Below are 54568 nucleotides of genomic sequence, written 5' to 3'. Positions count from 1 at the left end.
ATCGGCAGCTTTGTGCCGGCGGCGCGCGCGCGCATTGGCAAGATCGACCGCATCTTCACCCGCATCGGTGCGGCCGACGATCTGGCCGGCGGGCGCTCGACCTTCATGATGGAAATGACGGAAGCCGCCGCCATCCTGTCGGCCAGCACGCCCAACAGCCTGGTGCTGATGGACGAAATCGGCCGCGGCACGTCCACCTACGACGGCCTGGCGCTGGCCTGGGCCATTGCCTGCCGCCTGCTGGCGCACAACCGCGCGCTGACGCTGTTCGCCACCCACTATTTCGAACTGACCCGCCTGCCGGCCGAACAACCGGCATCCGCCAACGTGCATCTGGCCGCGGCGGAATCCGCCAGCGGCATCGTGTTCCTGCACGAAGTGCGCGAAGGCCCCGCCAGCCGCAGCTACGGGATTCAGGTGGCGCAACGCGCGGGCGTGCCTGCCGCCGTCATCCGCCAGGCCACGCGTGAACTCGAACGGCTGGAAGCGCAGGGTGCGCCCACGCCGCAGCTGGGCCTGTTCTCTGCTGCGGCCGATGCCGATGCGCAAGCCTACGCCGAGGCCGAACGTTCCGACGCCATCGACGCGCTGGACGCCTTGCGCGAAGCACTCGCCACCATCGACCCCGACAGCCTCACCCCGCGCGAAGCGCTGGATGCCCTTTACCGTTTGAAGAAACACGTTCAATGAACCTCGATCACGCGTTGCCGCTCTTGGGCAATCAAAGCCCCAACGACTTCATGCGCCGCTATTGGCAGCGCAAGCCGCTGTTGATCCGCCAGGCCATCCCTGACTTCAAGCCGCCGCTTACCATCGCCGCCATCAAGAAGCTGGCGCGCCGCGACGACGTGGAGTCGCGCCTGATCTGGCGCGAGAACGGCGAATGGCAAATGGAGAACGGCCCGTTCGCGCGTCTGCCCAAAGACAACGAAGGCGACTGGACGCTGCTGGTGCAAAGCGTGGACCTGCTCAGCGACGCCGCGTCCGAACTCATGGGGATGTTCCGATTCATTCCCGACGCGCGCCTGGACGACGTGATGATCAGCATCGCCAGCCACGGCGGCGGCGTGGGCCCCCACTTCGACAGCTATGACGTGTTCTTGCTGCAAGCCGCAGGGGAACGCGAATGGCGTTACGGCCGTCAGAAAGATCTGTCGCTTGCGCCCGACCTGCCACTGAAGATCCTCAGCAACTTTCAGCCGGAAGAAAAAGCCGTGCTGGCCCCGGGCGACATGCTGTACCTGCCGCCGCAGGCCGCGCATGACGGCATTGCGGTCGGCGACGGCTGCATGACGATTTCGATAGGTTTCCGCGCCCCCACGCAAGCCACGCTGGCGCGCGGCCTGCTTGAGGCAGCGGCTGACCAGGTGATGGCCCGCGTGGGTTTGCTGGGCGGCCCTTACGGCGAACCCGCGCTGCCCGGCCCGAAGTTGTCTGCGGTGTACCGTGACCCCGGCCAGCCAGCGGTGGACACGCCTGCGGCCCTGCCCGATGCGCTGGTCGCCGCCACGCTGGAAACGGTCGAAAAGATGCGCTTTGATGATGCGCTGGCCTCGCGTTTCCTGGGCTGCTGGCTGACCGAACCGCACAACCAGAGCGTGTTCGACGCGCCCGAAGACATGGACGTGGATCTCGAAGAAGACTGGCCTGCCGCCGGCCGGCTGGTGCTGGATCGCCGCAGCCGCATGCTGTATCGCGGCAAGCAGCTCTTCATCAACGGCGAAACCGCCATGACGCCCGCGGATGCCGCCTTGCGCCAGCTTGCGGATGCTCGCAGCCTGGATTGCGCGAACCCGGCCTGCGCGAAGCTGTCGCCAGAGGCGCGTTCATGCCTGGCGGATTGGCTGGATTCGGGGTGGATTCACTACGTGGCATCGTAGTATCCAGACACGTGCGCGTATCTGTCTCGAACAGAACGCAATCAGGTCTGATCGCAGGGACACATAAAGAAAGAGATAACACGAAGCTGAAAGGTTTGTTGCCGTTGGGATGCCACCTTTTTAACTTTCACACGCGATCGGACCGTGGGTTCCTGTAGCCTGGATTCTGGTTTCCCCTAAGGGGGTTTCAAGAGTCGTCATCTACAGGAGTCCAAAAATGATGAGCAAAACCTTGATTATTGCTTCGGTGCTGGCCGTCGCGCTCAGCGCTTGCAACAAGAAGGAAGATGCCCCGGCGCCCGCGACCAACCCCACTCCGGGTGCAAGCACGCCCGCACCCACCACCACGCCGCCGGCCACCTCGCCGGCTCCGGCCCCCACTCCTAACACCACGCCGGGTGGCGGTTCGACCACGCCGGGCGGCTCGACCACGCCCGCGTCTTAATAAAAACAGAGACGAACCCCCGCTCTGAAGACGTAAAAAAGCCCCGGCAATTCAATTGCCGGGGCTTTTTTGCGTCCTTTGAAAGCGGACAGGCCGGCATTTTAATGCCGGCCGTTTTCAGCTTTACATCTTGTCCTTCAGCACGCTCAGCAGACGCTGGGCGGTAGCGCTGCTGTCGCGCGCGCCGTTGGCGTCCAGCACCGTCACCGTGGTCTGGTCGCCCGTGGCGGCCAGGTGGATGCGGTACTGCGGCGCTTGAGCCGCCTTGTCGCCCGAGAACATGCGGCTGAAGAAGCCCGGTTGCTCGTTCTTTTCGCCGGTGTCGGTATCCACGTAGCGAACAAAGTAGTCGCCAGCGGAACGGTCGCGGTCTTCAACGGCGAAACCACCGCCGTCCAGCGCCACGCCGACGCGGCGCCATGCGCGGTCGAACGATTCGGCCACCAGCAGCGTTGCGCCTTGTGCACGGACATCTTCCTGCACGGCAGGCTTCTGCGGCGCGGCTTCCGCCTGCTGCACCAGCTTGCGGGCGTTGTCGACGTCGGAACCCAGGTAGACCATCATGCGGGCGAGCATGGCGGCGTTCAGGCCCGGATCTTCCTTGCCGTTTTGCCACTGCACTTGGCCGCCGTCGCTGCCGACGCGCTTTTCAAGCATCTGGCGATGGCTGACGAACACTTCGGTGTGACCGTTGACGCGCTCGACGCGGGTGCGGAATTTCTCGCGCTCGCCGCTATCCCAGGCCGATTCCAGCACGGCGCCCAAGGCCTGGCGCAACCAGCTTTCCGGAATTTTGGCGCGGTTTTCCGCCCAGTCGGTTTCGATCAAACCCGCACCGGGGTTGTTGCTGGCCACCGTGAAGCCGCTCTCGGTCCAGAAGTCGACCAGACGCGGGAACACGTCTTCCGGGGCACGATCAATGACGAGCCAGCGCAGGTCGCCATCACGCTCGACGCGCATGTCTTGGCGGCCGGGAAGCACATTGCTGGTCTTCGGGGCGGTGGCTTGCGCCTGGCCCTGCTGTTGGAACTGCGAATACGTCGTCGAGCCCGAGGCCGGCGCGCGGTAACGCGGATCACTGTTTGCCTGAGTCAGATCCGGCGGGATGCTCAGAGGCTCTCCACGCTGGGTGACGGCGCTCTTGTAGTTGACGGATTCTTCATTGCCCAGGAATTGATTGACCTCGCTGCAGCCGGCCAATAACACCAGAGACATCAATGCCGACAAACCGGCATGACGCTTGTTCATACGTATCCTCACGATATTTAGAGCAGACCCGTTTCCTGGAGCGCACGACGCACGATTTCGTGGTTCTGCGTTCCCAGTTCAACCAGCGGGAGCCGGTAGCCCAGTGCGCTGCGGCCCATTTCGGCCAACGCCCACTTGACGGGGATGGGATTGGCTTCAACAAACAAAGCCTTGTTCAGACGCGCCAGGTACGCATTAAGTTCACGCACCTTCGGCACATTGCCGGCCAGCGCCGCGGCGCACAGCTCATGCATGAGCTTGGGCGCCACGTTGGCGGTAACCGAGATGTTGCCACGCGCGCCCAACAGGATCAGGGCGGCGGCGGTGGGGTCATCACCGCTGAAAACCTGGAAGCTGGCAGGCGCTTCGCGCAGCAGCAAGCCACCGCGGGCGATGTCGCCGGTGGCATCCTTGATGCCGATGATGCCCGGCACCTGCGCCAGGCGCAGAACCGTTTCGTTGCTCATATCGGCAACGGTGCGGCCCGGCACGTTGTACAGGATGGTGGGCAGATCGACGGCTTCCGCGATGGTGCGGAAGTGACGGTACAAGCCTTCTTGCGACGGCTTGTTGTAATAGGGAACGACCGACAGGCCGGCCTGCGCGCCCACTGCCTTGGCGTGACGCGTCAGGTGGATGGCTTCGTCGGTGGAGTTGGCGCCCACGCCAGCGATGACCGGGATACGGCCAGCGGCATGTTCGACCGCAACACGGATCAGTTCCGCGTGCTCTTCCATGGAGACCGTGGGAGATTCCCCAGTGGTGCCCACCACCACCAGCGCATCGGTTCCTTCCTGAACGTGCCAGTCGATCAATGACCGGTAGGCAGCGTAGTCCAAGGTGCCATCGGGCTGCATGGGGGTGACCAGGGCCACCAAGCTGCCCTGGAAATTAACGCCTGCGGCGGTTGCAGGGGATGCCATAAATGTAGGGCTCCAACGCCCCACGGCAGGATGCCCCAGGGCCAGAATCAATGAAACCGCTGAGTTTAACGGATATTGGCCGAAATCCTACAGAAACCACTGGACGATAGTCGTTCCAAATTCGTACACCGGGCGCATCAAAAGCCAGAGCACATCGGTAACCAGCAGGACGATGACAATCACCAGACCGTAGGGCTCAATCTTCGAGTACTGCCAGGCCAGGCGGTTGGGCAGCAGGCTGAACAGGATGCGTCCCCCATCCAGCGGCAGGATCGGCAGCAGATTCAGCGCCATCAGCACCAGATTGATATTCACGCCCGCCACGCCCATCTGGAACCAGAACGATTCCTGCATGCCGGATTCCAGCATCAGACGCAGCGAAAAGGCCCACAGAATTGCCATGAACAGGTTCGCCGCCGGCCCCGCCAGCGCCACCCAGAGCATGTCGCGCTTGGGGCGGCGCAGACGGCCGAAGTCCACCGGCACCGGTTTGGCCCAGCCGAACAGCATGCCCGGGCTGCCCAGCAGCTTGGACGCAAGCAGGATGGCGACTGGCACCAGCAGCGTGCCAATCGGGTCGATATGGCGCGCCGGATTCAGGCTGATGCGGCCAGCCTCATACGCGGTGGGGTCGCCGAACATGCGCGCAACGTAGCCGTGCGCGGCTTCGTGCAGGGTGATGGCGAAAATTACCGGTATCGCGTAAACCGCAATGGTTTGGATGATGTCATTCATGGCGAACCGGATTGTAGATGAGCCGCGTGCCGGCGGGAGCCGGCACGCAAGGTAAAACGCAAGAGGGAAAAATCAGACAAGGCCAAGCGTGGCGGGATCGCCCCGGCCTACGCGAACCACGACGGGATCATCGCTGGTGAGGTCGATGACGGTGGTGGGCGATTGCGGGCAGGCGCCCGCGTCGATGATGGCCGCCAAGTCGTGGTCGTAGCGATCGCGGATGGCTTCAGCGTCGTTCAACGCTTCCGTTTCGTCTTTGGGAATCAGGGTCGTGGACAGCAACGGCGCCCCCACTTGTTCCAGCAATCCCAGCATGACGACGTTGTCCGGCACGCGAATGCCGATGGTCTTGCGCGACGGGTGGGACACACGCCGCGGCACTTCCTTGGTGGCTTCAAGAATGAAGGTCCACGGACCCGGCGTTGCGGCTTTCAACAAGCGGTATTGCTTGTTGTCGACGCGCGCGAAATGGCCAATTTCAGCCAGATCGCGGCACAGCAAAGTGAGGTGATGTCTTTCGTCCAGGCCGCGTAGCCGGCGCAAGCCGTCCGCAGCGTCCTTATCGTCCAGCCGCGCGACTACGGCATAGCTGGAATCGGTGGGTACGGCCACAAGGCCCCCATCGTTCAGCCATTGGGCTGCCTGCTTCAGCAGGCGAGGTTGAGGATTCGCAGGATGAATAGATAAATGCAGAGCCATGGGTTTATCCTAACACTCTTGAATGCCGCCCAGCATGGCGCGGCGATGCAAAATGGCGGGAACGCCGACCCGCCCGGAGAAACAGTATGCGCCTCGATGACTCGCGCGAAAGCGACAATGTGGAAGACCGACGTGCCAGCGGTCCCCGAATCGGCGGCCGGGGAACCATCGGCATCGGTACGATAGTACTTGCCTTGGTGGCCATGTACTTTGGCGTGGACCCCAACGTGGTCTTGCAGATGGCCGAAGGCCCGCCTGAAACGCAGCAGCAAGCGCCCGCCACGCGCCCGCCCGTGAACGATCCGCAAGCGCGCTTCGTGGCCAAAGTGCTGGGCGAAACCGAAGACACCTGGAGCGCCATTTTTCAGAAAGATCTGAACCGGCAATACGTCGCGCCCAAGCTCGTGCTGTTTCGCGGCGCGACGCCCACGGCCTGCGGCACCGGCCAGACGGCGATGGGCCCCTTCTACTGCCCCGGCGACAGCAAGGTGTATATCGACCTGGCGTTCTTTGATGAATTGCAGAACCGCTTCAAGGCGCCGGGCGACTTCGCTCAGGCCTACGTGATTGCGCATGAAGTCGGCCACCACGTGCAGCACTTGCTGGGCATCTCGGACCAGGTCGACCAATTGCGCCGCCGCAATCCGGCTCAAGCCAACGCGTTGTCGGTGCGGATCGAATTGCAGGCTGATTGTTTTGCCGGCCTGTGGGCGCAGCGCGCGAATGCGGCGCGCAACATCCTGGAAGGCGGTGACGTGGAAGAAGCGTTGGCGGCAGCCACCGCCATTGGCGACGACCGTCTGCAAAAGCAGACGCAAGGCTATGCCGTGCCGGACTCGTTCACCCATGGCTCGTCGGCTCAGCGCGTGCGCTGGTTCAAGCGCGGCCTGGACAGCGGCAACATCAAGCAATGCGATACGTTCTCAGCCAGCACGTTGTAGCCGCGGGATGAAGGCGCGTTGTCCGGCTATCTTTGGGCTGTATATCCATCCAGTCAAAAGATCGACATCGTCTTCATCTTGTAAGATTACGCCCCCTCGCACTGTTTCCGCGCATGAGTCCCCTGCGCCGACGCGAGCGGCGCCGCGCACCTGAAGCGCAATTCCAAGACCCTACCTCTGTTTTATGGCCAACAAGTTCGAACCGCTAATCACCGTTGATGAGGTGCAAGAGATCCTTGCCGAACCCAAGGAAACCGTAAAGCCGATCGCCTGGGTGCCCAAGCCCGCCGCCAACAACATCCAGTGGATGGAGTTCGCCAGCGTCTGCAAGGTCAAGGGTGAAGTGCGCGACGACGTGATCTTTCGCGTGACCTACCGCGGCGCGCGCACCGTGGTGCACGGCCAGGCCACGATCTTCCTGACGGAAGCGTTCTGTGTGAGCCTTTTCGTCGGTCCGCACCGCGTGTTCGGCGTGGACACGGACGACTCCTTCCACACCAGCCTGGTGGGTGAAGGACGGCCGCAATACCGCAAGCCGCTGGCCGACCGCAGCCATGAACATATCTGGGTGGACGAAGGCGAAGGCTATGCCGAGCCCATCGTGCCCGCCCTGCACACTATCGGCGCGCTGATGCAGTACTTCCTGCCGCGAGCGAACCTGACGCTTGCCGGCGGATTTGCGCATCCCCTCAAAGGCCGCCAAATCGAATTGATCCTATGAGCACTTTTCTGGAAGCCTCCGGCTGGACTGTCCTGCCGGCCGGTGAACACGCCATTCGCGCCGTCGCCCCCATGACGTTGGGGCTGGACGGCCAGCACGCGGCCTTCTTCATCGCGCACCCGGACGACGCCACGTTCTATCTGACCGACGCCTGTGAGACCACGATGCACGCGTCCAGCTACGGCATCGACGTGGGCGCCAAGCGCATTGACATGCTGAACGAAACGCCCGGCGTCAGCCTGGCGCACTTCGACCGCGACGGCGCCATCGTTGCCTCGGGCCCCAACGAGCAGCTGCAAGAAGCGCTGTGGGACGCCGTGAAGCTGGCGATGGCCTTGTCGTTCCAATGCGCCAAGTGGATGCCGCGCTTCAGCCAGTTGCGCTTTCGCGCGCAGGTGGGACGCGCGCTTGCCGAAGGCGTGGGCGTGAACCGCATGGTCAAGGGCGCACGCGCCAAGGCCAGCAGCGGCCACACGGCCGACTTCGCGTTCGCCGTTCGTGCGGCGGGCAGCACGGCGCTGACCTACATTGAGCCGATTGCGCTGAAGGCCGGCAAGAAGATGGATTGGACGCAGGTCTACCAAACCCACGGCAAGATGTCGGACGTGAAGATGGCGAATGCGCGCCACTCACGCATGGTCATCCTGGAAGACGGCGCAACGGCTGAAGAATTCAAGAAGGCCGTGACCATTCTTGAGCAGTCCGCCACGGTGCAGACGCTGGCCAAGACGCGCGATTGGCGGGAAGTGTTTTCCGGCTAGGAAGACATCCAGGAAGGGATCACTAGGATGGGATCACTAAGACCGGATCACTAGAACGGGATCACTGAGACCGGATCACTGAGACCGGATCACTAAGACCACATCGCTAAGACGGCATGTTCGTCAGGCCGTCGACGATCTCGCGGCCATGCGATATGGCCGCGTGCACGGCCTCTCGCGGACTGTAGACGAAACCGCCTTCGGCAAAACGGGGAACCGGGTATTCGTCGCCGCCTTCCAGCACGGCGCCTGCCTGAACCACCATTATCGAGGCGATGAATACGGGGCCGCTGGGCAACGCTTGAACCTCTGCGTCCGCGCCCCGGGACACCTTGGCCGTCAGCCGGTATCCCTTGTAGATCAAGTTGTTTGGATGCACTTCGAATGCCCTCTTTCTGCGGTCGAGCATACTCCGGGCTTTCATGACAGTTCAGATATGTTTTGTAACCTGGGCAGAAAATAGAAACATTGTTGCACCGCAAGAATTACGTCCCCATTTCTCAAATCCTGAGATGCTGAAACGCGTATTTGGCGGATAGGCAAGCCTGACGCGGGCTGCGGCGCAACGCCAGGTTCGCCGCACCCGCATCGCCGCCCGGTCTTACGGGGATTTCCCTAAGTCCTGTTGCGAAATCGCATCTTCCACCGGAAGCATGGCCGTCGCCCGCATGTAGTCATCCAGCGCCCAGCCCCGCCCCAACAGGATCATTCGCGTGTGCAGATCCTCCTGAACACGGGGCGCCACCTCGCGCCCCAGATAGCGCAACTGCTTACGGCGCAGGTCCACGTAGCCCAGCTCGTAATGCCGCGCCAGCCCCATCCACAAACGATGCGCGCCGGTGGACTGGCGCGCGCCGCTGATGATGCACAGGCCCGCGTCCAGCCCCCACCGGTACACCGCCGTCGCCAGCCCCATGCCTTGATACGGCGCGGCGTACTTCGAATGCGGCGCACGCACGTAGGGGTCGGCGCGCTTGCCCACTTCGATCAGCCGGTTGAACACGGTGTAGCCCGCCACCCGGTCGCGCTGCACATCCACCACATACACGTAGTACTCGCCGTCCGCCTCGCGATAGCGAAGCACGATGCCAGGGATGTCGGTCTTGACCTCCGGCAGGGCGTGCAAGCGATCCAAAGGGCGGTTCATCCGCGCGTGTATGGCATCGAGTTCGTTCTCCACTTCTTGGGGAGCATGATTGACGTCGATGCGTAGTTCCATCACTCCGCTCATGAAACGCGAGAGCGAATGCAATGCGTGCAGTGCCAACGTAGGCAAGGCCACCTCCTGTACAGCGTTGATAAAAAAATAGCCGCATTCGCGGCTGGGAATGGATGGGTTATGGGTGTGGGCTAGGCCGCGGCATGCGTGTCTGCCGGCGTCCAGCCGTTGGCATGTTGGGCCAGGGATTGCCCATCGGGTTGGCCGAAGAACGCCGGAAACTGCCGCGCCCCCTTGCGGGTGACCGACAGCGCGCGCGAATCCAGATCCTTGGTGATCCAGCCGCGCTGCACCACCGCGTCAAGCAAGGCCGCGCCCAGCGCGCCGCCCAGGTGCGAACGGCGCTCGCTCCAGTCCAGGCACGCGCAAGCAAAGCGCCGGCGGCGTTGCCGGGCCTGCGCCACGTCCACGCCTACCTGCGCAAGCGACGCTTCGCCCAACGGCGTCAGCACGTAATCGCGGCCATCAGGCGTGAGCCATTGACGCGCGATCATGGCGTCGTGGATGCGCACGGCCAACGTGCCGGCCATGTGGTCGTAGCAGGTGCGGGCTTCGCGCAATGCAGAGGGCGTATTGGGTTTGAACGGCACGCGCTCGGCGCCGGCCACGACAAGCAACGCTTCCAGCGCGTGCGCCACTTCACCATTGGCCAGGCGGAAGTAGCGATGCTTGCCTTGCACCGCCATATCGACCAAGCCTTGCTCGCGCAAGCGCTGGAAATGGCTGCTGGCTGTGGATGCGCCAATGTCCGCCGCCGACGCCAATTCCGTCGCGGTGCGCGCGCGGCCGTCCAGCAGCAGGCATAGCATGCGCGCGCGGGCCGGGTCAGCAATGGCGCCTGCCACGGCCGAGAGATTGACGTCAGCGAACTCGGATTCCATGATTCGCTACAGACCAAAGTGTTGTGTGCAAGGCATAAGCATACTGCGACTCATCTCAAGAAAACATCCGACGCGTCTGAAAACTCATGCCTACTGCTCAACCCTTCTTCGGCTGGAAAGTCCTGGCCGCCACATTCGTCCTGGCCATCTTCGGTTGGGGAGTCGGCTTCTACGGCCCGCCGGTCTTCCTGCACGCGGTGGTGCAGCGCACCGGCTGGAGCGTGGCGCTGGTGTCCGGCGCCGTCACCCTGCATTTTCTAAGCGGCACAATCGTCGTCGCCAACCTGCCGCGCCTGTATCGCCGCGTGGGCGTGCCGCAAGCCACGTTGGGCGGCGCGGTACTGCTGGCGCTGGGTGTGGCCGGCTGGTCGCAAGCCCAGGCCCCGTGGCAACTGTATGCGGCGTCGGTGCTCAGCGGCATGGGGTGGGTGGCGCTGGGCGCCGCCGCCGTGAACGCGCTGATTGCGCCGTGGTTCGTGCGTCGCCGGCCTGCCGCGCTGGGCATGGCCTATAACGGCGCCAGCGTCGGCGGCATCGTGTTTTCACCGTTGTGGGTGTTCCTGATTGCCCAAGCCGGCTTTGCGCAGGCCGCCTTGTGGGTAGGCGTTGCGATGGTGCTCGTGATTGCGTTGCTGGCGCGTAAAGTGTTCGCCGTCACGCCGCAGCAGCTTGGCCAATTGCCCGACGGCGACACCGCCGCCACGCCCGCCGCGTCATCCGCCTCCCCCCTTCCCCGCGTCAGCAACCTGTGGCGCGACCGCGCTTTCCTGACGTTGGCGGGCGGCATGGCGCTGGGGTTGTTCGCCCAGATCGGGCTGATCGCGCATTTGCTGTCGCTGCTTGCGCCCTTGCTGGGTGCGCAGACGGCGGGCGTGGCGATGGGGCTGGCGACGGCGGCCGCCATTGCGGGCCGCACGCTAGTCGGCGCGTTGATGCCTGCGGGCGCGGATCGGCGCAAGGTGGCCTGCGTGGCCTATGCCATCCAGATCTGCGGATCGCTCACGTTGATGCTGGCCGCCGACCATGCCTGGGCGGTGTGGGTGGGCGTCGTGCTGTTTGGCTCGGGCATCGGCAATGCCACCTCGTTGCCGCCGCTGATCGCGCAAACCGAATTCGCCCGCGAAGACACCGGGCGCGTGGTGCCGCTGATTGTGGCGCTATCGCAAGGCGCCTACGCCTTCGCACCCGCCCTGTTCGGCCTGCTGCGCGCCGTGCTCGACACGACGGGGCAATCGATGATCGGCTTCCTGGCGGTAGCGGCGCTGGTGCAGGCCGCGGCCATTGTCTGCTTCATGGCCGGGCGCGGTGCGGCGGCAGCACGCGGCAACGTGCCTGATGACGCCGCGCACGCCCTCAGTCCAGCCCGCCCCGGCGCGCAACAAGACCGGCCATGACCGCGTTGCCCCCTTCGCTGGCCAGCCCTTGCGCCACGCCCTGGCGGTCGGCCAGCGTGCGGTTCTGGCTGACTTTCCACTTGCCTTCGATACGCGAAATCGGAATCTCGACGCCCACAATCGCCCGCATCTGCGCCGCAATGAAATCCGCCGGCGCCTGATCCACGCTCCACGGTTGCGTGCGCGCCTTTTCCTGGCTGTTGGTCAGCGCCTCCAACTGCGCGCGCAGCCAGGCGGGATCATCCTGAATGACAGGCGTGCCCCACACATGCACGGCCACAAAATTCCACGTAGGCACGACCTTGTGCGTCTCGGCCTTGGTGGCATACCACGACGGCGTAATGTAGGCCTGCGCGCCATGAAAAACGATCAGGCATTCCTGCCCCGCCGCCAGATGCGCCAGCTGCGGATTCGCGCGCGCCACATGCAGCCGCAGCACGCCGTGCGGGCCTTCGGGATAGAGCAGACAGGGAATATGGTTGGCCATCAGCCCGGCGTCCCCGCTGGTCATGATGACGCCCAGCGGATGGGCGCGGATGAAGTCATGCTGGACGGCAAGGTCGTCTTCACGGAAAGCGGACGGCAGATACATGGCGGGGCTGAAGTGGTCTGGAAAAATCCCAACATAACGCCTTCGTGGCCCCATGCACAGGGCCATCGAACTGCTGTTTCATGGAGCCAGCCAGTCAAGCTGCCAAGGCGGCTATCGTCGGACGCGCTCGTACGCCTGGTTCATGCGATCTCTCGCCTCGGTTTCCAGCGCATACGCGCGGTCGTAGCTTTCCAGGCACCCCGGCGTGGGGCTGGGCCACTTGATTGCGGCGATGGCTGCAGTGAGCTCGTCGCGGGCGCGCTGCCATTCCTTCACAGCGGCATACCATTCCTTGGCGGTGTCCATAGTTTCCTCCCTATGTGCACCCGTCCATCGTAGCGCCGGCATGCATGCCGCAACCGCGCGGCGCCGCAGTAATAAAGGATGATCTCCATTTCCTGACAGGGTTTACCCCGCCCGTGTGGCCGCGGAAATGTCTGCGCCGACACGCATTGCGCGGCACATAATTAGCACTGCGCTGGCGCGGACGCCGCCCCTGTCTGGAAAGGAAAAATCATGAACTTTCGATTGACCCTGGCCGCCTGTTGCATTGCCGCCGCCGCGCTGGCCGGCTGCACCAACCTGCCCCGCGCAGAAAACTATTCCACGGAACTCGGAGAATCACAGGCGCAGCTGCAACCGGACCCCGTCTGGAGCGGCGGCCGCATCTGGGTGCGCCCCACCCCGCCGATCAGCAGCCAGTACGACAAGAAGATCTTGCTGGAACCGATCACGTACATTCCCGGCGACCGGCCCGACCAGTTGGACATGAAGAACAACTCCGTCCTGCGCGAGCGCGTCCTGGCGTACATGAATGAAGCGGTGCGGCGCGAACTTTCGAAAGCAGGCTATCAATTGGTGGCGGCGCCCGCGCCACGCACAATGCGCGTGCGGGCCGCCATCACCGCCACCTTCAAGAACGACCGCGATCCGCGGGCGATGGAGTACATCCCGATTGGCTTTGTGCTCGGCCAGGGCGCCAAGGCTGCCGGCATGCGCGACGACTCCGCGCGGCTGCTGATTGAGGCGTCCGTACGCGACGCCAACACCAACGAACTGCTGGTCGCTTCGCTAGGCGCCGTCACCGGCGGCAATCTGCCCCCGGACAAAACACCCACGCCGGACGACGTGCGCGCCGCCCTTGACGATTGGGCGCATCAGGTCACCGAGCAATTCAACCGCATCTGGCTGAACGCGGGACCTTGACGGCGGCGCCCGGCGAACTTTCCGAATCTGCGTAAAATCGCGCAGCCCCAATGGCGTGCGCGGCGGACATTTGCCGTCACGCGCAGCGCGAATTTCGCGGTCAAGAAGTGGCGGCGTGCCACAAGCGGGGAACATAGTCGCCACCGCTGAGGTCAAAACGCCCAAGTTTTTTCTTAAAAATCACGATGTGATGAATATTGACGTCAACCCTCACTTACTCACAGCCACGGCTAATGCTACTGTTCCGCCTGTGCAAGGAGTACATGCAATGGATCAGAAAACGAAGCCCTGGGCCTTTCCCAAGCCTCATCCGGAAAACACCCCACGTGGTGAGCGCAATAAACAGGAGTTTGACGCTCCGCCCGAAGTCAAAAAAGCCGCGCCCAAACCGCGCGCCAAGAAAGAGCCTCCGGCCGCCAGCCGCGTGCGCTCATGAACTTGCCAGCCAGGACACGCGCCGCCATGACGGCGGCGCCGTCCTTTCAGCGCTGGCTGCTTTCCCCCTTTCCCTTCCCGCGGGACTTGCGCTGACACGCCCACGGCGTGATTGACGGTTCAAATCAGGCCCGGCCATACTCTGGCGGCCTGGACCGATCAACACCACCATGACCGCTTCCATCCTGCTTGGCATCACCATCGTGCTCGCCGCCGGTTGGGGCGCGCTGGCGCTATGGATACGCGCCCCCTTACCCGCAAGCCTGCGCACCGCGCTCGCAATCGCGTGGACAGCACTGGCGCTTGCCGCCATCGCCGCACTGATCTGGCCCGCATGGCGGCCTGCGGGCATCGGTTTTTCCGTGGCGCTGCTGGTGATGCTGATTTGGTGGCGCTGCATTCGCCCGTCAAACCACCGCGATTGGATTCCGGAAGTGGCGCAGCAAACCTACGGCGACATCGACGGCGATCACGTCACCCTGCACAACGTGCGCAACTTCACCTGGCGCACGCGCACCGACTTCACCCCGCATTGGGAAACACGCCACTACGCGCTGCACGAACTCGAATCCGTGGACGTGGCGCTGTCGTATTGGGGCCGCCCCGCCATCGCCCATGCGCTCGTCTCGTTTGGCTTTGGCCACGAACGCTATGTCGTGTTTTCAGTGGAGATCCGGCGTAAGCAAGGCGACAGCTTTTCCGAGATCGGCGGCTTCTTCAAGCAGTACGAACTAAGCGTCATCGCATCCAGCGAAGAAGACAGCCTGCGCGTGCGCACGAACGTGCGCGGTGAAGACGGCTATCTGTACCGCATCCACATGCCGCCAGACAACGCGCGCTCGCTATTTCTGGCCTACGTGAACACGGCCAACCAGTTGCGCGACACGCCGCGCTTCTATCACACGCTGACCGCCAATTGCACCACCATCGTGTTCCAGATGGCGCGCCGTATCGTGCCAGGCCTGCCGCTGGATTACCGGCAGCTGGTCTCTGGCTATCTGCCTGAATATCTTTATGAATTACAGGTGCTGCAAGGCGCGGACAACGCCGCGCAGTACCGGCGGCTGGGCCGATACACGGACCGAGCTCGCGCCACGCAAACGCAGACGGAAGTGCCCGCCCAGCCGGCCGCTTTATCGTCCACCGAATCGCCCACTGAATCGACCACTGAATCGACCACAACCTTCTCGCAAGCCATCCGGGAAGGCGTGCCGGGGATTGAACGCGCTGCAACGGCACACACCGCTGCGCGTGTCACCAGCAACGCTACGCGTTAGCCACCCACGTCACCACTTGATTGCGGCCCGTTGTCTTGGCCTGATACAGCGCCTGATCCGCGCACTTCAGCACGGCGCCGGCATCCGCGTCATCGTCGGGCCAGCGGGCCGCGCCAATCGAGACGGTGACATGGCCGACGCCGGCCGGCATCAGGTGACCTTCGGTGGCGTGACGAATGCGCTCGGCGATGGCGCGGGCCGCGTCCGGGGACGCCCCCGGCATCAGCACCAGAAACTCTTCGCCGCCCACCCGGCAGCACGCGTCGTCGGCGCGCACGCAAGAGCGCATGATGTCCGCCAGCGCCGTCAGCACGACGTCGCCGGCCGCATGCCCAAAGGTGTCGTTGACGCGTTTGAAGTGATCCAGATCCAACGCCAGCACCGCAAACGGCAACCGTGCGGAGGTCAGCCTTGATAACTCGTTGGCCATGCCCCGGCGATTCAACAGGCCGGTCATCGGGTCCGTCATCGTCTCGGCGTTCAACTTGCCAATCTGGCTTTCGTGCTGCGCCATGGTGAAGCCGACGGCGTCGCGCAGTTGTTCGGCTTCGAAGTAATTGGCCTGCACCGATTGAATCAACGGCGCGGCCTGTTTGGCATCACCCGACTTCATTGCGCGCGCCAGCGTTGCCAGCGGCCTGGCGATCCAGAAGCCCATCGCCGACACCATCAACAGCATGACGAGCGCGGCGGGAATGGAGTATTCAAAGATCCGCCACATCAGCCCATGCAAAGGCGCAAGCGTCTCGGCCACCGGCCGTTGCACCACCACGCCCCAGCCGCCCAGGCTCATATGCGCATAGCCGGCCAGCATGGGAACGCCCTGGCTATTGGTGACCGCCATGGAGCCGGACTCCCGGCGCAACAGGGCCTGGATGACGCGATTGGAGTCGCCCCCCGTTCCAATCCGGCGATGGTCGCGGTGGTACAGGATATTGCCGTCGGCCCCGACCACATAAACGTAGGAACCATCACGGTAGAAATGCTCTTGCAGCAGGCGGTCCAGTTCGGTGTTGTGCTGAAGGTAAAGCGCCGCCCCCACAAAGCCCAGGTACTTGCCCTGCGCATCCCGCACGGGTTCGGTCAGGGCCACCGTCCATAACCCTTGCGACGACAGATACGGCGGCGTCACATTGCCTGATTGCGCCGCGCCGCGCAGATCGACACCCGAGGTCGTTCTACCCTGCGTTTCCGCACCGGGCAGCAACGACGCAAAGGCCACCATCGCCCCCTTGGCATCCACCACCGCCGCAGCAATCACACCGTCCGATTGCTCGGCCACGCGTAACACCTCTTCGTCCATCTCTGCCGGCACATCCATCATCTTCGCCACACGGCGCGCGCTGGACTTCAACTGCTGCTGAATGGCGCCGACGTAGATATCCACCACTTCAGCCAGCTTCACCGCATAGGCGCGGTTGCCCTCGAGCGTCGTGGCGACAAGTTGTTCTTTCTGCACCGTGTACGCCGCGAACAGCGCATTGGCAAACGCCACGGCCGCGCTGAACACGGACAAGCCGACAACGAGATACAGCAATGTGATCCTGGGTTTACGCAAGCGGCCTCCGATTTTTTTGTCAGATACGTTCTAGCATCTGCTCGTCGGATGAACCATTGTTGCGCGCATCAAGAATCAAAAAAACAACAGCTAAGCCGGGGAAATGGACCCCGCAATTCTTGCGGGATGGCGCCTTCCGCGGCGGGGTCTGCCGCCGAACTATTCCTGCGGCTCGGCACTATCCGCCGCCAGTTCCGCCGCCGTGGCCGCCGCCGGCGTTGCCCTGAACGACACGCCCAGCCGGTTGAACGCGTTCATCAGCCCAATCGCATACGTCAGATCCGCCAGCTCCTTGTCGGTGAACTCGGCGGCGGCGGCCGCGTAGTCCTCGTCCGGCACGCCGGTCTCGGACACGCGGGTCACGCTTTCAGCCCAGGCCAGCGCCGTGCGTTCGCGGCGGCTGAACACGGCGCCGGCCTCATGCCATACGGGCACCAGCACCAGCTTGTCGATGGCGACGCCCTGCTTGACCAGGTCGCGCGAGTGCATGTCGATGCAATAGGCGCAGCCGTTGATCTGCGACACCCGAAGAAAGACAAGATCAATCAGCGTCTTGGGCAAGCCGCAGCGCTGAAGGTAAACGTATACCCCGCCAAAGGCCTTGTAACCGTCGGGCGAAGCGTGGGCGTAATCGAGGCGGGGAGCGCTCATGATGGGTCCTGGATAGAGAAGATCAGAACCGCTATCGTGCGCCTTCTTGGCCTAGCGCGATAGAGCCATAAACCACCATATCGACTAGGTCATGACGACGCGCCACACAGCCTGCGCCAGACGGCGTTGCCTTCACGAATCTGCCGGCGCACCGGGGCCGGCGTATCGTCAACCTGACGTGCATCATCGAAATAAATCGGGCGCGCATGCTCGCAGTATTCAACGCCCACCCGGGCCGGCGCCACGCACCCAGTCGCGCTTAAGCTCAGCAGCAATGGCAGCGTCATCCATGCGAGCCGTTTGATCTTGCACATCTCGTGCCTCCTGCCGGGCGTGATCCGCCTGCTGGTTGATGCGCGCCGCGTGCTGATCACGTTCGTCCTTGCGGCCAGCGCCACGTCCGCGCAAGTAAGCCAGTATCAAGAGCGCGATGGCCCCGAATGCGGCCAACGCCATCTTGTTGAATCGCTCAAGCCATGTGCGCATGAAGGCTTTCCTCTGCCAGGCGGGCTTGGGCATACAGCGCCGCCCACGTGTGCGGATGCGGCTTGCCCGGGCGCCAGGTACGCAAGTACAGCGCCCACGCGCCGTCGGCATCACCGGGCGCCGGCAAGCGCCAAGGGTCCGTCCATAGCAACAGACGCGCGAAACCTGCGGCCAGCACATCGTCCGTTTCCAGCGCGGAGTAGACGGCTGCGGATAGCGGAGGCACGTTGCGGGCGGCGCACAGGTTGTGCGCGGCGTCGCGGCTGGACGGGTGCGTCAGCACGCCAAGTACCCCACCGTTTTTTTCGAACTGCCAGAACCCGCGTGCGGGGCCGTTGATTTGGCGGCGGTGCAGGAAACGGCTTTCTTGAAGGCCGATGGCAAGCAAGAGGATACGGGCCGCGGGGGAGGTCATGGCGGGCGGCAGCAAAGCGAGCGCCGGGGAGATGGCGGTGCGGATTAGGGTGTCAAGGTTCATGGTTGTTTTTTCGATTGCGAGGCACGCCCAACACCTTGGCGCGCGCCTCCGCCAGCCACTCCAACACACCCTTTTTTCGCATGCTGGCCATCCAACGCATGTACGCGCCCAACACCCACCACGCTGGCAAACCAGCCAGCAGCATGCTGGGTCCCAGCACGTAGAACTTGGCAAGCAACGCATCGTCCGTGCCCGCGCCGTGATGGGCCAGCCAGGTCATGGCCTCCATCAAGGCAGGCTTCCAGGCGATGACGGACGCGGCCAGCGCGGGACCGAAGAGAAAGGAACAGGTTACGGTGGACACCGTGCGGACCGTAAATTCTCTAATCGTCCGGGGCGGCATGATCAATAAGCCAAGCATGGCCGCGATGGCGGCGGGAACGCCATACGCCATCGCGACCTTTAAGGCGGCAAGACCGCCTAGGCTGGTAGAGCCGGGTTCCATAGAAGGGGTGCTCCTGAGTAGGGTGTGCAGGATGGCCTCCTGTGGGGGTGAAAAAAAATGCCCGCGGGGGGCGGGCTTGATAAGACACGGAACAATGCCTGCGACAACGCCTTCAGCCAGGGGTAACAGGCCAGCCGGCCTCATGATCTGCCGGATCGACGCGCGACAGTTCGACGCGATATTGCTTCCACACGTCTAGCAGAATCAACTCTTCCTGCGTGGCTATTCCCAAGCTGAAAGCGTCCAGCAACGGAGCAATCATCAGTCCGGCTGACAGCAGTTTTTCTCGCTTTTCCTCCGAACGGCGCCGGGTGATTTCGAGGGAAAATAGCGCGTCATCGAGGGTCCAAGCCAAACCGTTCCACACGCTCCAGGCATTGGGACGGGACTCAAACGTCAACCAATTTGGGAGCGGGCCTATGCCGTCATACCGCTGGCCTTTTGACTCTTCGCCCAGCCCATAGGCCTCTCCGTCACGAGTCAAGTAAAACGTGCGCTGGCGAAAGTCTTCGACGCTCATCCAACCCGCGTCACCCGCAGGTCGATAAAGGCGTTCTGGCTCAACGGGGTTCGGCGGCTCACGATCAATGGCACCGCCGGGAATCAAAAAGTAGCCGGGTTCATCCAGAGGCGAGGCGTCAGCCCAAACCGGCCCAACGAAATAACCCCGCGCATCCAATTGCGACATCAGTTTGCGTGACTGAGTGTTTTCCATGCTCGACTCCTCATTCGATTTTTCTTCCTGCATATAGCCTCCGTTCAATACTTGATGCATGCCAAAAGGGCGAGATTTCGCGGCCGCGACTCATTTCCACCGTCATGCTGGATGGATATACCGGTCCAGCTCGTGGCCGTGTGGGGGATGATCGGATCGTCAATCGAAAATTGGCTCGAACCGCTGGTTCCCCTATCTGTATCGACCATGTTCGTGGGCACCTGATAGTTCAGTTGGTGCACGTGGCCGGGATCGTTGACGCCATGGGCATGGATCAGGTTTTGACTGCCTTGAGGCGTACCTAGCAGACGCCCGGGATCCCCGCCGCGCCCGTCATCCAGGCCACGAATAAACTCGGCTCGCAAATCTGGCAGGACAAACGTGGTTCCGTTTCCCCCTCCCCAATTCGCTCCGATGGCGGCAAACAGATCGGGATAAGTTGCGCGGGAAATAGTTGCGCCATTGGCGCGCAACCAGCCCGTCGGCGGGGTCGAACGGGCGAAGAAGGCGATCATGCCTGCCCATGCATTGGCAGGATTGCTATCGACCGTCACGACTTCCTTCCACGCATACCAAACGCCGTTGTAGCAGGCGCGGCTGTATATCGTTCCCGTGTTGTAGATCGTGTATTTCTGCGTCGTGATCTGGCTCCCACCCGATTCAACCAAGAGCGCGCCAGCCATAGCAAGGGGGTAATTGCGCGCCGATGTGGCATTGGCGCTCGCAGACTGCCCGTAAAAGCCGGGGATCTTCACCGTGTTCAGATCCAGGGTTCCCAACGGGTTATCCGACCCCAAGCCGAAGGCGTTGCCCACCGTCAGAATTCGGCCCACGGTCGCATCGTTCGGCGCCGTCTGCGTGTCCAGCTCATGCGTATGGCTCGTGGCAGTCACCGCATTTGTGGTGGCGGCCGACAGTTTGGACGGCGTGCCCAACGTGAACGTACGATTTGCGCCCAGCGTGCCCCCGCCGCTCAATCCATTACCCGCGACCAACGACACGGCAGCATAGGCCTTCAAATCCAGCGCGTCCTGCAAACCGATGACCCGTGCGATATCCGCGCGGCCAAACGCCAGGTTGCTACCCGACAACGTCTGCACCACCGTCTCGAATGCCGTGACCGGTTCCACCTTCCACCCCGCCCCCCACGCGGCAACGGTTGCGCCCGACGCGTTGTACTTGGCCGAGACTTCCGCCACCGTCACAGTCGGATATGACCAGGACTTGCTCGTGTCACCGATCCAGATGCACGGAACCCCAGCCGCGTCCGACCCGAAGCGAACGGGAACATCTGACGCGGCGCCACCCGCCAGCACCGTCGCCCCACAACGCCCCCACGCCTTCGTGGTCTGAACATAACCATGGATCAACAGCGACACCGGCGGCACGCCGTCCAGGTACTCGAACAGGTCCACGCGCAAGCGCAGCATCGTGTTCACCCCGACAGCCGCAGCGGGCAGCGTGATCTTCATCGCGCCCGCGACGGTGGCGGTGTGGGTCGAATAGGCGCCGCCATCCGGCAACAGCACGTGCGCAGTGCGTCCCGACGACGTGTTCACGCCATACTGCGAGCCGATCGCCGCGCCCGTGCCCAACACCACCGGACCCGTAACCTCGCCGCCCGCCTTCGGCAGTGCCTGGATATCCTCCAGCACCTGCGCCGGCGTGCGCGATACCAGCGCGCCCGTGCCCGCCCCGGTCAAGTACGAGCCGGCGGCAAGCGTCGCCACGCCCGTGCCACCGCGCGCCACCGGCAAGGTGCCGGCGGTGGCTTTCGACACGTCCAACGCGGTCACGTTAAGCGCGACGTTGCCGGTTCCGTCAAAGCTCACGCCGCCAGCCGTCGCGCCGCCCGTGACAGAGAACAAACGCGTCGTCGCCAGCTTGGTTGCGGTGGCGGCATTACCGACTGCGACCTCGCCGGCTGCCGACACGCGGCCCTTGGCGTCTACGGTGAACGTCGGCACCGCGTTGGCATTGCCGTAGCTGCCCGCAGTCACGCCGGTGCTGCTGAGCGTCAGGCCCACCGACAAGTTCGCGGAACCGTCGAATGTTCCCGAACCCGTTGCGTCGCCGGTCGCTGCAATGGTGCGCGCCGTGGCCAGCTTCTGCGCGGCGCCTGCGGTCAGCGCGGTGGCCGTGCCCGACAAGCGCGCAACAGGCACCGTGCCGGTCTTCAGGTTGGTGGCGTTCAGGTTCTGCTGCGCGTAGCTCAGTGCGTCGAAACCCGTGGCCGCTAGCGGACGGCCCGTGACTGCCGCCAGGCCGTCCAGCTGCTTGTACAGCCAGGCCAGGCGTTCGTCGGTGGTCTGCTGGACCTTGTTGAATTGTTCGACAGAGGGCGGCACGGAACCGATGTACGACCAACCCGTCTTGTATTGCAGGTCGGTGATGCCCTCGGTCAGGCCGTTTTGCGCCCAGGTCGAGTTGAAAAGGTCGAAAAAAGTAGGGTCTGCCATCAGTAGATTCCTCGCGCCAGCACGCCGACGCCAAAGCCAAAGAAACCTTGCTCGCGAAAGCCGAAAGGCTTGTCGGTCGAGCCGGTAATGAGTTGCACGCCGACACCGGCGGCTTGGGGTACCCACTTATAGGGGTTGGCCATAAGCGGGTCATTGGGACCGGGAATCCGGCTGACCCAGATGCGGATCTTTGCGTTGCCCGCGTTCTGCACCACGACGCGGCTCACGTCGAAGATCGGTTTGAGCGACGAGGCGATCTCTGGCGTGGTGCCGTGCCCGTTGTTCAGCGCGATCTTCCAGTACAGAAGCTTGCGGTACTCGGCGTCCAGCAAGGACGTCGACCCGGCTACCGTTCGTTCGTTGGCGCGGCGAAAACGGGCGTCGGAGAAGCCTCCGACGTTCGGCTGCCCTTCGAAGCCGAAGAAGCGGATGTAGATCGCTTCATCAATGACGCGGGGCAAGCCCACGATCTCGCCGATGCCATCGAGCTGCTTGCCCACCGCGGTCTCTAGCCACCGGTCCTCGTACAGGGAGCGCAGCGCGCCTTGCAGGCCATCGGCGGGTTTGAGCAGCGCCCGGACCAGCGCCTCCAGCCGCCGCTTGGTCTGGAACTGGCCCAGCCAGTGGCCCCACGCAACTTGCCCATGGTCTTGGTTCAAGTCCATCAGGTCACCTCGATGCGTGACAAGTCGAACGCGGCCACCTGGAAGTCCTGGATCGTCACGTTGGCGGCGCGGTAGTCGGCCGGCGTGGGCGTGAACGCGGGGTTGGTGGAGAACGCCAGCTTCAGATCCACCGACGCCAGGCCAGGCGTGCGATAGATCGCGCCGTAGAGCCGTTGCAGGATGACGTCTTCGCCAATGCTCGACGCGTCGCCCACGGCTGCCAGGTTTTCGGCAATGCGCTGAAAGCCGTCTGGCGGAAATGCCTGCTCAGCCGGCGACAGCAGCGTGGTGGCGCAGCGCACCCACAGGTAGACACGTTCGGGCCGGTCGAAGCGGATCAGGTGGTCCGCGCCGTCCTCATCCTTGACCACCACCTGCTGCTTGCCATGGGTGTCGATGCCGGCGGCCACCACGCGAAAGATTGCGTCGGCCACTTCGTCGTCCAGGCCGCCGTCCGCCACCACATGCACGCTGTGCGGCGGACGGCCCAGCGCATCCGGCGTGTCGGTGCTGTTCATGAACACCTTCACGGTGCGCACGCCAGCCACGCGGTCGCGCACATTAGGTGCGATGCTGGGCAGCGTCGCCGCGCCCAACCGGAACAGGCCGGTGGGATATCGCGCACGCAGCTCCGCCGCGTTCTCCGCCAGGCGCCCCGCCACACCCGCTTGCAGGTTGCCCACGGCTTCCCAGCCATCGACCTGCGTGATGATGCCGTTCAAGTCACCCACCGCCGCGCCTTCCGTCGATGCGCCCAGCGTCACGGCAAGGCCCGGCGAGCCTAAACGGATCAGAGACAAGTTGCCGGACCACGTGAACGCCGCCGCGCTGCGTCCATCCGTATGGATGCGTACCGAGGCGCCGTCGCTGGATACGGCCAGGCCGCTAGGCGTCAACGCCGTGACCAGCCCCGCCAGAATCTGAGGCAGGTTCGTCGTCGTGCCCGACGTGTAAGAATATGCCGCACCGTCGATTGACACGATGTAGGCGCTGGATGGCGTAACCGCCGGTTGAAGGATCACGTCCGCCGCGGCGCCGGCCAGGATCTGCGTGGCGCTCTCCAGCGCCCACAGGTTCTGGCTGACGCGATGCCGTACTTGCGCGCCCGCCGGCACCGTCGTGCCCGCCGCGCCATACAGCACCACATAGGCGCGCGAGGGCTCGTCGCGATACCGCGACACGCCAGTAAACGACACCGCGCGATCCAGCGACACCCCCGTCGCCGAACCGGGGTACATCGCGTAATACACGCCTTCCGCTTGCTCCCACAACGTGGCTTCGCGCTCGGCGAACGTATCGATCAACAGACCGGTAATGCTGTCGGGGCGGGTTTCCACCGCGCCGTTGAAGCCGGCGGACTGCATGCGGGCGCGCAGGTCCGCCACGATCTCCTGGCGGATTTCCGGCAGGCGCGGGCGTACGAACCCGTCCGGTGTGACACCGTAGGCCATAGGTACCTCGAAAAAAGATTGGGGTTAAGACGTGCGCAACTCAACGACTCGTTCGAGCCGTCCTGCTGCCGTGTCCACGTCATAGGTGACACGCAGCACGCGCAATTGGCGTTCAATTTGCAGCTCAAGGCCGCGCACGCGGGCCACATCCGGCACGGCGCGAATGCGCGCGCGGAAGATGGCTTCGATGCTGGCCCGGTTCGGCGACTTCACCAGCACGTCATCGAAATACGGCACGCCAAACGTCGTGTCCAGGAACCACTCGCCCAGAAAAGTCAGCAAGGTGGTTTTGATTTGCTGGGCGATGCGTTCGGCGCCGTCCACAAATGAAGTGCGGCCGAGCAGATCCAGGTCCAGATCGTGGTCGGCGGATAGCGCAAGGTCGAGTGCCATCAGACAGGGTTCTCCGTGATGCCGCCCGCATAGGCGTGGCGATGGGTGTCGCCGATGTTCTTGCCGTTGTGCGTGATGGCGCCGCCCTCGTACGCCACGCCGCCCCGGATACGCATGGATGCGCCGCCTTCGCCGCCCTCGCCCGCCATGCCTTGCGTGTAGGTCAAGGGGCCGTTCACCGTCACCGGTGTATTGAACGTTGTCTGTTCGGCCTGAACCGTCCAGGTCTTGACCTGAAACGTCAGGTCGCCGGCGGGCGACAGTTTCAACATGCCGGGACCGTACTGGATGCAGACGTTCTGCGTGTCGGCCGCCATCGTGCCGGGCCGCAGCAGCGGCGAGGCGAAGGCGTCCGACAAATCAAATTGGCGCGGGTCGTCGGGCGGGCCGTTATCGCCCGCCAGCCAGTTCTCAAGCGCCCGCGCGGAGAACGACAGCTTGATCGCATCGCCCGCCTTCAGCGGCACCGAGATCAACGCACGCGCGCCATTCACATCGCCTACCGGCCAGCACACCGGCACACGCACGATCTGCGGCGGCGGCAAGGTTTCGCCGTTGGCGAGCCGCTTGGCCAACGTCGGCCTGGCCGTCACGAAAACGCCGTCGTAGGCCACCACTTCACCGGGTAGCGTCGTATAGACGTCCGCCAGCTCCGTCGCGATCAAGCGGCGCACCAGGGTCACTGCTTGGCTCATGTCTTTTCCTTTTTCTTCGGTGGCGCATAGCGGTCGACCAGCCCCAATTCGGTCTGCCAATCGCCACCCTCGCTGTCGCCGGTGTGGTGCACGGTTTCGACGCGTTGCCACGCACCAACCGTGCGGCTCTCGACCTTGACCAGGTCGCCGGGGCTGATGGTCGGCAGCAATAGCGACTTCACCTTCCAACCGTCGCGCTGTTGCTGGCCGCTTGCCGGCTTGGCGCTGGCGGCCGTTGCCGGTTCAGCGGCCTTCGCTGGCCCTTTCGCTGGCCCTTTCGATGCCGCCTTCTCGGTGGCCGCCTCACGCGTGCGCTCGGGCTGGCCCAGCAGCCCCGTGTCCACTGCCAGCACGACGGCCTGACGCCGCGTGGTGCCCAGCCGTTGCACCACCTGTAGCTGCTGATTCTGAATCGACCACTCCAGCCCGGTGCCCTGCGTCACCTTGTGCAACGCCGTGCGAGCGGCGCCGTAGAAAGAAAACCCTTGCTCCCAGCGGCGGTCAGGCACGTCGTCCGCCATGACGAGCGGCAAGCCCATTTGGCGGGCAATGTCACGGATGATGGCGCTGGCCTGCGCGCCCGGCCCCAGGCCGATCGACACCGCCGTGTCGCGCACTTCGATATAGCCGTCCTTGACCGTCAGCTCCGTAATCACATCCGGCTGTTCGAATCGGGTGTAGGCGTACACCACGCTGCCCGAGGCCATCAACAGCGGGCCGCCTTCTTCGGCGTAACCCGCGTACAGCACGCAGCGCAGGTTCGGTTCTTCCAGCGCGCCACGCGTACCCGCCGCCAGGTTGTAGAGCGTGATCTTGGCGTCGTTGGGGGATTCCCCTGCGGTCTTGGCGATGTCGAACGTCAGCCGAATGGGCGGCACGATCTCTAGCGCCTTCTGACCGCTCTTGCCCACGAGCAAGCGGTAAACCCGATCAAATCTGGCCATCCGCCATCTCCTGCGCATCCACGTAGATCAACGCGACTTCACCTGAGGCCAGCGCCGCTCGGCTGATGGTGTCGCGACGGTCGGGCGCCAGCGCCACCAGTTCGCCAGCCGGCACCGTCAAGTGCCGGTAGCCCGACAGCAACGGCGTACCCGGCAGCACGGCGATGCCCGCCACGACGAGCTCGTTGTAGGCGTTCTCGATGGACAGCGTCCACAGTTCCGCCTCGCTGTTCCAGGACAGCCGCAAGAAGTAGGTCAGGCCGTCCAGATCGACTTCGGTAAGACTGTCGTTCACGTCCGGAATCGGAATTTGGATCATGTCGGGATTTGCCTTGTCGTAAAGATGCCGCCCTGCTGCTTCGGGGTGGCCGGCACGCCGCTGGTCTTGCCGGCGTTCTGTTTTGTCGTGCCAGCCTTGCCCGTGGCGCTGCCCGAGGTTTTCTCGGGGGGAATGTCCGCCTGGCGCAAGGTCACTTTGCGGATGCGCCTGAACGTGGCGGATAGCTCGAAGCGGTCACCGCCGCCATTGCTGCGCCCAATGGAGCAGCTTTCCATCACGAAGTTCTCATAGACATCGAGTCCGGTCGTGATGGTGATGGGCAGGCGGTCTGCGTGGATCTTGCGCAAGGCGTCCTTGGCGCCGATGAGTTTTGACCGGCCCACGTCCGTTGACGCCCCGCCAGAGCCCCCCATGCCACCCAACGCGCCCCGCGCATTCAAGCCGCCCAGCAAGGTGATGTCGGCGGCGGTGACCCATCCGTCGAGCGTCAGCAGTTCCGATTCCTGGACCACGTGGTCCGAAACCGACGGCCCGTCTTCCACCGCATACGAGGTGGCGCGGCTGTTGAGTGCCGTCTTCTCGCCCACCAACGCATCCAGTGGCAACGCGCCAATGCTGCTGCCGCCATTCCATCCAAAGATCATGGAAACAAAGTTCATTGCTGCTCCTAGGCGACCATCTCGACGGGGGCCGGCAGGTCGAAGGTTCTGCCCACGTCGGAAAGGTTGCGTTGCAAGCCCAAGCCGACGCCCCGCTCAACAGCGCTCCTGACGGCTTGAGGTTCCCCCCCCGTCACGTTGACGACGATGTCGTTGTGGCTCTGGTACGAGAACGGCGCGCGGCCGAGGTTCGACGCGGGGCCGACCACAACCGCAGGCGGCACGACCGGAACGACAGCGCCACTGGCCACGGCCATCCATTCCGGCGCAAGGTCTGGCTTGGCGCCTGCCGCATCCGTCGCGGAGGCTTGCTTGTCAGATTTCGACCCGCCCGGCACCAGGCTCTTAAACCACTCCTTCGCCTTCTGAACCTTATCCAGCACCCACGTTTGAATCGCGGCGCCAATCTCCTTGACCGTGGCGATCATGCGGCCGCCCATGCCTGAGAAGAACGTCCACAAACCGCTGAAGGCGCCCTGCCAATGGGCAATTGCGCCGTCCCAATCGCCCGTGAACGCGGCGACGACGCCACTGACGAGTTCGCTCCAGAACGCCCAGATCGCCGAGATGTATTCCATCACCGGCCCCAGGAAGGAGTCGTGCGCGATTCCCATCAGCGCGTCCCAGGACGCCGAGATATAGGCCTGGATCTCATCCCAGTTTTCCCAGATCTGCCACAACGCAAGCGCCAGCACACCAATGGCGGAAATGATCCGGCCAATGGGCGTCATGGCAAACGCGTTCCACAGCATCGGGATGACGGACCGCGCGATGTACAGCAACCCGTTCCACAACATCGGCAGCGCCGTCGTCGCCACCCACATCAGCCCGTTCCACAGCAGCGGGATGATGGTCGTGGCCAGGTACAGGAATGCGTTCCACAGCATGGGAACGGCGATCTTCGCCATGGAGAGGATCACGCTGCCGATGGGCGACAGCATCTGCCACAGTCCATAGGCCAAAATGGCAATGGTTCCAAACTGAGCGATCCACGGCCCCAGCGTCTGCCCGGCGCCTACCAGCAGATCCTTCACAACGCCGAGCACACCCGACACGGCATCCAGCTCATCCTGCCATTGCTCCACGCCACCGATCCAGCCGCCCAGCACGGAGTCGCCCCCGCTCAGCCAATTGGCGATGTCTTCGCCGATCAAGTAGATCGTCATCAGCACCGCGGCCATGCGCAGCATTGGCGCCAGCGTCCGCGTCCACACCGACAGCATCTGCATCGCGCCTGCCGGGCCGCTGCGCAGCGCCATCGCCGCATCCAGCCCCAAGGCCACGCGGGTGGCGGCGACCAGAGATCGCAGCAAGCCGCCAGACTGCACGGTGGCTTGGCGGAGCCAGTTGCTCAGCGCCACAAGCCCCAAGCTGGTCCCCGCCAACGCCAGCAGCTTGACGACGGCGTCGATGTTGTCGGCCAGGAATTGAATCGATGCCGTCACCGCCGATAGCGCCGCACGGCCCATCGGCAGCGTCTCGCCAAAGTAGCGCTGCATGGCGTCGTTGAACACCGTCATCGCGCCGGTGATGGACGCCGGCGCGCTTTCCGCTTCCGCCCGCATCTTGGGCAACTGCGATTCCAGCGCGGGCAAGGCGCGGGTAGCCGTTACTTGCCCGCCCTGCACCTGCTCGCGCAATTGGCCACGATTGACGCCCAAGCCCGCGGCCAGCGCATCCTGCATGCGCCGGGGCAAGGCGTTGTATTCCTCCATGCCCAGCTTGCCTTGCTCGATCATCTTCAGCAGCGATGCGACGACTCCGCTACGGTCTTGCGCCGGTGCGCCCGACAAGCTCATGCCCAACGCCACCGCTTCGGTGATGCTGGACGCGTCAATGCTGGAGCGTCCCTGATCTTCCAGGGCCTGCCGAGTGCGTGCATACGTATCGACGTTATCGGCATACGGCGTGCGGCTGGAGCGCGACAGGCGCGCCAGGTCGCGGTCGGCGTCGGACGCCTGCGCGTCCGATCCGGCCGCTTGCCGCAGACGCATCTGCGTCTGCGCCCACGCGTCGATGTCGCTCAAGATGCGCTTCAAGGGCGAACCGCCCAGCGTCAGAGAAACAACGCCTCGCAGGCCGCCAAGCGCCGTGGCGTGTTGCCGCGCGGCCGATACCCCCTGCCGCTGCGACTGAACCATGGCGCCTACCGTCTGCTGCGCATTCATCACCGACGGCAGCGCACCCGCCAAGGCTTTAGTGATGGCCGCGCTGGCTTGAGTGCTTGCCTTCACCATCGCCGACAGCATCGCCTCGAACGACTGTTGATACACCTTCAGCCCGGAATCATCCACCTGGTAGCGCAACAGCGTCACCAGTTCTCGTACAACGGTCATCGTTACCTCGCCTTGTTTTCTGCCGCAGCCTGGGCCGCCGCCTGGGCATCCATCAGCGCATTGAGCTTCATGATGTCCAGGAGGTCGACATCGCCGCGTTTAACGGCGTCCAGGCTGACATGGCGGGCCAGGATGGGCCGCCAGATGATCAACTCTCTTTCGAAGCCTGCGTCGAACCGCCCGACAGGCTCGCCAGCTTGGCGCGGGCCGGACCAAAGCGGCCGGCCCAACGCGCCAAAGGGCCGGCGAAGTTGTGCTCAAGGATGTGGAACAAGAGCTCCAGGATTTCGGCATAGTCGCCAAACGCCAGGCCGCGATGCGCCGGCGTCAGCTTCTGGGGCTCGCGGCCCGCGAGCTCGAAGGTCACCAGTTCCGCGTCGATCAGCCGTTCGGCCCAGCTGGCCAGGCTGTCGCCGCCCAGCTTGACCGACAGTTCGCGAAAGGCGTTCAGCATCGCCTTTTCGTCGCGTTCCTGCGCCGCGCCGTCACCGCCGAACACGGCGGTCAACATCGAGCCCGCGGCTGGCAGCACTTCCTTTTGCAGGTCGCCCAACAGCTTCAGCTGGCGAAACGGATCAAACCGCGAGACCCGGAAGACCGTCGAACCGATGGTCACTTCCTTGATGGCGCTCATCAGGTATTGCCTCCGATGACGTTGATGGCCGGACCGGTCTCGATCGACCATTCGCGGCTGCCGACCTTGGCGCCGTAGCCCGCGTCGGGCATCTTGACGATCCACGCCGAGTCCGAGGCGTGCAGCGACGTGCCACGCAAGTCGGTCACCGAGATCGGCACGGCGCCGTTGCCATCCGTAGCGCGGTCGGCCTGATGCAGCGCGGTCAACGCGGCGTTGCTGGCGCTGGTCTGCATCAGCGTCAGCGTGATGCGCAGGCGCGAATCGCGCGACATGGAACGCGCAACTTCGCCATCGACGCCGACGACAGAGGCGATGCCTTCGCCGATCTCGGTCACGGTGACAAAGGTGTCTTCGGCCAGGCCAGAGATGGGCAGCGCGCCCATCACGATCTTCACCTGATTGGGTGCGTAAGTTTTGACGGACATGAGTAGGCCCCGATTACAGTTGTTGGTAGGTGAGGTTGCCCTTGATTTCGGCAACATGGATGGCGCCGGCAAGGCGGGCGCTGAACGTCAGGTCACGCAGAATGCGGTTGGCCTTGTCGTTGGTGGAAACGCTGGCTGCACGCGGCACGTTGATGACAAAGCCGGGAATCTTGCGGCCGGCGTCGTCGATCTCGTCGGGTGCAACCAGGCCACGGCTCTGGCCCAGCAGCAGCGCCTGGCGAATGCCGTTGACCAGGATCTGGATACCGGCGTCGGTGTACGGCACCTTGCCGTTCGCGTTGATCAGCTGCGACGCGACGTTGATCTTCACCTGCTCGGCCAGCCAGTCGCGGCCGCGGATCACGTCGATCCATTCGCCGGCGGCGACCTTGCCGTTCTGCGTCACGGCGAAGTTGCGCATCTGCTCGAACGTGTTGGCGTTCTTGGCGTGTGCGGCCAGCGCCTGGCCTTCAGTCAGGCTGTCATAGGTGACGCCCGACAGACGCGTGTTCGCCCACGTTTCACCGCCCGGATAGAAGGTGAAGCGGTTGGCGGCGACGGCGGCATCCAGCGCTTCGCTGGCAGCTTGGCCGTGATACCAAACGTGCGTGCGGAAGAACTGCTTCTGCTGGCACTGGGACGCGATGTCGCTGGACACGGCGGCATCGATGATGCCGGCCTGTGCGCTGGACACGCCGAACAGGCGCTCGTTCGATTCCACCCATTCGGCGGCATCCAACACGTCAGCTTCGACACGGCTGGCCAACGACACGCCGTACCAGTCACCGTTCTCGCGCAGGCAGGCGTTCAAGGCGGCCGACGGGGTTTCGGTGCTGACCGGTGCGGCCAATTGCACATTGCCCTTCACGGCGATGGCGACGGCCTGGCCGGCCTGGCTGGCGGTCACGGCAACGTCAGCGCCCGTCGCGGTAGCGGTTACCGGCGCATCGGTTTCGACGATGGCGGCAGCCAGCGCGGTGGCGATCGTCTGCGGGGTGCTCTCGGCCAGACCCGACACGTTCACGCCCACCTTTTGCACGGCGCCAGCGGCATCACGCCACGACAGGGAGACGGCGTAGTCGGCCACAGCGGCACGCGTCACGGAAATGCGCGATGCATCCACTTGACGGCGGCCCACGAAAACGCGAGCGACAGTCGGGATCTGTTTGAAGGCATCGCGCACGGCGATGTACAGAGGATCATTCGGCGACATGCCCAGATCCAGCAGTTCGCCCGGCTCGGTCACCACCAAGACGCGGTTGACGGCCAGCGCATGCGCGCCAAGGATCAGGATGTCAGAGAAGTTCTGCTCCTTGATCGCCGTGGTGTTCAGCGAGATCGCCACATTGACGATCCGGTCGATTTTTGCCATTTGCGGCTCCAAAAAAAAAGCCGCCCAAGGGCGGCGGGACTGCGTTAAGAAGACCTGGGGCGCTACGTCGCCTTCTCGGTCTCCGCGGAAAAAGAGGTTTCCAGGGCAGGCATGAGCCCGCCCGTCGTGGTGATCGTGCCGGTCACGGTTTCGATGACACCGACAACATCGGTATAGGTTTGCGCGTAGCGGATGCCCAGCTCAAGCACACCCAGCCGCTCGCTGGCGGCGCCCGCGCTTTCACGCGGCACGCGCTCGATGCGGCCGACTTCAAACAGCGCCAGGCCCAGCGCTTCCGCCTGCTCCTCATAAACGGGATGGCGCAAGGTCAGGCCCATCTTGTCGAGCGCAGCGTAGGCGGCGGCGCCCACGCTGCGCAGCTCGACGGTCGCATCGCGGTGGTCATGCACAGGCTGATTGCCATCGTCGTCAACCGGCCCGGCTTCAGCGGGGCCTGTCTGTACCCAACGCACCGCCATCGCGATGTAGGGCGGTTGCGGACTGGATTGCGCGTCGTCGGACGAGACGACGGGCACACCGCCCGCAGCGGCCGTCACCAACGTAAGAATTGCGTTATCGGGCGTCATGGAAGTCCGGTTTCAGGTCTGAAAAAAACAAAGCCCGCGAACCGTTTAGGTGGGCGGGCTGCATTTCGTGTGGGCGCAATGGCCCGGAGCTATTGTCTCAAATCCGGTCCCAAATGGGCATGGTTTTTATGAAGTGCGTGTCCCAATTCCGACCACGCGTAGGTTGCAGACTTGGTGTTGCCGCCACAGCGCTGCACATGCCCCGCATCCAGCAAGTGGTCCAGCACGCGGCGCGCGCCACGGCGCATGGCTTCTTGCGATGCGGGCGCCAACGGAATGCCGCGGCTGACGTGTCGCAGGATCTCGGCCATTCTGAACTCGCGCCCCGGATATGCCGCCAGCAAATCGATGACTTCATGCGCGTACTTCATTTGAATGCCCTCCAGACCTGTTGCTTGAAACTGCCCAACGCCACCTTGTAGTAAGGCAGCGTGATACCGATGACGCGGCAGGCCTTGTCCTGACGCAGATGCGCGGGTAGATCGCCGTAGTCGGCGCGCCGCGTGTATTCGGCTTGCACCACACGCCGCTCAACCAGCGGCAGCGCTTCATACAACGCGTCAACCCGGCGCGCCCGTTCATGATTCACCGGAATGCGCAGCGGCTCATCGTCGTCATCGTGACCCGGCAGCGGCGGAAACGCGCACACGTCCGGCGCGTCTTGCGCCATGCGGCGCGGGCCCGGCCAGTCGCCTTCCCATTGCGATCTTGCCCAATTGCGAATTTCGTCTTCCACCCAACGCGGTAAGCCTGCTTGCGTGCCTGCCCTTGCTTCCATTGTCTTGTTGCCTCGTTCTTGTTTGCGGATCGCGGAACCGCTTTGGTGTCCCGTGTCGCATCCCTTTTTGTGTTCCGCGTTGTGTTCCGCTTTGGGTCCCATTTTTTGTCCCGCTTCGCATCTCGATTCGTGTACCCGCGTCATGCGCCCTCCGGCTTGGTGGTGTGCCTGGCGTGCGTCAGCATCTCGGCGATGGCCTTGGTGGGGTGACCGCCAAGCGCGATGCGCGCCTCCCATCGATCAATCCACTCGCGATGCGACCGGCTGCGCGGCTCCAACAGCTTTCCCGCCCCCATCTTTTTGAGCGCGGCTTCTGCTTGTGCGCGCGTGGCCAGCGTCTGGCCTGGCGCGGGCAGTGCCGCGCGCGGTGGCGGAATGTCGGGCCACGCGCCTTTGCTCAGCTCCTCGGTCAAGGTCCTTTCCCACCTCGCCTTGATAGCGCCGTAATTGCTGTTGAGCAGGTCCACCGTACTGACGCCAACCGCCGCCCAATACACCGCCGGGTGCGACCAATCACCGGTCTCGCCGCGCCGCCGCGCCGACACGCCGCGCACGGCTTCGTGATAGGCCAGTTCGGAGATCAACCACGGGCAACACAGCTTCAGAAATTCGGGCAGCGTGGGCGGCCACTCGCGCGTCAGGCACGCGGTCAGCCCGCGCCTGACTTGCGCCTCGGTCAGCCCCGATAACTTTTGATTCCAGGAATCCTTCAACTCGCGCGGCGTCAGGCCTTCCCATTGCTGCGCGAACTTGGCGCCATACAGCAGGTGCATTTCATTGACGACCAGCGCGCCCAGGCTGGCGGACGATTCAGCGACTTGCATCGATCACCCCCATGTCGATCTCGCCACGTCCCCGGCCTTCGGCCAACACGCTGCGCAGTTCAGATGACCAGTCGGCGCGTTGCCGTACGCGGCTGCTTCCGGCGGTGCGCGGCCTATCGCGCGGTGGGTACAGCCCGAGATAGCCGCTGGCGATGCTGTGTGCGATGACCGCACTGGCGGCAATGCCCTCGGCGCGGTAGGCAGCAAGCTGTTGCAATTGCCGCCGCGCGCCCTCTTCCGTAATCGGCTTCTTGCGGGCCTTGCGATCCGCTACCCAACTGGTCCAATCGGCGCGGTCCAGCCATTCGGGCAAGGCAATGGCGGTAGCGTCAAAACCTGGAGTGCGCTGGCACGACCGGGGTTCCTTTTCTTTCTGGCTTTGGGTTCCTGGTTCTGGTTCTGGTTCATGGTTAGTTGCACGGGTGTTCAACGGCTGTTGGCCCGCCCCGCCTTCCACGCCTTCCACCTTTGCCTCTACTGCCGATTTCTCTGCCGCTTTCTCTGCCACATCCTCCGCCGCGTTCACTTGCCGGCAAGCTTGCCGCGCCCGCTTGGCCGCGCTGGCCTTACCGGCCGCGGACTTCGCTTCCTTGTTGCCGTGGTAGCGGGCAATCTCGGCATCGCAACGCGCATGCCGCCAGCCTTGCTCGGTGTCCACGAAGAATTCGCCCAGCACCTGGACCACCGCGGCCTGCTCTTCGTCTGACCGCGCAATCAACAGGCGGCAGAGTTTGTCGACGTCCCCGCACAAAGGGGCTTCGGTGTCGTAATAGAGTTCAATCAAGTCGCGATAGACGCTGCGTTCGATGCGCGTCAGGTGCCGCGTGGCGCTATTGAAATCGCCAATGTGATGGGGGTAGTAGTTCATTGCGCCTTCAGCCCTTCGGCCAGCTCCGGCCAGATTCGAATGCAATCCGTGGGACGCAAGTCGCGCCGGGTGACCCAGCCGCACGTGGCCAGCTCAATCAGGGCGCAGTGCTTGACCGGCACCGGCCGGCGCCCGGTGCGCCACTGGTAGACCAGCGCGGGCGATACCCCCACGCGCCGAGCCAGCGCCGCAGCGGTAATGGCTCCCTCGCAATCGAAATAGTCATGTAGGTTCATTACCAAAACTATAGCGACGCTACATCTTATTAGCAAGCCATGCTATAGTTTAATTTGCATAGCATTGCTATATGAAAATGTGGACTATCGAAGAGGAAGCCGCCGCGCTGCGCGCACGCTTTGAAGGCGTGAACCGCGCGGCCTTTGCTCGTGACCACCACGTGAAGGGCGGCCAGGCGATGATTTATCAGCACATCACCGGCCGCCGTCCCATTGGGATTGAAGCGGCCATGGCTTACGCCGAAGGGTTTGGCTGCACACTGGCTGCGATCAGCCCGCGATTGGCGGCCGAAGCTAAAAAGGCCGCATCGCTATCGGCAGCCGCCCCGCTTGCCACCCCGGCCACTGACGTGGCGTGGCCCTTTGCTTCGGTGCCGCAGTCGCTTATCAAAGGCTTGGCCGACGATCAGCTCAAGCGTCTGGAAGGCGCGCTGCTATTGGCACTGGGCCAGATGGGGGTCAAGACGAAGGCGGCGGCCGCGCAATCCAAGTCCTCGCAATCCAAGCGCGGCACCCTTTTGAATATCGACGCCGTCGCGGATGAATTCCCGATGGCGCCCGTGTCGGCAGCGCCCTGGGATCCGGACGGCATCACCACACATCAGGCCGAACGCATGCAGGCGCTGCGCATCAGCACCGCGGCCAACGTCGGCCACGTCGCCCACGCGGGCTATTCCGCCAACGACCAGGAATTCATGCCCATCCCCGAGCTGGATGTGCGCCTGGCCGCTGGCCGGCTTGGCATCGAGAACTATCACGAGACCGAGATCGGCGAAATTCTGCTGCGCCGTTCATTTCTGGAATCGTTCAAGCTGCCGATCAGCCGCATGAAGATCGTGTATGCGCAAGGCGACAGCATGGAACCCGTGATTCGCAACGGCGGACCCATGCTGTTTTTTGAAGACCCCATCACCGACCCGCGCGAGATCGACCCGCGTACGGTCTACGCCATCAACCAGGGCGGCAAGATGATCGTGAAGTGCATCGCGCGCGAACGCGAAGGCGGCTGGCTGGCCAAGTCGTTGAACCCGGCTTATACGCCTTTTGCGCTGGAGAAAGAAGACGGATGCGAGGTTCGCATCGTCGGGCGGATCTTGTGGTCGCCTTATGACTTGCGCAATGGGGTGGATGAGCGCTTGCTGTAGGGGTGCGCTGCGGCGCCCTGGTTCTCAATGCCACGCCTGTCGCGCCAGGCGACCGCGCTATACCGGGGCTACACCCGGGCTACACCTTCAGGGGCGCTCGTAGGTGTAGCCTCGGCACCACGTTACTTCGCGGCCTTGTAGCGATTCCGCAGGTCGCGGATCTGATCGTGATTTCGCACAACGCCGGCATTCTGCCGTTCCACGATCACGCGAATTTCTTCCGGCAGCGGTTCCTTCAGCGCGTCAGCATAGGCCGCCTTGGCCACGTCTTCGCCCCGCTCACACTCTTCCAAAATGGCCAGATCGGTGCGGCCGGCCACGGCGGCCTTCAAGTTGGTCCAGCCGCGATGCACCGCACCCGCGACCGTGCCACTGTCTTCAGGCACGCCACCCAACTGCGCGATCACGGTTTGCAACTCCGCGGCCCCCGTGGCGCAATCTTGCGCCCGGTTCCTGAATAGCTGCTGCAGCTCGGGGTTTTTCGTGTCATCGGCCGCGGCTTCGAAGCCCTTTTGTCCGTTCTTCGAGGTTTCGATGAGGTGGTTCAGTGTCTTGATGACGTTGTCAGCCATGTCCGGTCTCCTAGGATCAATCAAGCCGCGTGGGCGGCTTGGGAAACATGACTACAGCAAGTTCCATTCCCGGGGTGACTTGAATGCGGGTGGAGGCCCTTCAGGTTTGCGGTTTGCGTCGCGGTGCGGATAAGCCTGGAACGTGAATCAAGATGCCGCCAAGGCGTGGAGTCCCTTAGGCGCCCATCAGAATTGCAAGGCGGCTATTCCACGTATCTCCATAGCCCTTGCCGGGGACGGCGATGTGAAGCAATGGCCTTTTAAGGTCGTTTGTGGAAAAGGCAAAATGGACATCCTTGAAAGCGAGCCCACCGTTGCCTGAAACCTCGGTCCATTTCAACTGCCACTGCCTGATGTAGGAAAAGTCGAGCACCTCGCCCGGATCCTTCGCCCCCGATACCATGCAGAGTTTTCGGGTTTGGGGGTCGAACGCCATGACGACCTTTTTGTCCTTATCGCTAAGAATCAGTTCGCTGTCGACACTGTTTTCAGGAAAGGACGTACCGAGTCTCTGATTATGTTCGCGAAACTTGGCCAACAGCGCGTCATGCCGCTTCTTTTGGCGATGGATTGCCCAAGCAATCAGAGCAATGATGGTTAGGGCAAGAGAGATCCAATCAAACATGGCGCTGATTTCCGTGGGCGTATGAAGGTGTATCAGCGTTAACGGCAGCCAGGGCAAGAACTTGAGTGAATCGGGCCAGAACAKGAAATCGCGGACACGATGCAGGCGGTTCATACCATAGTGCGTCAAGCCGGCTTGGACGCGGCCGCGCACACGCGCGGCCACATGGCGCGCTGGGTTGCTCAGGCCCGCCGTCGCTTCAGACCTCGCCTTGCATCGCCGGCCTGGCCTTGATCGTGCTCAGCCATGCCCGCACCTTCGGATGGGCGGCCACCGGTGCGCCCAGAGAGGCGGTGTAGCCGACCACCGACGCCACCACCAGGTCAGCCAGCGAGTACTTGTCGCCCACCATCCACGGCTGGCGCGTCAGATGCGCATCCAGCAGCCCCAATAGCGAATCCAGGTCGGCGATGGCCCGCTCGGCCTGGCGGGCATCGCGGCTTTGCTCGTCGCCGTGGGCGACGACATACAGGCGCGAGACCACCGCGCCATACGTCACGTAGGCCCACGTGCACCACGACATGGCGGCCAGCCGCTGCGAAGTGCCGGCCGCGGGCCACAAGCCCCGCTCGACGCCCCATTGTTCACCCAGCCACAGGTGGATGGCCAAGGCTTCGAACAGCGGCGCACCGTCCACAGTCAGGGTCGGCACCTTGCCGTTGGGGTTCAAGGCCAGGAATTCCGGGCGGCGCTGCTCGCCGGCCTGGATATCCACCTTGACGCGTTCGTGTGGGACCTGCAGTTCGGCCAGGGCGCAGGCGATGGGGGAGGCGCTGGACTGGGGGTACCAATGGAAAACGATAGACATGGACAAGCTCCGGATTGGGGGAGTGCCGCGGCCCCATGGCCGCTGACGACGGACGAACTTTAAAATCCATTGCGGACAGTTTCCGCCCTTGATACAGGCTATCGTTGACCGATGCTCAGCTCCAGCAACCGCCTCCTGCGCCTGCTTTCCCTACTGCAGACCCGCCGCCATTGGGCCGGCGCCGACCTGGCGCAGACCCTGGCGGTGCATCCGCGCACGCTGCGCCGCGACATCGACCGGCTGCGCGAACTGGGCTACCCCATCCAGGCCAGCAGCGGTGTGGCGGGCGGCTACGCCTTTCGCGCGGGCAACGCCCTGCCGCCCCTGCTGCTGGACGACGACGAGGCGCTGACGGTGGCAATCACGCTGCGCACCGCGGCCACGGGCACGGTCGGTGGCGTGGAAGAAGCTGCGCTGCGCGCGCTGGTCAAACTAGAGCAGGTGATGCCCACGCGCCTGCGCCACAAGGTGGACGCGCTGCGGTCGGCCATCGTGCCGCTGCCGAGCGGCGGCCCGGTGATCGATGCGGGACTATTGGCCGCGCTGGCCGCCGCCTGCCGCGACCAGTTGCGCGTCAACTTCGACTACGCGGACAGCCGCGGCCAGCCCAGCACGCGTCAGGTCGAGCCGCAGGGGCTGGCGCACACGGGGTATCGCTGGTATCTGGTGGCGTGGGATCCGGCGCGCGACGATTGGCGCACGTTCCGGCTCGACCGAATCACCAGCGCGGTAGCGCTGGGCGCGCACTTCGCGCCGCGTCCGCCGCCCGAAGGTGGCAACCTGCGCGCCTATGTGACGCGGGCGGTGGGCCAGGCGCCCAACGCCGAAGAGGCCAGCATCGTGCTGCATGCGCCGCACGCGGTGATTGCCGCGCGCATTCCCGCGTCGGCCGGCCAGGTCGAGGCGTTAGACGATGGCCGTTGCCTGCTGCGCTGCATCGGCCAGTCGCTGGAGGCGCTGACGTATTGGCTGCTGGCGCTGGAAGTGGAATTCGATGTGCTGGCGCCGGCGTCCCTGGCGCAGCGCTTTCAGATCGCGAGCGAACGGGTCGCCCGCATGCTGCAACGGCGCGATACCGCTACGCCGCAGCAGGCAGACGGCCCGGCGGCGGCGAATGATTAGTGCTTAGCTGACCTGCTCGGTCTGTTCGGCTTTGGCCAACTGCCGCATTACCGGCGACTCATCGGCTCAATTAGTGTTAACGCGCCCGAGTTGTTCCGCGTCATGAGCGATCATGGGGTGCGGGTTTTCAAATGGAACGCCGGCGCTTGGTGAAGATCAAGAGCAGTGCCTGACCGATGCCGCCAATCGCTGTTCATGCCACCATTGCAGAAACGGCGGACAAGAAAAAAGCCGCTCTAGGCGGCTGATTTCTTTGAATTCTTTGGGGTGGCTGATGGGGCTCGAACCCACGACAACTGGAATCACAATCCAGGACTCTACCAACTGAGCTACAGCCACCTCTGGTACTTCTTCAAGCGGTACTTACGTACTGCTTTCTTCTTCACCGCCGCGTTTCAGGAAGAAGCTCAACAACGAAGAGGCCGAACTATAGCACATTTTTTTGACCTGTCAAAAGCCCTGCCCCTAATTTTGCTTGCCTGACTTCGCCAGCTTGCTATCCTTCCGCTTGGCTCACCTTTGGAGGCCGGCTTTTTTGCCATCGCTATGGATCGCCTACACGCATTTTTGATCGATTACTGGCCTCATATCGTGTTCGCCATCAGCATCGTGGCGGGGTCGGGCGCGGCGGTGCATGCCGCGATGACCAAGCAGGATGTGCGCGCCGCCATCGGCTGGGTGGGGGTCGCGTTGTTCTCGCCGCTGTTTGGCGCGCTGTTTTATTTTGTGGCGGGGATCAACCGTATCCGCAAGACACGCGTATCGCAGCTGCGCGATGAAGCCATGGTGGTGGATGCCGAGCAAGTTGAAACGCGGCCCGTGGATGTTGCGCCGATCTCGGGGCCGCAGTTCGCGTCGCTGAAGGTGCTGGGCGACCGGGTCAGCCGGTTCCGTTTGCTGGGCGGCAATGCCGTGCAGCCGCTGGCGGGGGGGGATGAAACCTATCCGGCCATGCTGAAGGCCATTCGCGATGCGCGTCATGCCATCGCGATGCAAAGCTACATCTTCGACAACGATGCCATCGGCCGTGAACTGGCAGAGGCGCTGATCGAAGCGCACGCGCGCGGCGTACAGGTGCGGGTGTTGATTGACGCCATTGGTTCCAAGTATTCGCGCCCGCCCATCGTGCGCATGCTCGCGCGCGGCGGTGTGCCCGTGGCGCGCTTCATGACGAATCCGCTGGGCGTGCTGCGCATGCCGTATGCCAATCTGCGCAGCCACCGCAAGGTGCTGGTGATTGATGGGCGCGTGGGTTTCACCGGCGGCATGAACGTGCGGGCGGCCTTTGTCAGCGCGCTGTCGGGGGATGCCACCAATCGCGACACGCACTTTCGGGTGGAAGGGCCGATCGTGACGCAGCTGATGTCGGTGTTTGCGCATGACTGGAACTTCACCACGCACGAATCGTTGCCCGCCAAGCCCTGGTTTGATCCGCACGCCTTGCCGCCTACGGGCAACGTGCCGGTGCGCTGCGTGCCGTCCGGGCCGGACCGTGCGCTGGGCAGTTCGCACAATATGCTGCTGGGTGCGCTGGCGGTGGCGCAGCGCCATGTCCGCATTCAGTCGCCCTACTTCCTGCCCGACCAGACGCTGATTGGGGCGCTGGCCACCGCAGCGCGGCGCGGCATCGTGGTCGATATTGTCATTCCGGACAAGAACAACTTACGGCTGGTGGACTACGCCATGTCGGCGCAGCTGGACCAGGTCGTGCGCACGGGCTGCCGCGTGTGGCGCGCGTTGGGCGCGTTTGATCACTCCAAGTTGATGACGGTGGACGACGCGTGGGCCTACGCCGGTTCGTCGAACCTGGACCCGCGCAGCTTGCGGCTGAACTTCGAGTTGGACATCGAGATCTACGACCCAACGGTCGCCTGCTGGATTGGCGACCAGATCGACGGGCGCATCGCGCACGCCAAGCGCGAGACGCTGGAAACGCTGACGCAGACGCCGTTTGCCAAACGGCTGCGCAACAAGATTATCTGGCTGGCGACGCCCTATCTGTAAGGGAGCCAGCGATGGCTGAGTTGCCCTTCGCCAGCAGCGGCCGATGACAGCCGCCCAGCGGCTCAGCCGTCGGACGCCGGCACGGCCGCGTGGCGGACGGCGAACACCGCGTTGGCTTTCAACATCACCCGGCCAGTTGCCTTGAGCAGGCAGGTGGCGTAGATCAGCCGCTTGCCCTGCTTGTCCACCTGCACATGCGCTTCGAGCCAGTCGCCGGGCTGCACGGCGTTCAGGTATTCCACCGACATCTGCACCGTCACGATCGACACGTGCGCCTGTTGCGCGATGGTGTAGCCCAGCGCGCTGTCGGCTAGCGTGGCCAGCAGGCCGCCATGCGCCATGCCGTGCATGTTCGTATGCGGCTCGCCGACGCGCAGCGCCATGACGCCGTCTGCATCGCGCCGGTAAAAGGCGCCCAAGTCCGCCAGGTGCGTCATGAAGGGGCTGCTGGGGGTCCAGCGTTCAAAGCCCTCGGGGATGGAATCTGTCATGGCCTGGAAATTAGAAAAGTCCGATAGTGGATTATCGAAAGTACCCCAAAGCGCAAACCATTGGGCATCCCCGGCTGCAAGAGGTGACCGCACAGCGAACGAAGCGGCCATTTGCCCGGCGCGGGGGCCCGCCCCCCTGAGGCCTTCGTATCGTCCGACTTCTGAGAGTAAGATTTACGGCACAACAAACACCTACACATGGCAGGAGCAGTGGAAGATGGCGAAAGTCGGCATGGTTGGAATCGGCCTCATGGGCCACGGCATTGCAAGCAATTTGGTAAAGCATGGTCATAGCCTGACCGTGCTGGAGCACCCGGGCAATCAGCCCCTGGATGCCTTGAAGGCCGCGGGCGCAGCCAGCGTGACCACAGGCGCCGCGTTGGCCGCGCAAGCGGATGTGATCATTCTGTGTGTGACGGGCAGCCCGCAAGTCGAGGCCGTGCTGCTGTCCGAAGGCGGCGTGCTGGAAGGCTTGCGCGCAGGCACCGTCATCATCGATTGCTCGACCGCGATCCCGTCGTCGACCGTGAAGGTGGCGCAGGCCGTGACGGAATCCGGCGGCCGCTTCCTGGACGCGCCGATGACGCGCACGCCCAAGGAAGCCGCCGAAGGCCGGTTGAATCTGCTGGTGGGCGGTGACGCCGCCTTGTTCGAAGAGTGCAAGCCGATCCTGGCCTGCTTCGCCGAGAACATCACGCATGCCGGCCCCGTGGGCGCCGGGCACCGCATGAAGCTGCTGCACAACTACGTGTCGCTGGGTGTTGTCGCCCTGCTGTCCGAAGCGGCGGCGTGCGCACTGCGTTCCGACATTGATCCGGCGGTGTTCGCCGATGTGCTCAGCAAGGGCGGCGGTGGCGGCGTAGCGCTGGAACGCATCAAGCCCTATCTGCTGGAACAGGACCCGTCGTCGTTGCGCTTTTTCATGTCGAACGCGCAGAAGGACCTGTCCTACTACAACACCATGGCGGCCGAAGCCGGCGCCGTGCGCGAAATCGGCGCGGCCGTGCAGCACACGTTCGACCAGGCCGTGACGCAAGGCGGCGGTGACCGCTATGTGCCTGAGCTGGTGTCGTTGCTGAAAGACCGCTAAGGCGCCCGCAACGCGTTAACGACTGACGGCTGCCGGCGCCCGCACCAATCCGCGGCCCGGCAGCCGCAGCGAAATCGCGGCAGCCAGCAGCAGCAACACGCCCGCCGATCCGAAGGCGACCCAATGCGTGTGGAACGTGTCGAAGGCCCAGCCGCCCAGCCACGAACTGATCATGCCGCCGACCTGGTGGCCCAGATACGTCAGCCCGTACAGCACGCCGACCAGCCGGATACCGTAAACGTCCGCCAGAATCGCCGAGGACAAGGCGATGCTGCCCGCCCACACGATGCCGCCGATGGTGGCCGCGGCGTAGAGCTCCCAATGCGCGCCCACCATGACCAGCGCGAAGAATCCCAGGCCACGCACCAGATAGATGGCGGCCAGGATGTTGCGCCGTTCGACCTGGTCCGACATGCGCCCCAGCACCAGCGTGCTGAAGATGGCGACCAAGCCAATCAAGCCGATACCCAGCGAACTCGTCGTGGCGTCAAAGCCGTGGTCCATCAGCATCGGCATGCCGTGCGTGCCCAGCAGGTTCATGCTGTAGCCACAGGCGAACAGACCCAGCGCCACCTGCCAGAAAGGCCGCGTGCGCAAGGCATTGCGCACGTTGGGCGCGGGCCCCTTTGCTGCGGGCTTGGCGGCGGACTTGCCTTCGATGATCTGGTGCGGCAGCAGGTCGGTGTGCTCGGGTGCGGTGTCGCGCATCACGAAGAGCGCGACGGGCACCGTCAGCAAGGCGAACAACACCGAGAAGGCCAGCAGCGTTTCCTTCCAGCCCACTGCGGCGATGGCGAACGTCAAGGTCGGCGTCATCAGCGCGATGCCCGCCATCGAACCCGTGGACAAAAAGAACAGCGCCATGCCGCGCTGGCGCGTGAACCAGCGGCTGATCACCGGGGTCAGCGCAACGGGGCTGGTGAAAGCCAGGCCGACGGATAGCGCCACGCCGAACGACAGCAAGAATTCAATGGGGCCGCGCGCGAATACTGTCCACAGCGAAGACGCCACGACGATGGCGGTGCCGGTCAGCAGCACGAAGCGCGTGCCGCGCGTGCTGACCAGGTACCCCGCCAGCGGCATGGCCAGGCCGTAGCACAGCATGCCCACCGCGACGATGCCCGACAGCAGGCTGCGCGAAAATCCCAGCCCGTCCGCCATGGGCAGGAAAAACGGCCCGATGCCCATACGCAGGCCAACCGTCAACAGGGTGAGTACCGCGGCGGCGCCGACGATGTTCCAGCCGAAATACCAGCCGCCCGACTCTTGCTTGTCCAAGTCCTTCTCCTCGATGTCTTCTTATTGCCGCTTGCGCGCCAAGGCTTACAGACACCGCAGGGAAGGCGCGGAGAGGCTCCGCTATCGACACGGGTGGGAAGGGCGAGGCGTGGATCGGCGTGTTCTTGCCAGCGGCCATCGGCCGTCCGGACGCGTCATATTACTCCTGGCTATAAAGCTTGCGCCCGCCAGAAATTAAAAACTGTCCGATCTCCGGGCAATCTCGCAAGCCGGAGCGCCAGGCGATCTCGCAGGCCCGTGCGCCGAGGGATCTCGCAGGCCGCCGGGCCAGGCACTCACGCCCGCCGCCGCGCCGGCCCTTCAGCGCAGCACGTTGCGCGCGAAGCACAGCACGTTGCGCGCGAAGCGCAGGCGCGTCTCGCCGTCATTGAAGCAGGCATACGGCTGGGCACTGCTGTAGATCGCGAAGTCATCCGTGCCCCACCCGTTTGAGCGACGCTCGACCATTCCAGGCGTAATATGCCGCCGATGCCGTAGGCCATTTCGTGCCACCCATCAGGATCGGTGCGGCCACCTATTGTTCGCCCGGCGCCACGGTCCAGATCCACAACTGCGCAGCTGCTGAATTCAATCGTGAACCCCAAGACGTCGATGTTCGCCCTTTCCCGCCAGGAAATTGCCCTGGTGCTGGTCACCATGCTGTGGGGAAGCACGTTCCTCATCATTCATATCGCCATGCAGCACAGCGGACCGCTGTTCTTCGTGGGGTTGCGCTTCACCATTGCGGGTTTGATGGCGCTGTTGCTGTTCAGAAAACACATGGCGGGGATCACCCGTCTGGAAGTCGGTGCGGGCATCGCCATCGGCTGCGCGCTGTTCCTGGGCTACTTTCTGCAGACCGAAGGCCTGCGCACCATCACCAGCAGCCAGTCCGCCTTCATCACCGCGCTGTATGTGCCGATCGTGCCGCTGCTGCAATGGGCGGTGCTGAAGCGTCCCCCTGGGCTGATGAGCTGGATCGGCGTGGCGCTGGCCTTCTCCGGACTGATCCTGTTGGCGGGCCCCGAGGCGGGTTCGCTGAGTTTCAGCCCCGGTGAAGTCGCCACGCTGGCCGGCGCCGTCGCCATTGCCGCGGAAATCATTTTGATCGGTCTGTTCGCCAAGCGTGTCGACAGCCGCCGCGTGACCTTCGTGCAGTTGCTGACTGCCGGGCTGGTGTCGTTTGCGCTGATGCCGGTGATGGGCGAATCGATCCCGGCGTTTTCCTGGCTGTGGGCGGGCGCCGCGATTGGGCTGGGCCTGGCCAGCGCCATCATCCAGCTGACCATGAACTGGGCGCAGAAGTCGGTGTCTCCGACGCGCGCCACCGTCATTTATGCGGGCGAACCGGTATGGGGCGGCATCGTAGGGCGCTTGGCGGGTGACCGTTTGCCGGCGCTTGCCCTGGCGGGCGCGGCGCTGATTGTGGCCGGCGTACTGGCCAGCGAAATCAAGTTCGGCAGAAAGAAACCCGTCGCGGCGAAGGGGAAGCAAGCGGTGGGCGGCTCGGCCTGAATTGAAGTCGGCCTGAATCGAAGTCGGCCCACGTCAAAGCCGACGTCGGCGAAATCAGCCCGCCTGTTCCAGAAATGCTTGCAAGGCGGGCACGGTATTGAGCACATGCTGGCGCATGGCGGCCTCGCAGCGCGCGGGGTCGCGGGTCTTTAACGCGTCGATCAGTTCCTGGTGCGATTCGCGCACGCGCAGCACGCGGCCCGGTTGGGCGGCCCACAAGCGCATATAGGGTTCCACCACGGAATGCAGTTCCGAGAGCTGGCCCAGCAAGCGCGGCTGCTGACAGAAGCTGCACAGGTATTCGTGAAACTCGCGGTGCGCGGTGGTCCAGTCGAGATCCTCGCCCGAGCCCTGGTCCAGTTGCTCAAGCATGTTCGACAGGCGGCGGATGTGCTCGGCGTTCATGTGCAGGACGGCGTTGCGCATGGCCAGCCCTTCCAGCACCGAGCGCATCTCGAACACTTCCAGCATCTCCTGCTGATTCAAGCCGCGCACGACCGCACTGCGGTTCGCGCGAATTTCCACCAGCCCTTCCGATGCCAATCGGCGCAACGCCGCGCGCACGGGCATGCGGCTGGTACCGATCTCGGTGGCGACAACATCCGGCACCAGGCGCTGGCCCGGGGCATAGTTGCCCAGCCGGATTTCGCGTTGCAGATGCAGGTACGCCTCGTCTTCGGCGCTGATCGCTGTCTTTTGAAATTGCAGCATCGTCGTTCCCGGGCTTGGAAAGCCGCAATGATAGATAAACGCAAAAATAACACAAACTGGATACAGTTATCCATGGATGCAAATACCAATGGTTCCAGGGCGCGCGGTCCCGTCTAATTCCCTCCGAAGGGCGTTGTCATGCGCCCTCATAACAGGGGAACCCATGAAATTTCGTCTTATCCGGACGCTGGCGGGCCTAGCCGCCGTGGCCTTCGCGGCCCAGGCCGGTGCGCAAGCTGGCGCCCCGGCCACCGATTGGCCGCAGCATCCCGTGCGTATCGTCGTGCCCTTCCAGGCCGGCTCCGCCACCGATCTGATCTCGCGCCAGCTGGGCGCCGCGCTGGCGACTGAACTGGGCCAGCCTTTCGTCGTCGAAGCCCGTCCGGGCGCGGCGGCCGCCATTGGCAGCGCCTCGGTGGCGCGTTCGGCGCCCGACGGCTACACGCTGTTGATGGGCGGCCCGGCCGCCGTGGTCACGAACCGCTTCCTGCAAAAACGCCTGGCCTATGACCCCGACGCCTTCGCGCTGGTGTCGATGGTGGCCTACACGCCCAACATCCTGCTGGCCAACCCGCAGCAGCCGTTCAAGACGCTGCCCGAAATGGTCGCCTATGCGCGCGCCAATCCGGGCAAGCTGACCTATGCCTCGTTCGGCACCGGCACCACCTCGCACATGGCGGGTGAAATGCTGAAGTCCATTGCCGGCATCGACATCCTGCACGTGCCGTACAAGGGCGCGGGCGAAGCCATTCCGGCGTTGCTGTCGGGCCAGGTGTCCATGTACTTCGACACCATCATGACCGGCCTGCCGCAGGTCAAGAGCGGTTCGTTGCTGGCGCTGGGCATGTCCAACTCGCAGCGCTCGGCGCTGGCGCCGGACATCCCCACCATCGCCGAACAAGGCTACGCCGGCTACGACATCGCCCCTTGGTACGGTCTGGTCGCGCCTGAAGGCACGCCGGCCCCGATCCTCGACAAGCTCAACCGTGCCGTGAACAAGGTGCTGGCCGACCCGGCATTGCGCGGTAAGCTCGCCGAAGCAGGCGCCGAGCCCCGTGGCGGCAGCCGCGAAGAATTCGCCGCCTTCATCAAGGCCGAAATTCCGCGCACCAAGCAGTTGATCGATCAAGCCGGCATCACGCCGCAGTAATCCTATTCACGAGTTTCCAGCATCCATGTCCTCCTCCTTCGATTGGTCTTTTCCGTACGCTTCCCGAAAAATGCCGGTCCTGGCCGCCAACGCGGTCGCGACCAGCCAGCCGCTGGCGGCGCAGGCGGGGCTACGCATGCTGCTGGCCGGTGGCAATGCCGTTGATAGCGCCATTGCCACCGCGATTGCTCTGACCGTTGTCGAGCCCGTCATGAACGGGATCGGCGGCGACATGTTCGCGCTTGTCTGGCATGACGGCCGCCTGCATGGCTTGAACTCCAGCGGCTGCGCGCCGGCCGCGTGGACACCCGAATTCTTCAACGGCCGCGACGCCATGCCCGGCACCGGCTGGGGCACCGTCACCGTGCCGGGCCAAGTGGCAGGCTGGAAGGCCTTGTCGGAACGCTTTGGCAAGCTGCCCTTCGCCAAGCTGTTCGAACCCGCCATCGCCTACGCCGAAGAAGGCTTCGCGGTATCGCCCACCATTGCGCGCCAATGGGCCACGCAAGCGCCCAAGCTGGCTCACGAACCCGGCTTTGCCGACGCGTTCCTGCCGCAGGGCCGCGCCCCGCAAGCCGGCGAATGGTGGCGCTTTCCGGCGCAGGCCAAGACGCTGCGCGACATCGCCGAAACCGGCGGCGAAAGCTTCTACCGCGGCGAACTCGCCCGCAAGATCACCGACTTCGCCCGCCAGACGGGCGGCGCGCTCAGCGCCACGGACCTGGCCGAGCACCGCCCGGAATGGGTCGCGCCCATCTCGCAATCGTTCCGCGATGTCGAGCTGCATGAAATCCCGCCAAACGGCCAGGGCATTTCCGCGTTGATGGCGCTGGGCATGTTGGAACAGTTCGACCTGGAAGGCATGGGCCGCGACAGCGCCGACTACTACCACGTCAGCATCGAAGCCATGAAGCTGGCGTTCGCCGACCTGCACCATCACGTCGCCGATCCGCGCCACATGCGCACCGATGCCCGCGCCCTGCTCGACCGCGCCTATCTGGCCGAGCGCGCGCGCCTGATTTCCATGGACCGCGCCAGCATCCCCACCGCGGGCACGCCCACCACGGGCGGCACCGTCTACCTGACCGCGGCCGATGCCAACGGCACCATGGTGTCGTTCATTCAATCGAACTATCACGGCTTTGGCTCCGGCGTTGTGGTGCCTGACACTGGCATCAGCCTGCACAACCGTGGCCTGAACTTCGTGCTCACACCCGGCCACGCAAACCAGGTCGCGCCGCGCAAGAAACCCATGCACACGATCATCCCCGCATTCGTCACGCGTGGCGGTGAACCGCTGATGTCGTTCGGTGTGATGGGCGGATCCATGCAGGCGCAAGGCCATCTGCAAATGGTCACGCGGCTGGCCGCGTTTGGCCAGAACCCGCAGGCGATGAGCGACGCGCCGCGCTTCCGAGTGGAAAAGGGCCCGGTCGTGAATGTGGAATCGCACCTGCCGGCGGATGTGGTCGAGGCGCTGCGCGCACGCGGCCACAACGTGGCCGTGGCGCCTGCCGACAGCCTGGAATTTGGCTCGGCGCAATTGATTTGCCGTTTGCCGCAGGGTGGTTATGTGGCGGCGTCGGACTCGCGCCGCGACGGCCAGGCGGTGGGCTTCTAAGCCATCCGGGCGGTCAAACGCGGTTCCAGACGCGCTCGTCCATGCGCGGGATCATCGACAGCCCGCCATCGCCTGCCTGGATTTGCGCCGCGTCGGCGCCGTACTTGATCAAGTCGGCGTCGCGTTCGATTCCCAGCTTGCGCATGGCGCTACGCTTTTGCGAACTGACCGTCTGCACGCTGCGATGCGACATCTGAGATATTTCGGTCACGGTGGCGCCGGCGCAGAACAGCCGCACGATCTCGGCTTCGCGCTTGGTCAGGCGCGCGCGCCCCAATGCAAACGCCTGATTCACGATCATGTCCTTGATCGTGGGCGAATAATAGGTGCGGCCCTGGTACATGGCGTGCACCGCATTAATGATGTGGCTCGTCGAATCCGACTTGCTGAGCACGCACAGATTTTCATACGCCAGCAAGGCGCGGATCAGCGTGGGGTTGTCGATCATGGTCAACACCGCCACGCGCAAGGCAGGATAGCGCCGGCGCAATAGCGCAATCAGGCCCAGGCCGTCGCCGTACTTTCCGCCTGGCATGGTGTAATCGGAAACCACTACGTCGCAATGCTGAGTTTCCAGCCGCGCAATCAGGTCGGTGGAATTTTCCGCGCAGCCGATGACATCGATGGCGGGATCAAGACCCAATTCATAACTGACGCCCAGCGCAACGGCGGGATGGTCGTCTGCGACGATGACACGAATATATCGGGACGACATTGTTGCATTCCCCTCTTCCACATTGGGACTCCCCGGGCAACATTCTCGTTCTCGCGCAATGTCGACGATCGGCGAAAACGAGGTTTCTCATTTATCGGATGATACTCATGGGTGCTTCGTCGGTGTCAAACCACTAGAGCGATAGACCGATATAGTGCTGCCGTACACCTAATAAACAAATAGGAAGAATACGAAAGTGCCAGTTTCGTACCGTTGCCGCGCATGAGTCAGACGTAATCCTAATACGCCTCAGACCAATCCCACAGACGACGCCTCTCTTTTGGCGCATATTGTCTGATCCCGCGTACCGGCACTCAGGACGCTAGCCAGGCCCATGAAAGAAAAAGACCCATTGGAAGCCGGGACTTCCCCCTCCAGACCCACCGCACTCGCCCTAGACCAAGACCAAAACATGGCCTCACCTGACGTGACGGCGCTTGTGCTGCCCCCTCGGCCCGAAGACCGCGAACGCCGCCATGAACAACGCGTGCGCATGATCAGCGACTTGACCGCGGCCGACCCCGCGCGTATCCGCACGCTGGCCAGCGCATTCGTCAAAGCCAACGACGTCGACAAGCAGCAGTTGCGCCGGCTGCATGACAACGGCGACCGCCTGGCGTTGCGCCAACTGGCGCACCGCATCAAAGGCGCTGCACAAATGATGGGCGACACGCAACTCGTTGCGCACTGTACCGCGCTCGGGGCCGCCTGCCTTGATCCCAAAGCCTCACCCTTCACGCTGACCCGCTGCGTTCAAAACATGGAAGACGCCATGCGCGAGTTCGGCGAGTCATGCGAGCGCATGGCGCAAGAAGCCGACGGGCCGCCGCCCTGAACGCCGCGATTCAGGTGTGGGACACGTTCCCGACAGCGCTAGGAAACAGCTCGGCCCCTGCTCGGGCACATCTCGGGCACATCTCGGGCACCTCTCGGGCACAGTTCAGACCCTGCTCGGACCCTGCTCGGGACCCCTGCTCGGACAAACCCCGGGCACACCTCGGACACGAATCGGAATCGTCAACCGCGGAATTCGTACTCTTCATAGGGCTTGATTCCTGCCCGCTCCGTATATTGGCCGCTTGCATCGCGTGACCTGATTTTTCGCGTCCACGCCACGTCTCTGACGCCCATTCGCGCCGCGTTCACGTCTGCGACGCCAGCGTCCCATACGGATGACCCTGATGACCCTACGACACGGCGGCGCCCGCTGCATGGCGCTCGCCAAGACGTCCCACACGCTCTTTCGACACTTCCGCACCATGCCCCACCGGGCCGCCTGCCTGGCGCTGCTCTTTGCCCAACCCGCCTGGGCGCAGGTACCCGACGCCGGCCGCTCTATCCGGGATCTGGAATCCACCATCCCGGCCCCACCGCCCGCCGCCCCCGCGCCGGCGCTCGACCTGCGTGAACCCGGCGCACCCGCAAGCCCTGCTGCCGACAACGCCGCCCCCCTTGCCACCATCAGGGTGCAGGGCTTCCAACTGGACGGTAACCGCGTTTACGACAGCGCCGCATTGCAGGCGTTGCTGGCCGACCTGGTCGGCTCCGAGCAAGACCTTAACGGCCTGCGCAGCGCCGCCGCGCGCCTCACGGCCCACTATCAGCGCGGCGGTTATCCGCTGGCGCGCGCCTACCTGCCCGCGCAGGAAATTCAGAACGGCATCGTGCGGATCAGCATGCTGGAAGGAGTGTATGGGCAGGTCGTTCTGAACAATGCCTCACGCACCCGCAACCACGTGCTGCAACCCGCCCTTGATGCGTTGCATAGCGGCGATGCGGTACATGGCGCCGAGCTCGACCGTGCGCTGCTCGCGTTGAACGACATCCCCGGCGTCACCGCCAAAGGCACCTTGCGCGCAGGCTCGGTACCGGGGTCCACCGACCTGATCGTCAATGCGGAATCGGGCCCCTGGATTTCCGGCAGCGTTGACGCCGACAACTACGGCGGCGCCTACACCGGGGAATACCGGCTAAGCGCAGCGGCCAACATCAACAGCCCCTTGACGCTGGGCGACCAGCTCGATGTGCGCCTGCTCTCAAGCGACCGCCAACAACGCTACTACCACGTCGACTACTCCCTGCCGCTAGGCCCCTGGTCCACGCGCGTGGGCGCCGGCATGTCGGCCATGCGTTATGAATTGGGCCGGGAATTCAACTACCTGGAAGCGCATGGGCGCGCCGACACGGCAAACGTTTACATCAGGCAAACCCTGTTGCGCAGCCGCGATGCCACCGTGCAGGCCACGCTGCAATACGAACACAAACGCTTGCAAGACGACTACGACGCCGTGGACTACACGCGCGCGCATCGCGTCGGCTTGTGGACGGCCGCGCTGAACGCCAGCGCCCGCGACCACATCCTGGGCGGCGGGCGCAACGCCGCCTATCTGAGTTATTCCCGGGGCAACTTGCGCTTTGGCGATACGGCGCTGCGCGATGAAGACCGGCGCTTCAAGCACGCGGGAGGCGGGTTCGGCGTGGTCAATGCCAGCCTGGGCCGCTTGCAGCACGTCGCGGGTCCCGTGCAGTTCTATGGCCGCCTGCGTGCGCAGTGGTCCAGCAAGAACCTGAACAGTTCGGAAAAATTCAGCCTGGGCGGGCCGTACGGCGTGCGCGCATTCGCGCCCGGCGCGGCCAGCGGCGACCAAGGCTGGCAGGCCTCGGGCGAGCTGCGTTATCTGCCCCTGCCGGGCTTGCAGCTATCGGCATTCATCGACACCGGTTCGGTGCAGGCCAATAAGCGCAGCTGGACGGACGAACGCAACCGCCATTTCCTGACCGCCTTTGGCGTCGGCATTGCCCATGCCGCGCCCACACATTTGATCAACGTCAGCGCCGCCTGGCCCTTGCAGCAAAGCATGCCACGCACCGCGACGGATCAAGAGCCACGCTTCTGGGTGCAAGCCACCCGGTATTTCTAAGCGTAGACACCGCCCTTGTTGCATCGTCCTGGGCCAATGCCGCAGGCGTTAAGGGCACCCATCCATCCCTGGAGAGAGCTTTGAACAAGACCTATGCATTAGTGTGGAGCGAATCGCGACGCGCCTGGATCGCCGCCAGCGAGTGCGCGCGCCGTCGGGGCAAGTCCACCCAATCGGGCGCCCGTGCCGCCGCAGCGGCCATTGCGCTGCTCGGCCTGAGCACCCACTTTTGCGCGCAAGCGTTACCGACAGGCGGCACCATCACGCATGGCGACGCCACGATTACTACCGACGCCGAACAGATGGTCATTCAGCAGAACAGCGAGAAGATCATCGCGGACTGGACCTCGTTTGACATCAGCGCCGGGAATACCGTCAGGTTCGAGCAGCCCAGCAGCACGTCCGCGGCATTGAATAAAGTCACCAGCTTCCTGCACACCGAGATCAACGGCAAGCTCGAGGCCAATGGCCGGGTCTTCCTGATCAACCCGAGCGGCGTGATTTTCAAGCACGGGGCAGAAGTCAACGTGGGCGGCCTCGTCGCATCGACGCAACCTATTCAGGATGCCGATTTTATCGGCAGCCATTATGTCTTTTCCGGCGACAGTGCATCGGTGGTCGAAAACTATGGCGCCATTACCGCTAGCGGCGGGGGCGGCGTTGCATTGCTCGGAGCGAACGTCAGTAACGAAGGCGTCATCCGTGCGGAGTTGGGCACCATCGCTCTGGCCGCGGGCGAAGCCTTCACGCTGACGTTCCAGGACAACCAACTCCTGGACTTGCAGATAGACCGCGCCGCCATCGCCGCAATGGTCAATAGCGGCAATCTGCTACAAGCGAACGGCGGCCAGGTGCTGATCAAGGCCGACGCCGCGAACGCCACGCTAAAAACGGTCATTAACAGCGAGGGCATCATCGAAGCCAACACGCTGTCCGGCAAGGCGGGCAGAATCGTGTTGGATGGTGGCGCGCAAGGTATGGTCAGGGTCGCTGGCACGATGAGCGCTGCGGCGCTGGGTGGCCAAGGAGACGGCGGCACCGTTACCACGCAAGGGCATGATGTGCGCATCAAACAATCCACGCAGACGGACACCCGCGCGAACAAGGGCAAAAACGGAATTTGGAACATTGGCAGTGCGACGGTCAACGTCAACACGGTGGGCGCGCCCCTTGAGAGTCTGACAATACACAACAACACGCTCACCCAGAACCTCACCACCACGGCGATTGCGCTGGCCGCCACCGGCGGCGAGCTCACGATCCATGCGCCGATTGTGTGGAGCAGCTCAAATGGCTTGAGTCTGAGCGCCAGTGAAAACGCCAATATCAATGGCAGCGTGCGCGGCTCAGGTGCGAATGTCCATTTGTCCGTGAGCGCAGGCGCTGGCGCGTTCATCAATGGTTCTCTGGGCATCACAGGCGCCAAGAGCAGGATGACGATCAACGCTTTGAATGGCTATGAGATTGCGGACGGCGCGACCGTGATGTTGTCTGGCGCAGG

61 protein-coding genes and 1 tRNA gene (2 of these 62 cut by a window edge) are annotated in these 54568 nt (G+C 63.9%); 19 read left to right on the top strand and 43 right to left on the bottom strand.

Annotated features, from left to right (window positions below):
- The 3 genes from mutS to AC1DB0_RS14885 form a co-directional block, all read left to right on the top strand.
- Positions 1 to 690 carry the end of a DNA mismatch repair protein MutS gene (gene mutS, locus AC1DB0_RS14895; RefSeq protein WP_254600769.1) on the top strand. Its footprint begins 1965 nt before the window's first position, so 690 of the gene's 2655 nt are visible here — the last part of the coding sequence; its start codon lies off the left edge, out of view; it ends in the stop codon at positions 688 to 690.
- A complete protein-coding gene (locus tag AC1DB0_RS14890) occupies positions 687 to 1880 on the top strand; it encodes a ribosomal protein uL16 3-hydroxylase (RefSeq protein ID WP_476757214.1) in 1194 nt (397 codons plus the stop codon). Before mutS ends, AC1DB0_RS14890 begins: the two co-directional genes overlap by 4 nt.
- 217 nt (positions 1881 to 2097) lie before the next feature.
- Positions 2098 to 2325 (top strand): endopeptidase, encoded by a 228-nt coding sequence (locus AC1DB0_RS14885; RefSeq protein WP_082387197.1) that lies wholly within the window; start codon positions 2098 to 2100, stop codon positions 2323 to 2325.
- A gap of 123 nt (positions 2326 to 2448) precedes the next feature.
- On the opposite strand, the gene bamC is transcribed toward AC1DB0_RS14885, so the two are convergent.
- From bamC to AC1DB0_RS14865, 4 genes are all read right to left on the bottom strand, one after another.
- Positions 2449 to 3573 carry an outer membrane protein assembly factor BamC gene (bamC, locus tag AC1DB0_RS14880; protein ID WP_054426624.1) on the bottom strand — a complete coding sequence of 375 codons (1125 nt, stop codon included), beginning with the start codon at positions 3571 to 3573 and terminating at the stop codon, positions 2449 to 2451.
- 17 nt (positions 3574 to 3590) lie between these two features.
- Positions 3591 to 4496, bottom strand: a complete 906-nt coding sequence (gene dapA, locus AC1DB0_RS14875) for a 4-hydroxy-tetrahydrodipicolinate synthase (protein WP_175171806.1) — start codon at positions 4494 to 4496, stop codon at positions 3591 to 3593.
- Between the two features lie 87 nt (positions 4497 to 4583).
- Positions 4584 to 5231, bottom strand: coding sequence for a site-2 protease family protein (locus tag AC1DB0_RS14870; RefSeq protein WP_054426626.1), 648 nt, complete (start codon positions 5229 to 5231; stop codon positions 4584 to 4586).
- Positions 5232 to 5303: 72 nt separating this feature from the next.
- Positions 5304 to 5930, bottom strand: coding sequence for an L-threonylcarbamoyladenylate synthase (locus AC1DB0_RS14865; protein ID WP_054426627.1), 627 nt, complete (start codon positions 5928 to 5930; stop codon positions 5304 to 5306).
- 86 nt (positions 5931 to 6016) lie between these two features.
- Here AC1DB0_RS14865 and ypfJ point away from each other — a divergent pair, with 86 nt between their 5' ends.
- The 3 genes from ypfJ to AC1DB0_RS14850 all read left to right on the top strand — a co-directional run bounded on the left by ypfJ (position 6017) and on the right by AC1DB0_RS14850 (position 8353).
- Positions 6017 to 6871: a KPN_02809 family neutral zinc metallopeptidase gene (gene ypfJ, locus AC1DB0_RS14860; protein ID WP_054426628.1), complete on the top strand. Its 855-nt coding sequence runs from the start codon at positions 6017 to 6019 to the stop codon at positions 6869 to 6871.
- Positions 6872 to 7055: 184 nt separating this feature from the next.
- On the top strand, positions 7056 to 7592 hold the full coding sequence (locus tag AC1DB0_RS14855; RefSeq protein WP_054426629.1) for a hypothetical protein: 537 nt from the start codon (positions 7056 to 7058) through the stop codon (positions 7590 to 7592).
- On the top strand, positions 7589 to 8353 hold the full coding sequence (locus tag AC1DB0_RS14850) for a DUF1828 domain-containing protein (protein ID WP_054426630.1): 765 nt from the start codon (positions 7589 to 7591) through the stop codon (positions 8351 to 8353). Before AC1DB0_RS14855 ends, AC1DB0_RS14850 begins: the two co-directional genes overlap by 4 nt.
- Before the next feature lie 106 nt (positions 8354 to 8459).
- On the opposite strand, the gene AC1DB0_RS14845 is transcribed toward AC1DB0_RS14850, so the two are convergent.
- The 3 genes from AC1DB0_RS14845 to AC1DB0_RS14835 all read right to left on the bottom strand — a co-directional run bounded on the left by AC1DB0_RS14845 (position 8460) and on the right by AC1DB0_RS14835 (position 10453).
- Complete coding sequence (locus AC1DB0_RS14845) at positions 8460 to 8732, bottom strand: hypothetical protein (RefSeq protein ID WP_082387210.1); 273 nt, start codon at positions 8730 to 8732, stop codon at positions 8460 to 8462.
- Between the two features lie 222 nt (positions 8733 to 8954).
- Positions 8955 to 9572, bottom strand: a complete 618-nt coding sequence (locus tag AC1DB0_RS14840; RefSeq protein ID WP_427945744.1) for an N-acetyltransferase — start codon at positions 9570 to 9572, stop codon at positions 8955 to 8957.
- Between the two features lie 131 nt (positions 9573 to 9703).
- Positions 9704 to 10453 (bottom strand): ArsR/SmtB family transcription factor, encoded by a 750-nt coding sequence (locus AC1DB0_RS14835; protein WP_447982190.1) that lies wholly within the window; start codon positions 10451 to 10453, stop codon positions 9704 to 9706.
- Positions 10454 to 10539: 86 nt separating this feature from the next.
- Between AC1DB0_RS14835 and AC1DB0_RS14830 the strand changes: the two genes are divergently transcribed.
- Positions 10540 to 11847: an MFS transporter gene (locus AC1DB0_RS14830; protein WP_454669439.1), complete on the top strand. Its 1308-nt coding sequence runs from the start codon at positions 10540 to 10542 to the stop codon at positions 11845 to 11847.
- Here the strand turns inward: AC1DB0_RS14830 and AC1DB0_RS14825 are convergent.
- Together AC1DB0_RS14825 and AC1DB0_RS14820 are read right to left on the bottom strand one after the other, a co-directional pair.
- The gene (locus AC1DB0_RS14825) at positions 11807 to 12439 is read right to left on the bottom strand and encodes an FMN-binding negative transcriptional regulator (RefSeq protein WP_054426752.1); all 633 of its coding nucleotides are present in this window, start codon (positions 12437 to 12439) and stop codon (positions 11807 to 11809) included. The genes AC1DB0_RS14830 and AC1DB0_RS14825 overlap by 41 nt on opposite strands.
- Positions 12440 to 12550: 111 nt before the next feature.
- Positions 12551 to 12745: a hypothetical protein gene (locus AC1DB0_RS14820; protein WP_054426635.1), complete on the bottom strand. Its 195-nt coding sequence runs from the start codon at positions 12743 to 12745 to the stop codon at positions 12551 to 12553.
- A gap of 210 nt (positions 12746 to 12955) precedes the next feature.
- On the opposite strand from AC1DB0_RS14820, the gene AC1DB0_RS14815 reads away from it, so the two are divergent.
- Positions 12956 to 13645 carry a DUF3313 domain-containing protein gene (locus AC1DB0_RS14815; RefSeq protein WP_476757213.1) on the top strand — a complete coding sequence of 230 codons (690 nt, stop codon included), beginning with the start codon at positions 12956 to 12958 and terminating at the stop codon, positions 13643 to 13645.
- Between the two features lie 605 nt (positions 13646 to 14250).
- On the top strand, positions 14251 to 15357 hold the full coding sequence (locus AC1DB0_RS14810) for an Lnb N-terminal periplasmic domain-containing protein (RefSeq protein ID WP_476757212.1): 1107 nt from the start codon (positions 14251 to 14253) through the stop codon (positions 15355 to 15357).
- Here AC1DB0_RS14810 and AC1DB0_RS14805 read toward each other — a convergent pair.
- From AC1DB0_RS14805 to AC1DB0_RS14685, 25 genes are all read right to left on the bottom strand, one after another.
- Complete coding sequence (locus AC1DB0_RS14805) at positions 15347 to 16915, bottom strand: sensor domain-containing diguanylate cyclase (protein ID WP_447578343.1); 1569 nt, start codon at positions 16913 to 16915, stop codon at positions 15347 to 15349. The genes AC1DB0_RS14810 and AC1DB0_RS14805 overlap by 11 nt on opposite strands.
- Before the next feature lie 159 nt (positions 16916 to 17074).
- Positions 17075 to 17566: a carboxymuconolactone decarboxylase family protein gene (locus AC1DB0_RS14800; protein ID WP_054426639.1), complete on the bottom strand. Its 492-nt coding sequence runs from the start codon at positions 17564 to 17566 to the stop codon at positions 17075 to 17077.
- A gap of 219 nt (positions 17567 to 17785) precedes the next feature.
- Complete coding sequence (locus AC1DB0_RS14795) at positions 17786 to 18052, bottom strand: hypothetical protein (RefSeq protein WP_054426640.1); 267 nt, start codon at positions 18050 to 18052, stop codon at positions 17786 to 17788.
- Positions 18036 to 18530: a hypothetical protein gene (locus tag AC1DB0_RS14790; RefSeq protein WP_476757211.1), complete on the bottom strand. Its 495-nt coding sequence runs from the start codon at positions 18528 to 18530 to the stop codon at positions 18036 to 18038. The genes AC1DB0_RS14795 and AC1DB0_RS14790 overlap by 17 nt, the downstream gene beginning before the upstream one ends.
- Positions 18520 to 18975, bottom strand: a complete 456-nt coding sequence (locus tag AC1DB0_RS14785; protein ID WP_447982197.1) for a hypothetical protein — start codon at positions 18973 to 18975, stop codon at positions 18520 to 18522. Before AC1DB0_RS14785 ends, AC1DB0_RS14790 begins: the two co-directional genes overlap by 11 nt.
- Before the next feature lie 112 nt (positions 18976 to 19087).
- Positions 19088 to 19723, bottom strand: coding sequence for a tail fiber assembly protein (locus AC1DB0_RS14780; RefSeq protein WP_476757210.1), 636 nt, complete (start codon positions 19721 to 19723; stop codon positions 19088 to 19090).
- 11 nt (positions 19724 to 19734) lie between these two features.
- On the bottom strand, positions 19735 to 22149 hold the full coding sequence (locus AC1DB0_RS14775; RefSeq protein WP_476757209.1) for a tail fiber protein: 2415 nt from the start codon (positions 22147 to 22149) through the stop codon (positions 19735 to 19737).
- Positions 22149 to 22814: a baseplate wedge 1 family protein gene (locus AC1DB0_RS14770; RefSeq protein WP_054426726.1), complete on the bottom strand. Its 666-nt coding sequence runs from the start codon at positions 22812 to 22814 to the stop codon at positions 22149 to 22151. The genes AC1DB0_RS14775 and AC1DB0_RS14770 overlap by 1 nt, the downstream gene beginning before the upstream one ends.
- Complete coding sequence (locus AC1DB0_RS14765; RefSeq protein ID WP_447578347.1) at positions 22814 to 24265, bottom strand: hypothetical protein; 1452 nt, start codon at positions 24263 to 24265, stop codon at positions 22814 to 22816. The genes AC1DB0_RS14770 and AC1DB0_RS14765 overlap by 1 nt, the downstream gene beginning before the upstream one ends.
- A 24-nt stretch (positions 24266 to 24289) precedes the next feature.
- Entirely contained in the window at positions 24290 to 24658 is a 369-nt protein-coding gene (locus tag AC1DB0_RS14760; RefSeq protein ID WP_175172115.1) for a contractile injection system sheath initiator, read from the bottom strand.
- The gene (locus tag AC1DB0_RS14755) at positions 24658 to 25353 is read right to left on the bottom strand and encodes a Gp138 family membrane-puncturing spike protein (protein WP_175172117.1); all 696 of its coding nucleotides are present in this window, start codon (positions 25351 to 25353) and stop codon (positions 24658 to 24660) included. The genes AC1DB0_RS14760 and AC1DB0_RS14755 overlap by 1 nt, the downstream gene beginning before the upstream one ends.
- Positions 25350 to 26297 (bottom strand): phage protein, encoded by a 948-nt coding sequence (locus AC1DB0_RS14750; protein WP_175172119.1) that lies wholly within the window; start codon positions 26295 to 26297, stop codon positions 25350 to 25352. Before AC1DB0_RS14750 ends, AC1DB0_RS14755 begins: the two co-directional genes overlap by 4 nt.
- The gene (locus AC1DB0_RS14745) at positions 26284 to 26616 is read right to left on the bottom strand and encodes a phage baseplate plug family protein (protein WP_054426721.1); all 333 of its coding nucleotides are present in this window, start codon (positions 26614 to 26616) and stop codon (positions 26284 to 26286) included. Before AC1DB0_RS14745 ends, AC1DB0_RS14750 begins: the two co-directional genes overlap by 14 nt.
- Positions 26613 to 27236: a phage baseplate protein gene (locus tag AC1DB0_RS14740; protein WP_476757208.1), complete on the bottom strand. Its 624-nt coding sequence runs from the start codon at positions 27234 to 27236 to the stop codon at positions 26613 to 26615. The genes AC1DB0_RS14745 and AC1DB0_RS14740 overlap by 4 nt, the downstream gene beginning before the upstream one ends.
- An 8-nt stretch (positions 27237 to 27244) precedes the next feature.
- Positions 27245 to 29572 carry a tape measure protein gene (locus AC1DB0_RS14735; RefSeq protein WP_476757207.1) on the bottom strand — a complete coding sequence of 776 codons (2328 nt, stop codon included), beginning with the start codon at positions 29570 to 29572 and terminating at the stop codon, positions 27245 to 27247.
- A 2-nt stretch (positions 29573 to 29574) separates the two neighbouring features.
- Complete coding sequence (locus AC1DB0_RS14730; protein WP_181953216.1) at positions 29575 to 29724, bottom strand: hypothetical protein; 150 nt, start codon at positions 29722 to 29724, stop codon at positions 29575 to 29577.
- A complete protein-coding gene (locus tag AC1DB0_RS14725) occupies positions 29721 to 30206 on the bottom strand; it encodes a phage tail assembly chaperone (protein ID WP_054426718.1) in 486 nt (161 codons plus the stop codon). Before AC1DB0_RS14725 ends, AC1DB0_RS14730 begins: the two co-directional genes overlap by 4 nt.
- Complete coding sequence (locus tag AC1DB0_RS14720) at positions 30206 to 30634, bottom strand: phage structural protein (protein WP_054426717.1); 429 nt, start codon at positions 30632 to 30634, stop codon at positions 30206 to 30208. The genes AC1DB0_RS14725 and AC1DB0_RS14720 overlap by 1 nt, the downstream gene beginning before the upstream one ends.
- Positions 30635 to 30647: 13 nt before the next feature.
- Positions 30648 to 32006, bottom strand: coding sequence for a DUF3383 family protein (locus AC1DB0_RS14715; protein ID WP_476757206.1), 1359 nt, complete (start codon positions 32004 to 32006; stop codon positions 30648 to 30650).
- Between the two features lie 62 nt (positions 32007 to 32068).
- Positions 32069 to 32593 carry a phage neck terminator protein gene (locus AC1DB0_RS14710; protein WP_054426715.1) on the bottom strand — a complete coding sequence of 175 codons (525 nt, stop codon included), beginning with the start codon at positions 32591 to 32593 and terminating at the stop codon, positions 32069 to 32071.
- 89 nt (positions 32594 to 32682) lie between these two features.
- Positions 32683 to 32964 (bottom strand): hypothetical protein, encoded by a 282-nt coding sequence (locus AC1DB0_RS14705; protein WP_054426714.1) that lies wholly within the window; start codon positions 32962 to 32964, stop codon positions 32683 to 32685.
- The gene (locus AC1DB0_RS14700; protein ID WP_054426713.1) at positions 32961 to 33371 is read right to left on the bottom strand and encodes a hypothetical protein; all 411 of its coding nucleotides are present in this window, start codon (positions 33369 to 33371) and stop codon (positions 32961 to 32963) included. Before AC1DB0_RS14700 ends, AC1DB0_RS14705 begins: the two co-directional genes overlap by 4 nt.
- A gap of 140 nt (positions 33372 to 33511) precedes the next feature.
- Positions 33512 to 34195, bottom strand: coding sequence for a hypothetical protein (locus tag AC1DB0_RS14695; RefSeq protein ID WP_054426712.1), 684 nt, complete (start codon positions 34193 to 34195; stop codon positions 33512 to 33514).
- On the bottom strand, positions 34182 to 35063 hold the full coding sequence (locus tag AC1DB0_RS14690) for a DUF1376 domain-containing protein (protein WP_054426711.1): 882 nt from the start codon (positions 35061 to 35063) through the stop codon (positions 34182 to 34184). The genes AC1DB0_RS14695 and AC1DB0_RS14690 overlap by 14 nt, the downstream gene beginning before the upstream one ends.
- Complete coding sequence (locus tag AC1DB0_RS14685; RefSeq protein WP_054426710.1) at positions 35060 to 35299, bottom strand: transcriptional regulator; 240 nt, start codon at positions 35297 to 35299, stop codon at positions 35060 to 35062. The genes AC1DB0_RS14690 and AC1DB0_RS14685 overlap by 4 nt, the downstream gene beginning before the upstream one ends.
- A gap of 71 nt (positions 35300 to 35370) precedes the next feature.
- Here AC1DB0_RS14685 and AC1DB0_RS14680 point away from each other — a divergent pair, with 71 nt between their 5' ends.
- Positions 35371 to 36444, top strand: coding sequence for a S24 family peptidase (locus AC1DB0_RS14680; RefSeq protein ID WP_054426709.1), 1074 nt, complete (start codon positions 35371 to 35373; stop codon positions 36442 to 36444).
- 122 nt (positions 36445 to 36566) lie between these two features.
- On the opposite strand, the gene AC1DB0_RS14675 is transcribed toward AC1DB0_RS14680, so the two are convergent.
- From AC1DB0_RS14675 to AC1DB0_RS14665, 3 genes are all read right to left on the bottom strand, one after another.
- Positions 36567 to 37016, bottom strand: a complete 450-nt coding sequence (locus AC1DB0_RS14675; protein WP_054426708.1) for a PA2169 family four-helix-bundle protein — start codon at positions 37014 to 37016, stop codon at positions 36567 to 36569.
- A 175-nt stretch (positions 37017 to 37191) separates the two neighbouring features.
- Positions 37192 to 37755 (bottom strand): hypothetical protein, encoded by a 564-nt coding sequence (locus AC1DB0_RS14670; RefSeq protein ID WP_476758693.1) that lies wholly within the window; start codon positions 37753 to 37755, stop codon positions 37192 to 37194.
- Positions 37756 to 37840: 85 nt separating this feature from the next.
- On the bottom strand, positions 37841 to 38449 hold the full coding sequence (locus AC1DB0_RS14665) for a glutathione S-transferase family protein (RefSeq protein WP_427945836.1): 609 nt from the start codon (positions 38447 to 38449) through the stop codon (positions 37841 to 37843).
- A gap of 111 nt (positions 38450 to 38560) precedes the next feature.
- Here AC1DB0_RS14665 and AC1DB0_RS14660 point away from each other — a divergent pair, with 111 nt between their 5' ends.
- Positions 38561 to 39571 (top strand): helix-turn-helix transcriptional regulator, encoded by a 1011-nt coding sequence (locus AC1DB0_RS14660; protein ID WP_175172129.1) that lies wholly within the window; start codon positions 38561 to 38563, stop codon positions 39569 to 39571.
- Between the two features lie 263 nt (positions 39572 to 39834).
- On the opposite strand, the gene AC1DB0_RS14655 is transcribed toward AC1DB0_RS14660, so the two are convergent.
- Positions 39835 to 39910: transfer RNA gene (locus tag AC1DB0_RS14655), tRNA-His, on the bottom strand.
- Positions 39911 to 40117: 207 nt separating this feature from the next.
- On the opposite strand from AC1DB0_RS14655, the gene cls reads away from it, so the two are divergent.
- A complete protein-coding gene (gene cls / locus AC1DB0_RS14650; RefSeq protein WP_175171210.1) occupies positions 40118 to 41575 on the top strand; it encodes a cardiolipin synthase in 1458 nt (485 codons plus the stop codon).
- A gap of 62 nt (positions 41576 to 41637) precedes the next feature.
- Here cls and AC1DB0_RS14645 read toward each other — a convergent pair whose 3' ends face one another.
- Positions 41638 to 42066, bottom strand: a complete 429-nt coding sequence (locus AC1DB0_RS14645) for a PaaI family thioesterase (protein WP_476757205.1) — start codon at positions 42064 to 42066, stop codon at positions 41638 to 41640.
- 217 nt (positions 42067 to 42283) lie between these two features.
- On the opposite strand from AC1DB0_RS14645, the gene AC1DB0_RS14640 reads away from it, so the two are divergent.
- Positions 42284 to 43156: an NAD(P)-dependent oxidoreductase gene (locus AC1DB0_RS14640; RefSeq protein WP_175171208.1), complete on the top strand. Its 873-nt coding sequence runs from the start codon at positions 42284 to 42286 to the stop codon at positions 43154 to 43156.
- Positions 43157 to 43171: 15 nt separating this feature from the next.
- On the opposite strand, the gene AC1DB0_RS14635 is transcribed toward AC1DB0_RS14640, so the two are convergent.
- Positions 43172 to 44434, bottom strand: a complete 1263-nt coding sequence (locus AC1DB0_RS14635; RefSeq protein ID WP_476757204.1) for an MFS transporter — start codon at positions 44432 to 44434, stop codon at positions 43172 to 43174.
- A gap of 321 nt (positions 44435 to 44755) precedes the next feature.
- Positions 44756 to 44902 carry a hypothetical protein gene (locus AC1DB0_RS14630; protein ID WP_476757203.1) on the bottom strand — a complete coding sequence of 49 codons (147 nt, stop codon included), beginning with the start codon at positions 44900 to 44902 and terminating at the stop codon, positions 44756 to 44758.
- Positions 44903 to 45046: 144 nt separating this feature from the next.
- Here AC1DB0_RS14630 and AC1DB0_RS14625 point away from each other — a divergent pair, with 144 nt between their 5' ends.
- The gene (locus tag AC1DB0_RS14625; RefSeq protein WP_175171270.1) at positions 45047 to 45949 is read left to right on the top strand and encodes a DMT family transporter; all 903 of its coding nucleotides are present in this window, start codon (positions 45047 to 45049) and stop codon (positions 45947 to 45949) included.
- Between the two features lie 54 nt (positions 45950 to 46003).
- Here AC1DB0_RS14625 and AC1DB0_RS14620 read toward each other — a convergent pair whose 3' ends face one another.
- On the bottom strand, positions 46004 to 46660 hold the full coding sequence (locus tag AC1DB0_RS14620; RefSeq protein WP_054427793.1) for a GntR family transcriptional regulator: 657 nt from the start codon (positions 46658 to 46660) through the stop codon (positions 46004 to 46006).
- A gap of 163 nt (positions 46661 to 46823) precedes the next feature.
- On the opposite strand from AC1DB0_RS14620, the gene AC1DB0_RS14615 reads away from it, so the two are divergent.
- Positions 46824 to 47810, top strand: coding sequence for a Bug family tripartite tricarboxylate transporter substrate binding protein (locus AC1DB0_RS14615; RefSeq protein WP_054427794.1), 987 nt, complete (start codon positions 46824 to 46826; stop codon positions 47808 to 47810).
- 25 nt (positions 47811 to 47835) lie between these two features.
- The gene (ggt, locus tag AC1DB0_RS14610; RefSeq protein ID WP_476757202.1) at positions 47836 to 49431 is read left to right on the top strand and encodes a gamma-glutamyltransferase; all 1596 of its coding nucleotides are present in this window, start codon (positions 47836 to 47838) and stop codon (positions 49429 to 49431) included.
- A 13-nt stretch (positions 49432 to 49444) separates the two neighbouring features.
- Here the strand turns inward: ggt and AC1DB0_RS14605 are convergent, their stop codons facing one another.
- On the bottom strand, positions 49445 to 50146 hold the full coding sequence (locus AC1DB0_RS14605; protein WP_054427796.1) for a response regulator: 702 nt from the start codon (positions 50144 to 50146) through the stop codon (positions 49445 to 49447).
- Between the two features lie 412 nt (positions 50147 to 50558).
- Between AC1DB0_RS14605 and AC1DB0_RS14600 the strand changes: the two genes are divergently transcribed.
- From AC1DB0_RS14600 to AC1DB0_RS14590, 3 genes are all read left to right on the top strand, one after another.
- The gene (locus AC1DB0_RS14600) at positions 50559 to 50981 is read left to right on the top strand and encodes an Hpt domain-containing protein (protein ID WP_427945820.1); all 423 of its coding nucleotides are present in this window, start codon (positions 50559 to 50561) and stop codon (positions 50979 to 50981) included.
- A gap of 346 nt (positions 50982 to 51327) precedes the next feature.
- Positions 51328 to 53067 (top strand): ShlB/FhaC/HecB family hemolysin secretion/activation protein, encoded by a 1740-nt coding sequence (locus tag AC1DB0_RS14595; protein ID WP_476757201.1) that lies wholly within the window; start codon positions 51328 to 51330, stop codon positions 53065 to 53067.
- Between the two features lie 80 nt (positions 53068 to 53147).
- Positions 53148 to 54568, top strand: partial view of a two-partner secretion domain-containing protein gene (locus AC1DB0_RS14590; RefSeq protein WP_476757200.1) — the 5' end (the start) only. The gene runs 1555 nt beyond the window's last position; 1421 of the gene's 2976 nt are visible here — the first part of the coding sequence; its start codon is at positions 53148 to 53150; the stop codon falls past the right edge of the window.

This window comes from Achromobacter sp. 10T422 (genome assembly GCF_056394065.1).
Note: the sequence above shows the minus strand (reverse complement) of the source record. Positions and strands in the feature narration are given on the sequence as shown.

Coding starts and splice junctions, on each gene's coding strand:
- AC1DB0_RS14890 (WP_476757214.1), top strand. CDS start 687: ATGAACCTCGATCACGCGTTGCCGCTCTTGGGCAATCAAAGCCCCAAC.
- AC1DB0_RS14885 (WP_082387197.1), top strand. CDS start 2,098: ATGATGAGCAAAACCTTGATTATTGCTTCGGTGCTGGCCGTCGCGCTC.
- bamC (WP_054426624.1), bottom strand. CDS start 3,573: ATGAACAAGCGTCATGCCGGTTTGTCGGCATTGATGTCTCTGGTGTTA.
- dapA (WP_175171806.1), bottom strand. CDS start 4,496: ATGGCATCCCCTGCAACCGCCGCAGGCGTTAATTTCCAGGGCAGCTTG.
- AC1DB0_RS14870 (WP_054426626.1), bottom strand. CDS start 5,231: ATGAATGACATCATCCAAACCATTGCGGTTTACGCGATACCGGTAATT.
- AC1DB0_RS14865 (WP_054426627.1), bottom strand. CDS start 5,930: ATGGCTCTGCATTTATCTATTCATCCTGCGAATCCTCAACCTCGCCTG.
- ypfJ (WP_054426628.1), top strand. CDS start 6,017: ATGCGCCTCGATGACTCGCGCGAAAGCGACAATGTGGAAGACCGACGT.
- AC1DB0_RS14855 (WP_054426629.1), top strand. CDS start 7,056: ATGGCCAACAAGTTCGAACCGCTAATCACCGTTGATGAGGTGCAAGAG.
- AC1DB0_RS14850 (WP_054426630.1), top strand. CDS start 7,589: ATGAGCACTTTTCTGGAAGCCTCCGGCTGGACTGTCCTGCCGGCCGGT.
- AC1DB0_RS14840 (WP_427945744.1), bottom strand. CDS start 9,572: ATGGAACTACGCATCGACGTCAATCATGCTCCCCAAGAAGTGGAGAAC.
- AC1DB0_RS14835 (WP_447982190.1), bottom strand. CDS start 10,453: ATGGAATCCGAGTTCGCTGACGTCAATCTCTCGGCCGTGGCAGGCGCC.
- AC1DB0_RS14830 (WP_454669439.1), top strand. CDS start 10,540: ATGCCTACTGCTCAACCCTTCTTCGGCTGGAAAGTCCTGGCCGCCACA.
- AC1DB0_RS14825 (WP_054426752.1), bottom strand. CDS start 12,439: ATGTATCTGCCGTCCGCTTTCCGTGAAGACGACCTTGCCGTCCAGCAT.
- AC1DB0_RS14820 (WP_054426635.1), bottom strand. CDS start 12,745: ATGGACACCGCCAAGGAATGGTATGCCGCTGTGAAGGAATGGCAGCGC.
- AC1DB0_RS14815 (WP_476757213.1), top strand. CDS start 12,956: ATGAACTTTCGATTGACCCTGGCCGCCTGTTGCATTGCCGCCGCCGCG.
- AC1DB0_RS14810 (WP_476757212.1), top strand. CDS start 14,251: ATGACCGCTTCCATCCTGCTTGGCATCACCATCGTGCTCGCCGCCGGT.
- AC1DB0_RS14800 (WP_054426639.1), bottom strand. CDS start 17,566: ATGAGCGCTCCCCGCCTCGATTACGCCCACGCTTCGCCCGACGGTTAC.
- AC1DB0_RS14795 (WP_054426640.1), bottom strand. CDS start 18,052: ATGCGCACATGGCTTGAGCGATTCAACAAGATGGCGTTGGCCGCATTC.
- AC1DB0_RS14790 (WP_476757211.1), bottom strand. CDS start 18,530: ATGAACCTTGACACCCTAATCCGCACCGCCATCTCCCCGGCGCTCGCT.
- AC1DB0_RS14785 (WP_447982197.1), bottom strand. CDS start 18,975: ATGGAACCCGGCTCTACCAGCCTAGGCGGTCTTGCCGCCTTAAAGGTC.
- AC1DB0_RS14780 (WP_476757210.1), bottom strand. CDS start 19,723: ATGCAGGAAGAAAAATCGAATGAGGAGTCGAGCATGGAAAACACTCAG.
- AC1DB0_RS14775 (WP_476757209.1), bottom strand. CDS start 22,149: ATGGCAGACCCTACTTTTTTCGACCTTTTCAACTCGACCTGGGCGCAA.
- AC1DB0_RS14770 (WP_054426726.1), bottom strand. CDS start 22,814: ATGGACTTGAACCAAGACCATGGGCAAGTTGCGTGGGGCCACTGGCTG.
- AC1DB0_RS14765 (WP_447578347.1), bottom strand. CDS start 24,265: ATGGCCTACGGTGTCACACCGGACGGGTTCGTACGCCCGCGCCTGCCG.
- AC1DB0_RS14760 (WP_175172115.1), bottom strand. CDS start 24,658: ATGGCACTCGACCTTGCGCTATCCGCCGACCACGATCTGGACCTGGAT.
- AC1DB0_RS14755 (WP_175172117.1), bottom strand. CDS start 25,353: ATGAGCCAAGCAGTGACCCTGGTGCGCCGCTTGATCGCGACGGAGCTG.
- AC1DB0_RS14750 (WP_175172119.1), bottom strand. CDS start 26,297: ATGGCCAGATTTGATCGGGTTTACCGCTTGCTCGTGGGCAAGAGCGGT.
- AC1DB0_RS14745 (WP_054426721.1), bottom strand. CDS start 26,616: ATGATCCAAATTCCGATTCCGGACGTGAACGACAGTCTTACCGAAGTC.
- AC1DB0_RS14740 (WP_476757208.1), bottom strand. CDS start 27,236: ATGAACTTTGTTTCCATGATCTTTGGATGGAATGGCGGCAGCAGCATT.
- AC1DB0_RS14735 (WP_476757207.1), bottom strand. CDS start 29,572: ATGACCGTTGTACGAGAACTGGTGACGCTGTTGCGCTACCAGGTGGAT.
- AC1DB0_RS14725 (WP_054426718.1), bottom strand. CDS start 30,206: ATGAGCGCCATCAAGGAAGTGACCATCGGTTCGACGGTCTTCCGGGTC.
- AC1DB0_RS14720 (WP_054426717.1), bottom strand. CDS start 30,634: ATGTCCGTCAAAACTTACGCACCCAATCAGGTGAAGATCGTGATGGGC.
- AC1DB0_RS14715 (WP_476757206.1), bottom strand. CDS start 32,006: ATGGCAAAAATCGACCGGATCGTCAATGTGGCGATCTCGCTGAACACC.
- AC1DB0_RS14710 (WP_054426715.1), bottom strand. CDS start 32,593: ATGACGCCCGATAACGCAATTCTTACGTTGGTGACGGCCGCTGCGGGC.
- AC1DB0_RS14705 (WP_054426714.1), bottom strand. CDS start 32,964: ATGAAGTACGCGCATGAAGTCATCGATTTGCTGGCGGCATATCCGGGG.
- AC1DB0_RS14700 (WP_054426713.1), bottom strand. CDS start 33,371: ATGGAAGCAAGGGCAGGCACGCAAGCAGGCTTACCGCGTTGGGTGGAA.
- AC1DB0_RS14695 (WP_054426712.1), bottom strand. CDS start 34,195: ATGCAAGTCGCTGAATCGTCCGCCAGCCTGGGCGCGCTGGTCGTCAAT.
- AC1DB0_RS14690 (WP_054426711.1), bottom strand. CDS start 35,063: ATGAACTACTACCCCCATCACATTGGCGATTTCAATAGCGCCACGCGG.
- AC1DB0_RS14685 (WP_054426710.1), bottom strand. CDS start 35,299: ATGAACCTACATGACTATTTCGATTGCGAGGGAGCCATTACCGCTGCG.
- AC1DB0_RS14680 (WP_054426709.1), top strand. CDS start 35,371: ATGAAAATGTGGACTATCGAAGAGGAAGCCGCCGCGCTGCGCGCACGC.
- AC1DB0_RS14675 (WP_054426708.1), bottom strand. CDS start 37,016: ATGGCTGACAACGTCATCAAGACACTGAACCACCTCATCGAAACCTCG.
- AC1DB0_RS14665 (WP_427945836.1), bottom strand. CDS start 38,449: ATGTCTATCGTTTTCCATTGGTACCCCCAGTCCAGCGCCTCCCCCATC.
- AC1DB0_RS14660 (WP_175172129.1), top strand. CDS start 38,561: ATGCTCAGCTCCAGCAACCGCCTCCTGCGCCTGCTTTCCCTACTGCAG.
- cls (WP_175171210.1), top strand. CDS start 40,118: ATGGATCGCCTACACGCATTTTTGATCGATTACTGGCCTCATATCGTG.
- AC1DB0_RS14645 (WP_476757205.1), bottom strand. CDS start 42,066: ATGACAGATTCCATCCCCGAGGGCTTTGAACGCTGGACCCCCAGCAGC.
- AC1DB0_RS14640 (WP_175171208.1), top strand. CDS start 42,284: ATGGCGAAAGTCGGCATGGTTGGAATCGGCCTCATGGGCCACGGCATT.
- AC1DB0_RS14630 (WP_476757203.1), bottom strand. CDS start 44,902: ATGGTCGAGCGTCGCTCAAACGGGTGGGGCACGGATGACTTCGCGATC.
- AC1DB0_RS14625 (WP_175171270.1), top strand. CDS start 45,047: ATGTTCGCCCTTTCCCGCCAGGAAATTGCCCTGGTGCTGGTCACCATG.
- AC1DB0_RS14620 (WP_054427793.1), bottom strand. CDS start 46,660: ATGCTGCAATTTCAAAAGACAGCGATCAGCGCCGAAGACGAGGCGTAC.
- AC1DB0_RS14615 (WP_054427794.1), top strand. CDS start 46,824: ATGAAATTTCGTCTTATCCGGACGCTGGCGGGCCTAGCCGCCGTGGCC.
- ggt (WP_476757202.1), top strand. CDS start 47,836: ATGTCCTCCTCCTTCGATTGGTCTTTTCCGTACGCTTCCCGAAAAATG.
- AC1DB0_RS14605 (WP_054427796.1), bottom strand. CDS start 50,146: ATGTCGTCCCGATATATTCGTGTCATCGTCGCAGACGACCATCCCGCC.
- AC1DB0_RS14600 (WP_427945820.1), top strand. CDS start 50,559: ATGGCCTCACCTGACGTGACGGCGCTTGTGCTGCCCCCTCGGCCCGAA.
- AC1DB0_RS14595 (WP_476757201.1), top strand. CDS start 51,328: ATGACCCTACGACACGGCGGCGCCCGCTGCATGGCGCTCGCCAAGACG.